The organism is Pseudomonas sp. NFPP12, from assembly GCF_900103205.1.
Taxonomy (GTDB): Bacteria; Pseudomonadota; Gammaproteobacteria; order Pseudomonadales; family Pseudomonadaceae; genus Aquipseudomonas; species Aquipseudomonas protegens.
This window is the reverse complement of the sequence record NZ_FMWW01000001.1, coordinates 1,080,675-1,137,343: the sequence shown is the minus strand read 5'-3', so window position 1 is coordinate 1,137,343 and position 56,669 is coordinate 1,080,675. Positions and strand designations below refer to the sequence as shown.

Annotated in this window: 48 protein-coding genes (2 of these 48 cut by a window edge); 13 read left to right on the top strand and 35 right to left on the bottom strand. The window is 66.2% G+C overall.

Going from position 1 to position 56,669, the window contains the following annotated elements; all coding sequences use genetic code 11:
- The 3 genes from BLS75_RS04825 to glgB form a co-directional block, all read left to right on the top strand.
- Positions 1-1,741, top strand: partial view of an alpha-1,4-glucan--maltose-1-phosphate maltosyltransferase gene (locus BLS75_RS04825; RefSeq protein WP_072450472.1) — the 3' portion only. 248 nt of this gene lie to the left of the window's left edge; the window shows 1,741 of its 1,989 coding nt (coding positions 249-1,989); the start codon falls outside the window, past its left edge; the stop codon is at positions 1,739-1,741.
- A gap of 120 nt (positions 1,742-1,861) precedes the next feature.
- Complete coding sequence (gene treS / locus BLS75_RS04820; RefSeq protein WP_072450471.1) at positions 1,862-5,209, top strand: maltose alpha-D-glucosyltransferase; 3,348 nt, start codon at positions 1,862-1,864, stop codon at positions 5,207-5,209.
- A complete protein-coding gene (gene glgB / locus BLS75_RS04815) occupies positions 5,206-7,437 on the top strand; it encodes a 1,4-alpha-glucan branching protein GlgB (protein ID WP_072450469.1) in 2,232 nt (743 codons plus the stop codon). Before treS ends, glgB begins: the two co-directional genes overlap by 4 nt.
- 118 nt (positions 7,438-7,555) lie before the next feature.
- Here glgB and BLS75_RS04810 read toward each other — a convergent pair whose 3' ends face one another.
- The 23 genes from BLS75_RS04810 to BLS75_RS04700 all read right to left on the bottom strand — a co-directional run bounded on the left by BLS75_RS04810 (position 7,556) and on the right by BLS75_RS04700 (position 34,701).
- Positions 7,556-8,245 (bottom strand): alpha/beta hydrolase, encoded by a 690-nt coding sequence (locus BLS75_RS04810; RefSeq protein WP_015635519.1) that lies wholly within the window; start codon positions 8,243-8,245, stop codon positions 7,556-7,558.
- Positions 8,246-8,350: 105 nt separating this feature from the next.
- Complete coding sequence (locus BLS75_RS04805) at positions 8,351-9,157, bottom strand: endonuclease/exonuclease/phosphatase family protein (RefSeq protein ID WP_011061165.1); 807 nt, start codon at positions 9,155-9,157, stop codon at positions 8,351-8,353.
- 83 nt (positions 9,158-9,240) lie between these two features.
- Positions 9,241-9,999: a PIG-L deacetylase family protein gene (locus BLS75_RS04800; RefSeq protein ID WP_072450467.1), complete on the bottom strand. Its 759-nt coding sequence runs from the start codon at positions 9,997-9,999 to the stop codon at positions 9,241-9,243.
- A gap of 282 nt (positions 10,000-10,281) precedes the next feature.
- Positions 10,282-10,947: a glycosyltransferase family 2 protein gene (locus BLS75_RS04795; RefSeq protein ID WP_072450465.1), complete on the bottom strand. Its 666-nt coding sequence runs from the start codon at positions 10,945-10,947 to the stop codon at positions 10,282-10,284.
- Positions 10,944-11,543 (bottom strand): class I SAM-dependent methyltransferase, encoded by a 600-nt coding sequence (locus tag BLS75_RS04790; RefSeq protein ID WP_072450463.1) that lies wholly within the window; start codon positions 11,541-11,543, stop codon positions 10,944-10,946. The genes BLS75_RS04795 and BLS75_RS04790 overlap by 4 nt, the downstream gene beginning before the upstream one ends.
- Positions 11,540-12,298 carry a PIG-L deacetylase family protein gene (locus tag BLS75_RS04785; RefSeq protein WP_072450462.1) on the bottom strand — a complete coding sequence of 253 codons (759 nt, stop codon included), beginning with the start codon at positions 12,296-12,298 and terminating at the stop codon, positions 11,540-11,542. Before BLS75_RS04785 ends, BLS75_RS04790 begins: the two co-directional genes overlap by 4 nt.
- Positions 12,295-13,311, bottom strand: a complete 1,017-nt coding sequence (locus BLS75_RS04780) for an acyl-CoA dehydrogenase family protein (RefSeq protein ID WP_072450460.1) — start codon at positions 13,309-13,311, stop codon at positions 12,295-12,297. Before BLS75_RS04780 ends, BLS75_RS04785 begins: the two co-directional genes overlap by 4 nt.
- 2 nt (positions 13,312-13,313) lie before the next feature.
- Positions 13,314-15,473 carry a glycogen debranching protein GlgX gene (gene glgX / locus BLS75_RS04775; protein WP_072450458.1) on the bottom strand — a complete coding sequence of 720 codons (2,160 nt, stop codon included), beginning with the start codon at positions 15,471-15,473 and terminating at the stop codon, positions 13,314-13,316.
- Positions 15,474-15,586: 113 nt separating this feature from the next.
- Positions 15,587-15,886, bottom strand: a complete 300-nt coding sequence (locus BLS75_RS04770) for a DUF2934 domain-containing protein (protein WP_015635523.1) — start codon at positions 15,884-15,886, stop codon at positions 15,587-15,589.
- A gap of 21 nt (positions 15,887-15,907) precedes the next feature.
- A complete protein-coding gene (locus tag BLS75_RS04765; protein WP_072450456.1) occupies positions 15,908-18,688 on the bottom strand; it encodes a malto-oligosyltrehalose synthase in 2,781 nt (926 codons plus the stop codon).
- Positions 18,685-20,766, bottom strand: coding sequence for a 4-alpha-glucanotransferase (gene malQ, locus BLS75_RS04760; RefSeq protein ID WP_072450454.1), 2,082 nt, complete (start codon positions 20,764-20,766; stop codon positions 18,685-18,687). Before malQ ends, BLS75_RS04765 begins: the two co-directional genes overlap by 4 nt.
- Positions 20,763-22,559: a malto-oligosyltrehalose trehalohydrolase gene (treZ, locus tag BLS75_RS04755; protein WP_072450453.1), complete on the bottom strand. Its 1,797-nt coding sequence runs from the start codon at positions 22,557-22,559 to the stop codon at positions 20,763-20,765. Before treZ ends, malQ begins: the two co-directional genes overlap by 4 nt.
- 13 nt (positions 22,560-22,572) lie before the next feature.
- A complete protein-coding gene (gene glgA, locus BLS75_RS04750) occupies positions 22,573-24,141 on the bottom strand; it encodes a glycogen synthase GlgA (RefSeq protein WP_011061176.1) in 1,569 nt (522 codons plus the stop codon).
- Positions 24,142-24,699: 558 nt separating this feature from the next.
- Entirely contained in the window at positions 24,700-25,653 is a 954-nt protein-coding gene (locus BLS75_RS04745; RefSeq protein WP_072450452.1) for a D-2-hydroxyacid dehydrogenase family protein, read from the bottom strand.
- Between the two features lie 15 nt (positions 25,654-25,668).
- Complete coding sequence (locus BLS75_RS04740; RefSeq protein WP_072450451.1) at positions 25,669-26,679, bottom strand: alpha/beta fold hydrolase; 1,011 nt, start codon at positions 26,677-26,679, stop codon at positions 25,669-25,671.
- A 178-nt stretch (positions 26,680-26,857) separates the two neighbouring features.
- Positions 26,858-27,295 carry a YqaA family protein gene (locus BLS75_RS04735; RefSeq protein WP_011061179.1) on the bottom strand — a complete coding sequence of 146 codons (438 nt, stop codon included), beginning with the start codon at positions 27,293-27,295 and terminating at the stop codon, positions 26,858-26,860.
- Positions 27,292-27,741 carry a DUF411 domain-containing protein gene (locus tag BLS75_RS04730; protein WP_072450449.1) on the bottom strand — a complete coding sequence of 150 codons (450 nt, stop codon included), beginning with the start codon at positions 27,739-27,741 and terminating at the stop codon, positions 27,292-27,294. The genes BLS75_RS04735 and BLS75_RS04730 overlap by 4 nt, the downstream gene beginning before the upstream one ends.
- A gap of 113 nt (positions 27,742-27,854) precedes the next feature.
- Positions 27,855-28,760, bottom strand: coding sequence for a copper homeostasis membrane protein CopD (copD, locus tag BLS75_RS04725; RefSeq protein WP_072450448.1), 906 nt, complete (start codon positions 28,758-28,760; stop codon positions 27,855-27,857).
- A 3-nt stretch (positions 28,761-28,763) separates the two neighbouring features.
- Positions 28,764-29,141 (bottom strand): copper homeostasis periplasmic binding protein CopC, encoded by a 378-nt coding sequence (gene copC, locus BLS75_RS04720; protein WP_072450446.1) that lies wholly within the window; start codon positions 29,139-29,141, stop codon positions 28,764-28,766.
- Positions 29,142-29,202: 61 nt separating this feature from the next.
- On the bottom strand, positions 29,203-30,084 hold the full coding sequence (locus BLS75_RS04715) for a copper resistance protein B (protein ID WP_083533685.1): 882 nt from the start codon (positions 30,082-30,084) through the stop codon (positions 29,203-29,205).
- Positions 30,081-31,922: a copper resistance system multicopper oxidase gene (locus BLS75_RS04710; protein WP_072450444.1), complete on the bottom strand. Its 1,842-nt coding sequence runs from the start codon at positions 31,920-31,922 to the stop codon at positions 30,081-30,083. The genes BLS75_RS04715 and BLS75_RS04710 overlap by 4 nt, the downstream gene beginning before the upstream one ends.
- Positions 31,923-32,171: 249 nt before the next feature.
- Entirely contained in the window at positions 32,172-32,627 is a 456-nt protein-coding gene (locus BLS75_RS04705) for an SRPBCC family protein (RefSeq protein ID WP_072450442.1), read from the bottom strand.
- Positions 32,628-32,706: 79 nt separating this feature from the next.
- A complete protein-coding gene (locus tag BLS75_RS04700; RefSeq protein ID WP_019095246.1) occupies positions 32,707-34,701 on the bottom strand; it encodes a methyl-accepting chemotaxis protein in 1,995 nt (664 codons plus the stop codon).
- A 441-nt stretch (positions 34,702-35,142) separates the two neighbouring features.
- Here BLS75_RS04700 and BLS75_RS04695 point away from each other — a divergent pair, with 441 nt between their 5' ends.
- The gene (locus BLS75_RS04695; protein ID WP_072450441.1) at positions 35,143-35,676 is read left to right on the top strand and encodes a hypothetical protein; all 534 of its coding nucleotides are present in this window, start codon (positions 35,143-35,145) and stop codon (positions 35,674-35,676) included.
- A 46-nt stretch (positions 35,677-35,722) separates the two neighbouring features.
- Here the strand turns inward: BLS75_RS04695 and BLS75_RS04690 are convergent, their stop codons facing one another.
- Positions 35,723-36,718, bottom strand: a complete 996-nt coding sequence (locus BLS75_RS04690) for an aldo/keto reductase (RefSeq protein WP_015635536.1) — start codon at positions 36,716-36,718, stop codon at positions 35,723-35,725.
- A gap of 118 nt (positions 36,719-36,836) precedes the next feature.
- On the opposite strand from BLS75_RS04690, the gene BLS75_RS04685 reads away from it, so the two are divergent.
- A complete protein-coding gene (locus BLS75_RS04685; RefSeq protein ID WP_015635537.1) occupies positions 36,837-37,751 on the top strand; it encodes a LysR family transcriptional regulator in 915 nt (304 codons plus the stop codon).
- Positions 37,752-37,845: 94 nt separating this feature from the next.
- On the opposite strand, the gene BLS75_RS32715 is transcribed toward BLS75_RS04685, so the two are convergent.
- Positions 37,846-37,974 carry a hypothetical protein gene (locus BLS75_RS32715; RefSeq protein WP_011061188.1) on the bottom strand — a complete coding sequence of 43 codons (129 nt, stop codon included), beginning with the start codon at positions 37,972-37,974 and terminating at the stop codon, positions 37,846-37,848.
- A gap of 171 nt (positions 37,975-38,145) precedes the next feature.
- On the opposite strand from BLS75_RS32715, the gene BLS75_RS04680 reads away from it, so the two are divergent.
- The gene (locus BLS75_RS04680) at positions 38,146-38,334 is read left to right on the top strand and encodes a hypothetical protein (RefSeq protein ID WP_041118102.1); all 189 of its coding nucleotides are present in this window, start codon (positions 38,146-38,148) and stop codon (positions 38,332-38,334) included.
- Positions 38,335-38,351: 17 nt separating this feature from the next.
- Here the strand turns inward: BLS75_RS04680 and BLS75_RS04675 are convergent, their stop codons facing one another.
- Positions 38,352-38,732, bottom strand: a complete 381-nt coding sequence (locus tag BLS75_RS04675) for a hypothetical protein (RefSeq protein WP_011061190.1) — start codon at positions 38,730-38,732, stop codon at positions 38,352-38,354.
- A 296-nt stretch (positions 38,733-39,028) separates the two neighbouring features.
- On the opposite strand from BLS75_RS04675, the gene BLS75_RS04670 reads away from it, so the two are divergent.
- The gene (locus BLS75_RS04670) at positions 39,029-41,362 is read left to right on the top strand and encodes a bifunctional acylase PvdQ (protein WP_072450439.1); all 2,334 of its coding nucleotides are present in this window, start codon (positions 39,029-39,031) and stop codon (positions 41,360-41,362) included.
- Between the two features lie 50 nt (positions 41,363-41,412).
- Here the strand turns inward: BLS75_RS04670 and BLS75_RS04665 are convergent, their stop codons facing one another.
- Positions 41,413-42,426 (bottom strand): FecR family protein, encoded by a 1,014-nt coding sequence (locus BLS75_RS04665; protein WP_011061192.1) that lies wholly within the window; start codon positions 42,424-42,426, stop codon positions 41,413-41,415.
- Positions 42,427-42,577: 151 nt separating this feature from the next.
- Here BLS75_RS04665 and BLS75_RS04660 point away from each other — a divergent pair, with 151 nt between their 5' ends.
- Both BLS75_RS04660 and BLS75_RS04655 read left to right on the top strand, forming a co-directional pair.
- On the top strand, positions 42,578-42,847 hold the full coding sequence (locus BLS75_RS04660; RefSeq protein WP_072450438.1) for a PepSY domain-containing protein: 270 nt from the start codon (positions 42,578-42,580) through the stop codon (positions 42,845-42,847).
- A gap of 201 nt (positions 42,848-43,048) precedes the next feature.
- Positions 43,049-44,086 (top strand): Ldh family oxidoreductase, encoded by a 1,038-nt coding sequence (locus tag BLS75_RS04655; protein WP_072450437.1) that lies wholly within the window; start codon positions 43,049-43,051, stop codon positions 44,084-44,086.
- Positions 44,087-44,144: 58 nt separating this feature from the next.
- On the opposite strand, the gene BLS75_RS04650 is transcribed toward BLS75_RS04655, so the two are convergent.
- On the bottom strand, positions 44,145-44,465 hold the full coding sequence (locus tag BLS75_RS04650) for an ElaB/YgaM/YqjD family protein (protein ID WP_011061195.1): 321 nt from the start codon (positions 44,463-44,465) through the stop codon (positions 44,145-44,147).
- A 197-nt stretch (positions 44,466-44,662) separates the two neighbouring features.
- Here BLS75_RS04650 and BLS75_RS04645 point away from each other — a divergent pair, with 197 nt between their 5' ends.
- Positions 44,663-44,917: a hypothetical protein gene (locus BLS75_RS04645; protein ID WP_011061196.1), complete on the top strand. Its 255-nt coding sequence runs from the start codon at positions 44,663-44,665 to the stop codon at positions 44,915-44,917.
- On the opposite strand, the gene BLS75_RS04640 is transcribed toward BLS75_RS04645, so the two are convergent.
- Complete coding sequence (locus tag BLS75_RS04640; protein ID WP_072450436.1) at positions 44,889-45,824, bottom strand: LysR family transcriptional regulator; 936 nt, start codon at positions 45,822-45,824, stop codon at positions 44,889-44,891. The two genes, BLS75_RS04645 and BLS75_RS04640, sit on opposite strands and share 29 nt — an antisense overlap.
- Before the next feature lie 84 nt (positions 45,825-45,908).
- Between BLS75_RS04640 and BLS75_RS04635 the strand changes: the two genes are divergently transcribed.
- Positions 45,909-46,829, top strand: coding sequence for a carbon-nitrogen hydrolase family protein (locus tag BLS75_RS04635; RefSeq protein ID WP_011061198.1), 921 nt, complete (start codon positions 45,909-45,911; stop codon positions 46,827-46,829).
- Here the strand turns inward: BLS75_RS04635 and BLS75_RS04630 are convergent.
- The gene (locus BLS75_RS04630) at positions 46,822-47,373 is read right to left on the bottom strand and encodes a GNAT family N-acetyltransferase (RefSeq protein ID WP_072450435.1); all 552 of its coding nucleotides are present in this window, start codon (positions 47,371-47,373) and stop codon (positions 46,822-46,824) included. The genes BLS75_RS04635 and BLS75_RS04630 overlap by 8 nt on opposite strands.
- Before the next feature lie 144 nt (positions 47,374-47,517).
- Between BLS75_RS04630 and BLS75_RS04625 the strand changes: the two genes are divergently transcribed.
- Entirely contained in the window at positions 47,518-48,414 is an 897-nt protein-coding gene (locus tag BLS75_RS04625) for a LysR family transcriptional regulator (protein ID WP_011061200.1), read from the top strand.
- Between the two features lie 9 nt (positions 48,415-48,423).
- On the opposite strand, the gene BLS75_RS04620 is transcribed toward BLS75_RS04625, so the two are convergent.
- From BLS75_RS04620 to BLS75_RS04605, 4 genes are all read right to left on the bottom strand, one after another.
- A complete protein-coding gene (locus tag BLS75_RS04620) occupies positions 48,424-49,854 on the bottom strand; it encodes an aldehyde dehydrogenase family protein (RefSeq protein WP_072450433.1) in 1,431 nt (476 codons plus the stop codon).
- Positions 49,851-51,047, bottom strand: coding sequence for an iron-containing alcohol dehydrogenase (locus BLS75_RS04615; RefSeq protein ID WP_072450431.1), 1,197 nt, complete (start codon positions 51,045-51,047; stop codon positions 49,851-49,853). Before BLS75_RS04615 ends, BLS75_RS04620 begins: the two co-directional genes overlap by 4 nt.
- A 99-nt stretch (positions 51,048-51,146) precedes the next feature.
- On the bottom strand, positions 51,147-52,628 hold the full coding sequence (locus BLS75_RS04610; RefSeq protein WP_072450429.1) for an APC family permease: 1,482 nt from the start codon (positions 52,626-52,628) through the stop codon (positions 51,147-51,149).
- A gap of 292 nt (positions 52,629-52,920) precedes the next feature.
- Positions 52,921-53,829: a LysR family transcriptional regulator gene (locus BLS75_RS04605; RefSeq protein WP_072441906.1), complete on the bottom strand. Its 909-nt coding sequence runs from the start codon at positions 53,827-53,829 to the stop codon at positions 52,921-52,923.
- A gap of 128 nt (positions 53,830-53,957) precedes the next feature.
- Here BLS75_RS04605 and BLS75_RS04600 point away from each other — a divergent pair, with 128 nt between their 5' ends.
- Positions 53,958-55,496: an MFS transporter gene (locus BLS75_RS04600; RefSeq protein WP_011061205.1), complete on the top strand. Its 1,539-nt coding sequence runs from the start codon at positions 53,958-53,960 to the stop codon at positions 55,494-55,496.
- Here BLS75_RS04600 and BLS75_RS04595 read toward each other — a convergent pair whose 3' ends face one another.
- Positions 55,497-56,669 carry the 3' portion of a ferredoxin reductase family protein gene (locus tag BLS75_RS04595; RefSeq protein WP_011061206.1) on the bottom strand. Its footprint extends 81 nt past the window's final position, so only the last 1,173 of its 1,254 coding nucleotides appear in the window; the start codon falls outside the window, past its right edge; its stop codon occupies positions 55,497-55,499.

The window sequence follows — 56,669 nt, the reverse complement described above, 5'->3', positions numbered from 1 at the left end:
GGAAGACCAGGGCAACGACGGTTGGCTGGGGCGTTTCACGGTGCCTGAAGTGGGGCGCTACCGCTTCTGCATCGAAGCCTGGATCGATCAGTTCGCCAGCTTCTGCTACGAGCTGGAGAAAAAGCACCTGGCCGGGGTTGCGGTCAGCCTGGAGCTGCAGGAGGGCCGCAGCCATGTGCAACAGGCCGCCGAGCGCAGCGAAGGGCCGCTGCGCGAGCAGTTGCTGGCGTTGCAGCGCGAGCTGTCCGGGTTGCTGGAGGCCGAGCAGGTGGCGCTGTTTCTCAGCGAGTCCAGCGCGCGCCTGATGGCCGAGGCCGATCACCGGCCCTACCTGAGCCTGAGCCCCGAGTACCCGCTGGATGTGGAGCGGCTACAGGCGCAGTTCGCCAGTTGGTACGAGCTGTTTCCCCGCTCGATCACCGACGATCCGGCCCGCCACGGCACGTTCAACGACGTTCATTCGCGGCTGCCGATGATTCACGACATGGGCTTTGACGTGCTGTATTTCCCGCCGATCCACCCCATCGGCCGCAGCCACCGCAAGGGGCCCAACAACTCGCTGAGCGCAGGCCCGGACGATCCCGGCAGCCCCTATGCAATCGGCAGCGAAGAGGGCGGCCACGAGGCCATCCACCCGCAACTGGGCAGCCGGGAGGACTTCCGCCGGCTGCTGGCGGCGGCCGCCGACCACGGCCTGGAGATCGCCCTGGACTTCGCCATCCAGTGCTCCCAGGACCACCCCTGGCTCAAGCAGCACCCGGGCTGGTTCAACTGGCGCCCGGACGGCACCATCAAATACGCCGAGAACCCGCCGAAGAAGTACCAGGACATCGTCAATGTCGACTTCTATGCCGCCGAGGCCATTCCCAGCCTGTGGCTGGAGCTGCGGGACATCGTCATCGGCTGGGTCGAGGAGGGGGTCAAGACCTTTCGCGTGGACAACCCCCACACCAAGCCGCTGCCGTTCTGGCAGTGGCTGATCGGCGAAGTGCGCCGCCAGTACCCGGAGGTGATCTTCCTCGCCGAAGCCTTCACCACCCCGGCGATGATGGCGCGCCTGGGCAAGGTCGGTTACACCCAGAGCTACACCTACTTCACCTGGCGCAACACCAAGAGCGAGTTGTCCAGCTACCTGGCCGAACTCAACCAGCCGCCGTGGCGCGACTGCTTCCGCCCCAACTTCTTCGTCAACACCCCGGACATCAACCCGCAGTTCCTGCATGACTCGGGGCGCCCGGGGTTTCTGATCCGCGCGGTGCTGGCCACCATGGGATCCGGGCTGTGGGGCATGTATTGCGGGTTCGAGCTGTGCGAATCGGCGCCGGTGCCGGGCAAGGAGGAGTACCTGGATTCGGAGAAATACCAGATCCGCCCCCGGGACTTCTCGGCGCCGGGCAACATCATTGCCGAGATCGCCCAGCTCAACCGCATCCGCCGGCAGAACCCGGCGCTGCACAGTCACCTGGGGCTCAAGCTGTACAACGCCTGGAATGACCACATCCTGTATTTCGGCAAGCGCAGCGGCGACAACTTCGTGCTGGTGGCGGTCAGCCTCGACCCGTTCAACCCCCAGGAGGCGCATTTCGAATTGCCGCTGTGGGAAATGGGCCTGGCCGATGACGCCCAGACCCAGGGCGAGGACCTGATGAACGGCCACCGCTGGACCTGGTACGGCAAGACCCAGTTCATGCGCATCGAACCGGCGCAGCCCTTCGGCATCTGGCGCATCACCGCCACGTAGGAGCCGGCTTGGGCCCATGGGCCTTGTGCAGGCCTGGCCGACGCCTTCGCTGGCAAGCCAGCTCCCACGGTGGGGCGTGGTTTGTGGCAGCTGCGAATTCAATTTTTTCAGGAGCCCGACATGGCCAAGAAACCTCGCCCCACGACCTTTATCAAGGACCCGCTCTGGTACAAGGACGCGGTGATCTACCAGGTGCATGTGAAGTCCTACTTCGATTCCAACAACGACGGAATCGGCGATTTTCCCGGGCTGATCGCCAAACTCGACTACATCAAGGACCTGGGGGTCAACACCATCTGGCTGTTGCCGTTCTACCCCTCGCCGCGGCGCGACGACGGCTACGACATCGCCGAGTACCGCGGGGTCAGCCCCGACTACGGCACCCTGGCTGACGCCCGGCGCTTTATCGCCGAGGCCCACAAGCGCGAGCTGCGGGTGATCACCGAGCTGGTGATCAACCACACCTCCGACCAGCACCCCTGGTTCCAGCGGGCACGCAAGGCCAAGCCGGGTTCGGCGGCGCGCAATTTCTACGTGTGGTCCGACGACGACCAGAAATACGACGGCACGCGGATCATCTTTCTCGACACCGAGAAGTCCAACTGGACCTGGGACCCGGTGGCCGGCCAGTACTTCTGGCACCGCTTCTACTCCCACCAGCCGGACCTCAACTTCGACAACCCCCAGGTGATGAAGGCCGTGCTCTCGGTGATGCGCTACTGGCTCGACATGGGCATCGACGGCCTGCGCCTGGACGCCATTCCCTATCTGATCGAGCGCGATGGCACCAACAACGAGAACCTGCCGGAGACCCACCAGGTGCTCAAGCAGATCCGCGCCGAAATCGACGCCAACTATCCGGACCGCATGCTCCTGGCCGAGGCCAACCAATGGCCGGAAGACACTCAGCTGTACTTTGGCGATGTCACAGGCAGCGACGGCGACGAGTGCCACATGGCCTTCCACTTTCCGCTGATGCCGCGCATGTACATGGCCCTGGCCCAGGAGGATCGCTTCCCCATCACCGACATACTGCGCCAGACCCCGGAGATCCCGGCCAACTGCCAGTGGGCGATCTTCCTGCGCAACCACGATGAACTGACCCTGGAAATGGTCACCGACCGCGAGCGCGACTACCTGTGGAACTACTACGCCGCCGACCGCCGGGCGCGGATCAACCTGGGGATCCGCCGGCGCCTGGCGCCGCTGATGGAGCGTGACCGGCGGCGCATCGAGCTGCTCAACAGCCTGCTGCTGTCGATGCCCGGTACCCCGACCCTGTACTACGGCGACGAGATCGGCATGGGCGACAACATCTACCTGGGGGACCGGGATGGCGTGCGTACGCCGATGCAATGGTCCATCGACCGCAACGGCGGTTTCTCCCGGGCCGACCCGGCCAGCCTGGTGCTGCCGCCGATCATGGATTCGCTGTACGGCTACCCGTCAGTCAACGTCGAGACCCAGTCTGGCGACCCCCATTCGCTGCTCAACTGGACCCGGCGCATGCTGGCGGTGCGCAAGCAGTCCAAGGCCTTTGGCCGTGGCACGCTGAAGATGCTGTCGCCGAGCAACCGACGGATCCTGGCCTATACCCGGGAATACACCGGGCCTGACGGCAAGCAGGAGATCATCCTGTGCGTGGCCAACGTCTCGCGCAGCGCCCAGGCCGCGGAGCTGGACCTCTCGGCGTTCGCGGGCATGGTGCCGGTGGAGATGCTCGGCGGGAACGCCTTTCCGCCCATCGGACAGCTGAATTTCCTCTTGACCCTGGCGCCCTACGGTTTCTACTGGTTCGTCCTGGCGGCGGAAAACCAGATGCCCAGCTGGCACGTGGAACCGGCCCAGAGCCTGCCGGATTTCACCACCCTGGTGCTGAAGAAACGCCTCGAAGAATTGCTCGAAGCGCCATCGCGCACCACCCTGGAGCAGGAAGTACTGCCCAACTGGCTGCCCAAGCGGCGCTGGTTCGCCGGCAAGGACAGCGCCATCGACCAGGCGCGGATCGCCTACGGCGTGCGCTTTGGCGACCCGCAGCACCCGGTGCTGCTCAGCGAGATCGAAGTCACCAGCGCCGGGCGCAGCGAGCGCTACCAGTTGCCGTTCGGCCTGTTGGCCGAAGAGCAGATCAACAGCGCCTTGCCCCAGCAACTGGCCATGGCCCGGGTGCGTCGCGGGCGCCAGGTGGGGCTGATCACCGACGCCTTCGCCCTCGACAGTTTCGTGCGCAACGTGCTGCTGGCGCTGCAGGGCGCCACCTGCCTGGACAGCGAGCAGGGCCAGATCCGTTTCGAGGCCACCGCGCAGCTGGCGGCGCTGGGCCTGGGGGTCGACGCCGAGGTGCGCTACCTGTCGGCGGAGCAATCCAACAGCTCGGTGGTGGTGGGCGGCAGCCTGGTGCTCAAGCTGATCCGCAAGGTGGCGGGGGGCATTCACCCGGAACTGGAAATGGGCGCCTTCCTCACCGCTGCCGGCTTTGCCTACATCTCGCCGCTGCTGGGCTCGGTGCTGCGCCGCGATGCCCAGGGCGAAGACCATCTGCTGATGATCGCCCAGGGCTACCTGAACAATCAGGGCGATGCCTGGGAGTGGACCCAGAACAACCTCGAGCGGGCGATCCGCGACGAGCTGGCCGAGGCCATGTCCGAGCAGGAGCAGCACTACAACGCCTTGGGCGAGCTCCAGGATTTCGCCGGCCTGCTGGGCCAGCGCCTGGGGGAAATGCACCTGCTGCTGGCGGCCCCCAGCGACAATCCGGATTTCGCTCCCGAGCAGGCCACCGCCAAGGATGCCCAGGCCTGGAACCAGCAGGTTGCCGAGCAACTGGAGCGCGGGTTGCAACTGCTTCAACAGCACCAGGCCGAACTCGCGGCAGGGGAGCAGAAATTGCTCGGCAAATTGTTGCAGCATAAGGCGCTGATCCTGGGTCACATCCAGCAACTGGCCAAACAGTTGGTGGGGGGCGTGCGGATTCGTGTCCACGGCGACCTGCACCTGGGGCAGGTACTGGTGATCAAGGGCGATGCCTACCTGATCGACTTCGAGGGCGAGCCGGCCCGGCCCCTGGCCGAGCGCCGCGGCAAGCACAGCCCGTACAAGGATGTCAGTGGGGTCCTGCGTTCCTTCGACTACGCGGCGGCCATGGCCCTGGAGGCACCGGCGGTGGACGGCGCGCAAGGCGCGGCGGCGGGGCGGCGCAAAGTGGTCACGCGCTACCTGGCCGAGGCGCGCCACGCCTTTGTCCAGGCGTATCGGCTGGCGACGGCTAATCTTGCCCATGGCTGGCAGGACCCGGCGGCCGCGGATGCCGCCCTGGCACTGTTCAGCCTGGAGAAGGCCGCCTACGAGCTGGCCTATGAAGCGGAGAACCGTCCCGCCTGGTTGCCCGTGCCGTTGCACGGCCTGGTGGGGCTGTTGCGTGAACTGAAACCCTTTTCCGATATTGAGAGTGGTGGAGAGCAGTCATGAGTTTCTCGAACAAGGAACAGGGAAAGCAGCAACCGGCATTGCTTCCTTCGGCCAAGGCCATCGACGCCCTGGTACGGGCCGAACACCGCGATCCATTCGCCATTCTCGGGCCCCACGGCGATGGCGCCGGCGGGCAATTCATCCGCGCTTTCCTGCCCGGGGCGCTGAGTGTGCAGGTGCTCGACCGCGACCAGCAGCAGGTGCTCGGCAGCCTGCAAGCCGGTGAGGTGCCGGGGCTGTTTGTCGGGCACTTTCCCGAGACCCGGCCCTATCTCTTGCGCATTCAATGGGCCGGGGGCGAACAGGTCAGTGAAGACCCCTACAGCTTCGGCCCCCTGTTGGGGGAGATGGACCTGTACCTGTTTGCCGAAGGCAATCACCGCGACCTCAGTTCCTGCCTGGGGGCGCAACTGACCACCGTGGACGGCATCGACGGCGTGCGTTTTGCGGTCTGGGCACCGAATGCCCGGCGGGTCTCGGTGGTGGGCGACTTCAATATCTGGGACGGGCGCCGGCACCCGATGCGCCTGCGCCATCCCTCCGGGGTCTGGGAGCTGTTCATCCCGCGCCTGCAGGCGGGCGAGGCCTACAAATACGAGATCCTCGGGCCCCAGGGCATCCTGCCGCTCAAGGCCGACCCCATGGCCCTGGCCACGCAGTTGCCGCCGGACACCGCCTCCAGAGTCGCGCCGCCCCTGACCATCGACTGGCAGGACCAGGAGTGGATGCTGGCCCGTGGCGAGCGCCAGCGGGTGGACGCGCCGCTGTCGATCTATGAGCTGCATGCCGGTTCCTGGCAATGCGAAGTGGACGACCTTGGAGAAGTGGCCCGCCAGTACAGCTGGGCCGAACTGGCCGAACGGCTGATTCCCTACGTCAAGGACCTGGGGTTTACCCATATCGAGCTGATGCCGATCATGGAGCACCCGTTTGGCGGCTCCTGGGGCTACCAGCCGCTGTCGCAGTTCGCCCCCAGCGCCCGCTATGGCAGCCCGCAGGATTTCGCAGCCTTCGTCGACGCCTGCCACCAGGCGGGCATCGGGGTGATTCTCGATTGGGTGCCGGCGCACTTTCCCACCGATACCCACGGCCTGGCGCAGTTCGACGGCACTGCACTGTATGAGTACGGCAACCCCCTGGAAGGCTTCCACCAGGACTGGGACACCCTGATCTACAACCTGGGGCGTACCGAAGTGCACGGTTTCATGCTGGCTTCGGCGCTGCACTGGCTCAAGCATTTCCACGTCGACGGCCTGCGGGTGGATGCCGTGGCCTCGATGCTCTACCGCGACTATTCGCGCAAGGCCGGGGAATGGGTGCCGAACCGCCACGGCGGCCGGGAAAACCTCGAAGCCATTGATTTTCTGCGCCACCTCAACGACGTCGTGGCCCTGGAGGCCCCGGGTGCCCTGGTGATCGCCGAGGAGTCCACCGCCTGGCCCGGGGTCAGCCAGCGCACCGACCAGGGCGGCCTGGGCTTTGCCTATAAATGGAACATGGGCTGGATGCATGATTCCCTGCATTACATCCAGCAGGACCCGGTGTACCGCGCCCACCATCACAACGAACTGAGCTTTGGCCTGGTGTACGCCTGGTCCGAGCGTTTCATCCTGCCGATCTCCCACGACGAAGTGGTGCACGGCAAGCACTCGCTGATCGACAAGATGCCCGGCGATCGCTGGCAGAAGTTCGCCAACCTGCGGGCCTACCTGAGCTTCATGTGGGCCCATCCGGGCAAGAAGCTGCTGTTCATGGGCTGCGAGTTCGGCCAATGGCGCGAGTGGAACCACGACCAGCAGTTGGACTGGTACCTGCTGCAGTACCCCGAGCACCGAGGGGTGCAGCAACTGGTGGGGGACCTCAACCGCCTGTATCGCCAGTACCCGGCGCTGCACGACCAGGACGACGTGCCCCAGGGTTTCCAATGGCTGATCGGCGACGATGCGATCAATAGCGTCTATGCCTGGTTGCGCTGGAGCAAGAGCGGCGAACCGCTGCTGGTGGTGGCCAACTTCACCCCGGTGCCACGCCAGGGCTATCGCGTCGGCGTGCCGGTGGCGGGGCGCTGGAGCGAGTTGCTCAACAGCGATTCGCAACTGTATGCCGGCTCCAACTACGGCAACGGTGGCGAGGCCTTCAGCGAAGAGCAGAGCAGCCATGGCCAGGCCCTGTCCCTGGTACTCAACCTGCCGCCGCTGGCCGTACTGATCCTGCGCCCTGACAGTTGACCCAGGCGTCCTGTAGCCGCTGCCGAAGGTTGTGAACGGTCTGGGCGGCGCTCCGTCGCTGGGGCGTGGGGTTTGCGAGGACGCCAACGGCTCGTCTGAAGATCGCCCAGTCAACCGGTTACAGGGAGTCGGCGGCCTCGGCGATCAGCGCGGCTACGGGCCCGGGCTGGGAAGCGAGGGAGGCGTGGCTGGCGTCCAGGTGAATGACCTTGCGGGCGTTGAGCCGGGCGGCCATGCGCTCCTGGTTCGCAGGGGCGATCATGCGGTCGGCACGGGACACCTGGTACCAGGAAGGTTTATCGCGCCATGCCGGGGCCCCGAGGGCGTCGCCGAAGGTACTGGCCAGCGGCGCCTTCTGGGTCAGGCCCATGACCAACCCTTCCTGGGGGCTGAGATCCTGGCAGAAGCTCTGCTGGAAACGCTCCGGACGCACCCAGAGGTAGCCGTCGCTGTCGGGCGCCAGATTGGCGGCGGCTTCAGGCGGGAACTCCTGGGTCAGGCCACCGGGGCTTTCACCCTGGTCCGGGGCGAAGGCGGCGATATACACCAGGCCCGCGACGTTTGGCGCATGCCCGGCCTGGGTGATCACCGCGCCGCCGTAGGAGTGCCCCACCAGCAGCACCGGCCCCGCTTGCTGGGCCACCAGTTTGCGGGTCCGTTCGACGTCCTCGGCGAGGGAGGTCAGGGGCAGTTCCACGGCGCGGATCTTCTCGTAACCGCGGTTCAGCAGTTCGACGATGACCCGGTTCCAGTGGGCGGCACCGCCCCAGAAACCGTGGACCAGGACAATCGTGGGTTGCTCGCTCATCGCTTGACTCCTTCTCTGGGCTCAAGGTTGGCCCGGAGGCGGGCGCCCCCAGGCTCGGGTTCGGGGAAAAGCATGGTCGACTCTGGCGGGAATACGGCTATTTATTCATGAATTCTGATGTGCGGCCCCAGGCGGCAGGTGCACTTCCACCGCCAGCGGCAGGTGATCGGAGAGATGGGTCCAGGGCTTGTTGCCGAGGATCTGCGGGCGGTGACTGTGGGCGTTGCGCAGGTAGACCCGATCCAGGCGCAGCAGCGGCCAGCGGGCCGGGTAGGTCTTGGCCGGGCGGCCATGATGGCGTTCGAAGGCTTCGTGCAGGTCGTTGCGCCGGCCCAGGGTGGCGTTGCCGTGCATCTGCCAGTCATTGAAGTCGCCGGCGATGATCACCGGTGCCTCCTCGGGCAGGGATTCGAGCAACTGGCCCAGCAGCGCCAGCTGCAACTGGCGATGGCTTTCCAGCAGGCTCAGGTGCACGCAGATGGCGTGGACCTCGGCGTGGCCGGGCACATCCAGCACGCAGTGCAGCAGGCCCCGGCGCTCCGGGCCGGTGATCGAAACATCGAGGTTGCGGTACTGGCGGATCGGAAACTTCGACAACAGGGCGTTGCCGTGATGGCCGTCGGGGTATACCGCGTTTCGCCCGTAGGCGTAGTCGCTCCACATGCTGTCGGCGAGAAACTCGTACTGCGACTGCTGAGGCCAGTTGTCCAGGCGCGAGGCATGGCGCTCGTGCTCGCCCAGCACTTCCTGGAGAAACACCAGGTCGGCCTGGGTACTACGCACGGCCTCGCGCAGTTCCGGAAGAATGAAGCGGCGGTTCAGGGCGGTGAAGCCCTTGTGGGTGTTGACGGTCAGAACGCGTAACCGCTGGACCGCCTCGGGGTTGGGCTGGCGGGTGGAATCGCTGCTCACGCGGGCTCCTTGGAATCAGTGGCGGTTACAGATGGGACTGGCGACCGGTGCGTGCGTTCAGCTTATTTTCCACCCGCGCAGGCCTACATCAGGATGACCTCGTAGGGCAGGCGCAGGCGCTCCAGCAGCACCGGCGACAGCGACGGCTCCAGGCCGATCTCCGGCTCGCCCTGCAACTGGCTGGCATAGGCGTGGGCGGCGTGGCGCTTGCGGGCCACGGTCCAGGTGTCCAGGCGCAGCTTGCGCGCACGTTGCCAGGGGATCTGGTGCTCCTCGCGGGCCGCCCAGTGCCAGGCCCAGATCGGAATCTCATGAAAACGCGCACCCACCAGGCTCGCGGCCTTGGCCGTGGCCCGGCCCACGGCTTCGTGGTCGAGGTTGCCATCGGCGCGCCAGGTGCTGAACACCACGTCGGTGTCGCGCAGGTAGCGGCAGATGAAGGGCACCAGCTGCTGTTCCCGTTCGCTCAAGGCGCTGTCGGCAAAGCCGCCGCGGATCCACTTCAGGCTATGCAGGGGCAGGCCCAGGCGACGCAGGGCTTCGGCGCTTTCCTGGGGCCGGAACACGCTCAGGCGGCGCTTGGGCCACAGCTCCGACCCGGGATGGCTGGCGCTGCCGTCGCTGATGGAAATCAGTTGCAGAGGGTAGCCGTGGTGGGCCAGCACTTGCAGCAGGCCGCCGCTGGCGACCACTTCGTCACCGGGGTGAGGGGCGACTATCACTGCCCGGGAGCCGGCCGGAACCAGGCTGGCCAGATTGATGGCCGGCACCTCGGCCAGGCTGCGGGCACTGTTCCAGACTTGGCTGGGCCAGTTGCTGTCGATTGCGGGTATGGCTTTCATTGGGTGTCACATCCCTGTTTTCCGGGCCACGGCAATAGCGGTTGAACCTCCGTTCAGTCGCGGCCCTGGGTTTGCACGCACGCTGATTCCTTGGTACCTGCCTCAGCGTGAAGTGCCGGTGCCCCATACCTTTGGGGCACCGCGATTCGGGGGTAATCATACACAGCCTGGAGCTTTTCACGCAGTGCCAGCCCAGGCTTATTTGCTGATTACCAAGCCCGTCACAGGGTAGACGGCAATTCTCCGCCCGGGGAGGCGCACTGACCAATGCCATGCTGTACTTCACAGCCCTGCGCAAGGTTCGTTCAGGCGCTTGAGGTAATCGCCGAACCCACCTTTGGCCCGCGAATCCAGGCGCCCGCTGGTGATCACTTGCGGATGCCGGCTCCAGGCGATGCTGGCGCCGCAGCGCTGCAACTGCCGCACCAGCTGCACATCCTCGTGGCAGGCCAGGGCCTCGAAGCCGCCGGCGCGGACATAGGCTGCAGCGCTGATGCCGAGGTTGGCGCCATGGATGTGCCGGTGGCCATCGTCGTCCTGGTAGGCGTCGTGATAGCGGATCCGGGCCTGGGGTTCGAAGCCTTCGCTCCAGCGGTCGACGGTGACGGTGCCGCAGACGGCGTCGGCGCCCAGGGCCAGCTGGGCTACCAGCCAGTCTTCGGGTACGCGGCTGTCGGCATCGGTACAGGACAGCCAGCGGGCGCCGGCCTGCAGCAGCAGTTGCGCGCCCGCGGCCCGTGCCCGTCCGACATTGCGCACCTGCAATTGCAGGTGTTGCACGGCGAACTGGCGGGCAATGTCCAGAGAACCGTCGGAGCAGCTGTCGAGCACCACCAGGATCGCCACGTCTTCATTGAGCTCGGGGTGGCTGGCGGCTTTCAGGGCGCAGCGCAGGCAGTCGGCCAGCAGTTGCTCCTCGTTATGGGCGGGTATCACCACTCCGATCATCGCAGGCCCTCCAGGGTCGCGACCGAATCCGCTTCGCGGCCCCAGAGGTCGAGGAGAAAGTCCGCTTCCTGGTGCTCCAGCAAGCGTGGCAGTTGCAAATGGCGATGGAGCAGTTCGTGCACTTGTCCGGCATCCAGGGGGCACTCGGCAATGGGCGGGCGCCAGTGGCAGGCCAGTAGCTGGCCATCAGCGGCCAGGGAGCCCAGGGCCCGTGCCACCAGTTGCGCCAGGTCGGCGGCGTCCAGGTAATAGCCGATCTCGCTGATGACGATCAGATCGAAGGGCCCCTTGGGCCAGTCCTGGGGCAGGCGGCCGTGTTCCACCCGGGCGTTGGGGAAGGAGTGCAAGCGCTGCCGGGCCAGGTCCACCGCATTGCGCGCGGTGTCGTAGGCCAGCAGGCTGTCGCAGCGGCTGGCCAGTTCGGCGCTGAGTTCGCCGTTGGCACAGCCGGGTTCGAAAATGCTCCGGTAGTGGCGGCGCGGCAGGCTGGCCAGGGTGATTGCACGTTTGCGCTGTTCATACCAGCGCTGGCGAAAGGCCCAGGGGTCCTGGTCCCGGGCGAACAGCCCTTCGAAATAGCGACTGTCGACACTCATAGGAACACCACCTCAAAAGGTTGCAGCAGACGCTCGATGATGTGCGGTGCCAGCACGGGCGCCAGGCCGATCTGCGGGTCGCCCTCCAGTTGGCTGGCAAAGGCGTGGATGGCATGGCGCTTGCGGGCCACCTGGGCGGGGCTGAGCAGCACCTTGCGGGCACGCTCCCAGGGCAGCTGCCGGCCCTCGGGATCGGCCCAGTGCCAGGTCCAGATCGGCAGTTCCTTGAGGCTCGCGCCCGCGGCCCGGGCGGCCAGGGCGCAGGCCCGGCCCACGGCTTCGTGGTCGCAGTGGCCGTCCTCGCACCAGGTGCTGAACAGCACGTCACCGGCGCGCAGGCAACCCTGGATGAACTGCGTCAGGGCGGCTTCGTCCCGGGCGACGCGGCTGTCCTCGAAGCCCGCGCGCAGCCAGGTGATGCGCTGCAGCGGCAGGCCCAGGCGGCGCAAGCCTTCAGCGGACTCCTGGGGTCGCACCTGGCTCAGGCGCTGCACCGGCCAGCGCCGGGAGCCGGGATGGCTGGCGCAACCATCGGTGACCGAAATCAGCAGCAGCTCGCGCCCCTGCGCCGCCAGCAGTTGCAGGAGGCCGCCACAGCCGAGGATTTCATCGTCCGGGTGCGGGGCCACAATCACCGCCCGCGCTCCTTGCGGGACCAGGGTTCGAATATCCACCGCGGCCATGGCCTGCAGTTGCGAGGAAGCCTGCCAGGCCCGCAGCGAGGTGCCGCGACCGACAATCGGATTGGCTTTCACAGTTGCCATCCTCCCGGGTCCGCTGCAGCGTGGGCGGCGTTGGCCAGCTGTTGACCGAGAATGGCCAGGTCACGCTCGGCATGGCTCTGGCGGATGAACACCGGCAGGTCCGCCAGCAGCCGGGCGAAGTGCCGGTCCAGGCAATAGGGGCCGGCGCCCAGCGCCCGGCCGACGTGGTGCAGCACGCTGTCGACGCTGGCCTCGGTCACCGCCCGGGCGCGCCGGGCCAGCAACTGGCAGTTGGCCTGGGGCGCCTGATCCAACTGCCGGGCACTGTGGCGCAGCACACAGGCGGCCTGATGCAGGGCGCTGTCCACTGCCCCCAGGTGGGCCAGGGCATGGGGCTCGTCGCGTTTGGCGCAGTGTTCGCGCAGGGGGCGTGCGATGGCCTGGGCGGCCCCCAGCCAGCAGGCGGCGATGCCGATGGCGCCTTGCCAGAAGCCCGGGCGCTGCAGGTAGTCATCCGGCCCGCCGACCCATTGGCCACGAGCCTCGTGGAAGTCAACCCGCTGGCTGCCGGTACTGGCCATGCCCACCGCTTGCCAGCTGCCGCTCTCGACCTGCACCCCGGGCTGGTCCAGGGCCACCGCCACCAGGCGTTGGTGGCCGTCGGCGTCCCAGGCGGTGAGCAGGGCATGGCTGAGCACCTCGGCCCCCGAGCACCAGGCCTTGGTGCCGCTGAGCCGGCAGTGCGGGCCATCGGCAACGGCGTGCACCCGGGCCTGGGGCGGCTCCGCGGCCCAGGTGCCCCAGGTGGTGCCGGGGGGCACGGGGCAGCCCAGTTCCGCCATGATCGCCAGGGCGTCGGTGTGCCCCTCGTAGAGCTTGCACAGGCCCAGGTCATGGCCGGCGACCCTGGCCAGGGCCTGCCAGCGTTGCAGGGTGGCGCCCCCGGCGGGCAGTGGCAGGCGGTCGAGCCCGGCGCCCACCAGGGCTCCTAGGCACAGGCCCAGGGCGCGGGTGTCGGCGTGCCCCAGGTCGGGGGAGTGATGCAGGAAGCCTTGCAGGTCCATGTTCAGTCTTCTTCCTCATGTTGCAGTTCGAACAGCAGCAGGGAGCGCCCGGTCACCGAATACTCGTGGCCGAAGGCAAAGCGTTCCTGGCCGCGCACCGCCGGCTGGTTGGTGTCGAGCATGCAGGTCCAGAACTCCCCGGCGGGCACCTCAGGCAGGCGGAAGTTGACGATGTCGTGGTGGGCGTTGACCACCAGCAGCAGGGTGGCGTCGGCACCGGGGCGGCGGATCCCGGTTTCCTGGGCGCGGCCGTCCAGCAGCATGCCCAGGCAGCGACCATGGGGGTCCTGCCAGTGCTCGGTGGTCATCTCGCTGCCGTCGGGGGCCAGCCAGGTGACGTCCTTGACCCCGATGTCCTCGTTGTAGCTGCCCACCAGGAAGCGCCCACGCCGCAGGATCGGGTAGCTCAGGCGCAGCTTGATCAGGCGCTTGACGAACTTGAGCAGGGACTTGCCGTCGTTATCCAGCTCCCAGTTGACCCAGCCGATCTCGCTGTCCTGGCAGTAGGCGTTGTTGTTGCCGTGCTGGGTGCGGGCGAATTCGTCGCCGGCCACCACCATCGGCGTGCCTTGGGCCAGTAGCAGGGTGGCGAAGAAGTTGCGCATCTGGCGCAGGCGCAGGGTGTTGATCTCGGGGTCGTCGCTGGGGCCTTCGACACCGTGGTTCCAGGACAGGTTGTTGTTGCTGCCGTCCTGGTTGTTCTCGTCGTTGGCTTCGTTGTGCTTGTCGTTGTAGGACACCAGGTCGTGCAGGGTGAAACCGTCGTGGGCAGTGACGAAGTTGACCGAGGCGTAGGGCCGGCGGCCGCGCTGGTTGAACATCTCGCCGGAGGCGGTCATGCGCCCGGCAAAATCCGCCAGCTGGCCGTCATCGCCCTTCCAGAAGGCGCGCACGGTGTCGCGAAAGCGATCGTTCCATTCCACCCAGCCCGGCGGGAAGTTGCCCACCTGATAGCCGCCGGGGCCGCAGTCCCAGGGTTCGGCGATCATCTTCACCTGGCGCAGCACCGGGTCCTGGCGGCAGGCCACGAGGAAGCTGTGGCGCTCGTCGAAACCGTCGTGGTAACGCCCGAGAATGGTCGCCAGGTCGAAGCGGAAGCCGTCCACGTGCATTTCCGTGGCCCAGTAGCGCAGCGAGTCGGTGACCATCTGCAACACGCAGGGGTGGCTCAGGTCCAGGGTGTTGCCGGTGCCCGAATCGTTGATGTAGAAGCGCTTGTCGTCGGGCATCAGGCGGTAGTAGGAGGCGTTGTCGATACCGCGCATGGACAGGGTCGGGCCTTGCTCGTTGCCTTCGGCGGTGTGGTTGTAGACCACGTCCAGGATCACCTCCAGCCCGGCTTCGTGCAGGTGGGCGACCATTTCCTTGAATTCGGCGATCTTGCCGCTGGCCAGGTAGCGCGGGTCGGGGGCGAAGAAGGCGATGCTGTTGTAGCCCCAGTAGTTGGTCATGCCCTTGTGCAGCAGGTGCTGGTCGTTGACGAAGGCGTGGATCGGCAGCAGCTCCACCGACGACACCCCGAGCTTGCGGATGTGCTCCAGCACGTCGTCCACCATCAGCCCGGCGAAGCTGCCCCGCAGGTTCTCGGGCACCGAAGGGTGGCGCATGGTGAAGCCGCGCACATGGGTCTCATAGATGATGGTCTTGTCCCAGGGCACGCTGACCCGCTGGTCGTTGCCCCAGGTGTGGGCCGGGTCGATGACCTTGCACTTGGGCACGAAGGGCGCGCTGTCGCGCTCGTCGAAACTGAGGTCGGCATCCGGGTGGCCGATGGTGTAGCCGAACAGCGCCTCGGACCATTTCAGCTCGCCCACCAGTTGCTTGGCATAGGGGTCGATCAGCAGTTTGTTGGGGTTGAAACGGTGACCGTTGGCCGGGTCGTAGGGGCCGTGCACGCGGTAGCCGTAGATCAGCCCCGGGTGAGCGTCGGGCAGGTAGCCGTGGAAGATTTCGTCGGTGTATTCCGGAAGTTCGATGCGTTCGAGTTCCACTTCGCCGGCATCATCGAACACACAGAGCTCGACCTTGGTGGCATTGGCCGAGAACAGCGCGAAGTTGACCCCCAGGCCGTCCCAGGTGGCGCCGAGGGGGAAGGGCAGGCCTTCACGAATGCGCGAGGGTTCGCTCTCGGGAGTGGCGGCGGGCTGCTTGGATCTGCTCATGGTTGCTCCTGCAGTGAGACGGTGACGGGCCGGGCCCTTTCTTCAGGGCGAACGCGACCCTTATGGCGCGCGGGCGCGCCACGGGTTGACGAGGACGAGATGGCCGGCGGGTGTCAGTTGGCCGGCGGTTTGCGCGGCGCCCGGGGCTTCTTCGCCGCAGCGGGTTTTTCTCCCGGGGGCACTACCACGGCGGCGGCCGACTTGGCCTTGGGCTTGGCCGCGCTCTTGGCGGCGGGCTTTCCGGTGGCAGGCTTGGCCTTGCCGGCCTTGGGTGGCGTGCTTGGAGCCAGGGCTTCGGCCTCGGCGAGCTTGCGGGCCATGTCCCAGTGCCGGGCTTCCTGGCCCTCTGGCTTACCTTCCGACTCCCAGATCTGATAAGCGAATTCACGAATGCGTTTGTCGTCGGTACTCATCGCAATGCTCCTGGACTGAATTCAAGGTTGAATCAAAAGGTTGAGCGCAAAGTCTTGCAGTGCGGCGCTAAGCATCAGCTCCCTGTGGGGTGTGACTGCCACCGTGGAAAAAAGTCCATTCAGCTTTTGCCCCGAGGCGTCGAACGGTAGCTGCACCCGGGTATCGCCCCACAGCGGCGCCTCGATCAAGGGCATTGCGCGATCCCCCAGCAGGCCGGCGACCTGCACCGGCACTATCACCACTGCCCGTTGTGCACCGTGCTCGCGCATGAACGCCAGGACCCGCCCGGCATGCTGGCCAAGCACCGGCAGCGGCTGGTAGCGGCCCCGACGAAACAGCTCCGGGTACTGGCCACGCAGGTTCAGGGTGCGGGCGATCACGGCCTGCTTGATGCGTCCGTCGTGCCACTGGGCCAGCCATTGGCGTGGTTCGCCGCCGCTGTCCAGGGCCGCCTGCCGGGCCGGGTAATCCACCGGTCGGCGGTTATCCGGGTCCACCAGGCTGAAATCCCAGAACTCGTTGCCCTGGTACAGGTCGGGGACCCCAGGCACGGTCATGCGCAGCAAGGTTTGCGCCAGGCTGTTGAGGGCGCCCGCCGGGGCAATGGCCCGGGCCGCCGCGGCAATCGACTGGCGCAATGCCAGGCCCTGGGGCGCCAGCAGCAGGGCCTGGACAAAGGCCTGCACGGCCTCTTCGTATTCTGCGTTGGGCGCCGCCCAGCTGCTTTGCAGCTTGGCCTCGCGCAGGGCCTTGAGCTGCCATTGCCAGATCCTTTGTCCATAGCCTTGCAGGGCCGCCTGATCCTCGGCAGCCAGTTCCAGGGGCCAACTGCCCAGCAGGGTCTGGTAAAGGATCAGTTCGTCCCCCGCCGAAGGCGCATCCTCATGCTGGCGCAGGGGCGCGGCCAGGGTGCGCCAGTGTTCCACCTGGGCGGCATACCAGGGGGCCCGTTCGCTGAGCACTGCCAGGCGCGCGCGGCTGTCCTCGCCCCGTTTGTGGTCGTGGGTGGCGCTGGTCAGCAGGTTGTCGGGGAAGCTGGCCAGGCGTTGCTGGCAGGCCGTGTGGAAGGCGGCGATCGGTGCACTGAACTGTTCGCTGTCGAAGCCCACGTCGTTGCGCGCCAGCAGTACCGCCGAGCGGTAGAAGGCGGTGTCTTCCACGGCCTTGGCCGCGGCGGGCGAAGTCAGTTGCTGGAAACGCACGCAGGCGTGGCGCAGCAGCTTGCGCCCACGGCCCGGGGGCTGCTGGCGCCAGCCCTGGCCGCCGAGCCAGCGCTCCAGGTAGTCGAGCACCGGCCTGTCGGCCTCGCCCAGGCTCTGTCGTGCGCCTTCCAGGGCCTGCTGGAACAACTGCTGGTCCTGCTGCCCGCGGCCACAGGCGCTGATATAGGTGCGGTACACCGGGAAGTGCACGATCAGTTCCTGCAAGGCGCGGCGGATGGCCCCCAGGGTCAGGTCGCGGCTCATCAGGTCCAGGCGCGCCACCTGCAACAGGGCCTGGGCCACGCTTTCAAAATCGCTGGCCAGGGAGCCGTTGAGAATCTGCTGACGGGCCAGCAGTGCCTCTTCGGCGAACGCCGCGGGGCGCTGGCTGTGCCGGCTCCACAGTTCGGCCAGCACCGGCTGGCCTGCAGGGGCCTGCTGCAGCAGCGACAGTTGGTTCATGAACTCATAGCCGGTGCTGCCATCCACGCCCCAGTCGCGGTGCAGGGTTTCCCCGGCGCCGAGGATCTTCTCGACGTAGATCGGCAGGTGCTGGCCCGGGCGCAGGCGGTCGATCCGGCGCCGCAGTTTGCGGCAATAGCTGCGCGGGTCGGCCAGGCCGTCGATATGGTCGATGCGCAGGCCGTCCACCAGGCCACGCTGGATCAGCTCGAAGATCTTGCCGTGGGTGGCTTCGAACACCGCCGGGCGCTCGACCCGCAGCCCGCCCAGCTCGTTGACGTCGAAGAAGCGTCGCCAGTTGATGTCGTCGGCGGCGGTGCGCCAGCTGGCCAGGCGATAGCTCTGTTGCTCCAGCAGATGGTGCAGGCGCTGGAAACCTTCGTCGTGGCGTGAGTCGTAGCCTTGCAGGTGGGCGGTGACGGCCTGGTGCAGCGCCGGTTGCTGCAACAGTTGGCCCAGGGCCTGCTGCAGCGGTTGTGCCTGGGCGTGGGCGTCGCCGCTGAAACGCAGGGCGGCAAAGCTGTCGGCCAGGGGCTTGAGGGCCTGGGCGGCATCCGGCGGGCCGGCGAGGCGTAGCAGTTCCCCGAAGTCGGCGGGGCAGATGGGGAAGCAGTGTTCATAGTGGCGAACATGGAAACCGCAGCGATCGTCGTCCAGTTGCAGTTGCAGGCTGCCTTCCTGCAAGGCCTGCCCATAGTCGCTGCCGAGGAAGGGCAGCAACAACTGGCCTTCCATCAGCGGGTCCGGGGAGTGCCACTGGATATCGAAGAACTCACCGTACGGGCTCAGGCGCCCCCATTGCAGCAGGTCCAGCCACCAGGGGTTGTCATTGCCGCCCACCGCCATGTGGTTGGAGACGATATCCAGGATCAGGCCCATGCCGTGCTGGCGCAGGGCATCCACCAGCCGTACCAGGGCCGCCTCGCCCCCCAGCTCGGGGTTGACCCGGGTGGGGTCCACCACGTCGTAGCCGTGCATGGAACCGGCCCGCGCGCAGAGCAGTGGCGAGGCGTAGAGGTGGCTGAGGCCCAGGCCGGCGAAGTAGGGCACCAGGGGCAGCGCATGATCCAGGGTGAAGCCCTGGTGAAATTGCAGGCGCAGGGTGGCCCGTGGCATTGGCGTGGCTGGCGGGCTCATCGGTCACGCTCCAGGGCCTGCTGTCGGGCACAGGCCAGCAGCTCCAGGCGCCGCGCAGCGTCGCTGTCGTCCAGCAGGCGCCGGCTGGCAGTGGCCAGGCGTCGGCGCCAGTTGGGGTGGCTGTCGAGGGTGCCGGGCAGGTTGGCCTGTTCGTCGATGCCCAGGGCGTCCTCCAGGGGCAGCAGCACCAGGGGCGCCCGGGTGTGGCCGAGGAAACGCACGCTGGCGTCTACCACCTGGTCGGCCTCGTGGCTTTCCTCGCGAAAGTTCTGCGGGTCCTGGGCCAGAGCGTGGCGCAGGCCGTTGCGTTCGTGCTGGCGGTGTTCGCGCCAGTGCCGCGCCGCCGCTTCGTCCACCAGGCCCAGGCGCTGGTTCCAGTCGATGTCGCGGCCATGCCACCAGCCGTTGAGGGTCGGCAGGTCATGGGTGCTGGTGGTGGCCAGGGCGTTGTCCGGCCAGTCGAGGATGGGCTTGAAGTGGCAGCCGTGGTCCTGTTCGAACAAAAGCACACGCATGCCGAGCATGGCCCGGGCGGCGAGTTTTTCCCGCAGCCCGTCAGGCACTGTGCCCAGGTCTTCGCCCAGCACTATGGCCTGGTGGCGATGGGATTCCAGGGTCAGCAGGCGCAGCAGGTCGTCCACCGGGTAATAGAGGTAGGCGCCATCGCTGGGGGGCGCGCCCAGGGGAATCACCCACAGCCGTTGCAGGCCCATCACATGGTCGATGCGCAGGCCCCCGGCATGGGCGAAGTTGGCCCTGAGCATTTCGATGAAGGCGCGGAAACCGTGGCGTTGCAGGCCTTCCGGGGAAAAGGCCGATATGCCCCAGCTCTGGCCCTGGCGGTTGAGGATGTCCGGTGGCGCGCCCACCGTCAGGTTGGCCAGTAACTGCTCCTGGCGGCTCCAGGCCTGGCTGCCGCCGCCGTCGGCGCCCACCGCCAGGTCGGCGATCAGGCCGATGCCCATGCCGCCGCTGCGGGCCGCGCTTTGCGCTCGCTCCAGGCTGCGGGCGATCAGCCACTGGCAAAAGGCATGGAAGCTGATTTCGTGGGCCTGTTCCTCGGCGAAATGAGCCAGGGCCGGGCTGGCTGGATCACGCCACTGCGGCGGCCAGTGACGCCAGTCCAGGTCCTCGCCACGGGCGGCGCGCTGGGCCTGGATGGCTTCGAAGCGGCAGTGGTTTTCCAGGGCTTCGCCGGCTGCCCGGCGGTAGCTGGCGAAGTCCTCGTGCAGCGGGTGCTCGCCCTGGCAGAAGCCTTCATACAGCGCCCGCAGTGCCCGCAACTTGGCCTGGGCCGCCAGGGGCCAGTCGATCAGCGGCAACTGTTCCAGGTCCTGCAGTTGTTCGCCCAGGCCACAGGCTTCGATCGCGGTGCGCCAGGCGCGGTCGCCGAGGATCGCGCCAGGGGCGGCATACAGGCTGTTGAGGAACAGCCGGCTGGAAGGCGAATAGGGGCTGTAGCGCAGCGGGTCGCTGCTGAACATGGCGTGCAGCGGGCTGATGGCCAGGGCATCGGCACCGCGTTCGGCGGCCTGGCGCGCCAGTTCTTCCAGGGCCTGGGTATCGCCGAAGCCGCCATCGCCGGGGCGGCGCAGGGCGTACAGCTGCACGCTCAGGCCCCAGGCCCGCGGGGTGGGCTGGTGCACGGCGTCGGCCACGCTGAAGCAGCGTTCGGGGGCCACTGCCAGGACAAAGTGTTCGTCGTCGATACTCACGGCGTGGTAACCCACCGGAATCGAGCCCGGCAGCCGGCTCTCGGCATCCAGGTCCAGGTGCAGCGGGCTGCCATCCTCCAGCCGCAGGACACAGGCCGTGTGCGGGGGGAAGTAGCGCGCCAGGTCCAGGCTCTGGCCGTGGTCGGCGGTCAGCAGCGGTGGCAGGTGCCGGCTCTGTTGCACCCCTTGCAATTGCAGCAGGCTCTGTTCGACCTGCTGCGGGTCTTCGGCCGGATGCCCCAGGCCGGCCAGGACAGCCCGCAGGACCCGGTCCTCGACCTTCTGGGCACGGCCGTTGGCATCGATCCAGTCCACTGCCAGGCCGGCGCGGCTGGCAAGCAGTTCCAGTTGCGCATCGCTCATAGGCATTCTCCATCTGGGTCGGTCGGGGAAGAGGTGGGGGCCAGCAGCACCAGCACGCTGTAGGCGGGCAGTTGGCCCTGGCACCAGTGCTTGAGGGTGTGCGGCGGGTATTCGAAGCACAACTGCGGTGCGGCCTCGGCGGCCAGTTCGACCTGATGCGGGCCGAGGTTGAGGTCGATGCGCAACAGGCTGCCGTCCCCCAGGCGCCAGCGCGCACTCAGGGCGCCCTCGGCCAGTACCTGGCAGCCCAGGGCCCGGGCGCCGGGCAGGCGCGGAACCAGCTCGCGGTGGCGGATCTGCAACAGGCTGCGATACAGCTCGCGGGTGGCCTCGGCCTGTCGGGACTGGGCCTGTGGGCGCGAGGCCTGGAAGGTCGAGGCCGCGTTGGGGTCGGGAATGCGCTGGCGCTGCCCGGCGTCGGCAAAGGCACTGAAGGCGGCGAATTCGTTGCGCCGGCCCTCGCGCACCGCTTCGGCCAACTGGCCCTGGTGGCTGGTGAAGAACAGGAATGGTTCCTGGGCGGCCACTTCGTCGCCCATGAACAGCAGCGGAATCATCGGTGACAGCAGTAACAGCACCGTGGCCGCGTGCAGGGCCTGGGTCGGCGCCAGCTGGTTGAGGCGTTCGCCAAAGGCCCGGTTGCCGATCTGGTCATGGTTCTGCAGAAACAGCACAAAGGCGCTGGGCGGCAGGTGCCCGCTGGGTTCGCCGCGGGCCTCGCCATGGCGGTTGGCATGGCCCTGGAAGGCGAAACCCTGGCTCAGGCAGCGGGCCAGTTGCTCAGTGGGCTGCTCGGCGAAGTCGGCGTAGTAGGCGTCGGTTTCGCCGGTCAGCAGCACATGCAGGGCGTTGTGGCCGTCGTCGTTCCACTGTGCGTCGAAGCCTTGTTGCAGCAGGCTGGCCTGATTGAACTCGTTCTCCAGGTTGAGCCACACATGGCGATCGGGTGGCACTGCCTGGCGGACCCGCTGCGCCAGTTGCCGCAGGAAATCCGGATCGTCGATGGCGTGTACCGCGTCCAGGCGCAGGCCGTCGAAACGGTACTCCAGCAGCCACATCAGGGCGTTGTCGATAAAGAACTCGCTGACCTGCGGGCGGCGAAAGTCGATGGCAGCGCCCCAGGGGGTGTGCAGGTCCTGGCGAAAGAAGCCCTGGGCGTACTCCTGCAGGTAGTTGCCGTCGGGGCCGAAGTGGTTGTAGACCACATCGAGGATCACTGCCAGGCCCAGGCCATGGGCGGTATCGATCAGCGCGCGCAGCTCGTCGGGCGAACCATAGGAGGCTTCCGGGGCGTAGGGCAGCACCCCGTCGTAGCCCCAGTTGCGTTCGCCGGGAAACTCCGCCAGGGGCATCAGCTCGATGGCGGTCACCCCCAGTTCCACCAGGGCCGGCAGGGCTTGCTGCACCGCCTGATAGCCGCCCATGACCCCCACGTGGAGTTCGTAGATCACCGCCTCGTGCCAGGGCCGGCCGCGCCACTGCGGGTGCTGCCATTGATAGCGCTCGGGGTCCACCACCAGGCTTGGCCCGTGGACATCACCGAGCTGGGCCCGGGACGCCGGGTCGGGGACCTGGATCCGCTCGTCGATATTGAAACGGTAGGCGCTGCCCGCGGGGCAGCGCGCCTGGGTCATGAACCAGCCTTCTGGCTGGGGCTGCATGGGCAGCGACTGGCCGTCCGCCAGTTCGACGCTGACGCAGCGCGCATCCGGCGCCCACAGGGCGAACCGGGTGTGCTCGGCATCCAGCAGCCGCGCGCCATGAGTCCAGGTGTGCAGCGTGCTTGAGGGCATCGGTCCTTGCCTCTTACTGTCGGGCGGCCTGTCCCAGGGCCTTGGCCACCAGTTGCTCGTAGAGTTCGGCGTAGGGTTCCACCGCCTTGCACCAGTTGAAGGGCGCGGCCATGGCCCGGCAGCGCATGGCATTGAGCAGCGCCGGGTAGGCGAACACCTTGAAGGCCCGGGTCAGGGCTTCCTGGTAGCTGGCCACGGTGGATTCGTCGAAGAGGAAACCGGTGACGCCGTTCTCGATGGTGTCCGCCAGGCCGCCGGTGTTGCGCGCCACCGGCAGCGAGCCGAAGCGCTGGGCATACATCTGGCTCAGGCCGCAGGGCTCGTAGCGCGAGGGCATGAGCAGGAAATCGCTGCCGGCGAACATGCGCCGGGCGTCGGTCTCGTTGAAGCCGATGTGCACCCCGATGCGGCCGGGGAAGCGCCGGGCCAGGGCGCGCATGGACTGTTCTTCCTCCGGCTCGCCGCGGCCGATGATGGCGATCTGGCCGCCGGACTGCACGATGAACTCGGCCACCGCTTCGGTCAGGTCCAGGCCTTTCTGGTAGACCAGCCGCGAGACCACGGCAAACAGCGGGCCGCTGGAGGCGTCGAGGCCGAACATCTGCCGCACATGGGCGGCGTTGGCTGCCTTGCCGTCCCAGTCGCCAATGCTGAAAGGCGTGAGCAGGTGGGCGTCGGTGGCGGCGTCCCAGCTTTCATCGATGCCGTTGGGGATGCCGCTGAGCAGGCCCTGTTGGGTCTTGCTGGCGAGGAACCCGTCAAGCCCGCAACCGAAGGCCGGGGTGGTGATTTCCTGGGCATAGGTGGCGCTCACCGTGGTGATGTGGCTGGCGTAGGCCATGCCGGCCTTGAGGAACGACAGCTTGCCGTAGAACTCCATGCCTTCCTGTTGCAGGGCGTGCTCGGGGATGCCCAGTTCCGGGCACGAGGCCAGGCTGACCACGCCCTGATAGGCCAGGTTATGAATGGTGAACAGGGTCGGCGTGCGTTGCCCGCGCCAGTGCATGTAGGCCGGCGCCAGCCCGGCGGGCCAGTCATGGGCGTGCACCAGGTCGGGGCACCAGTGGATCTGCGCCAGGTTGGCCGCGATGTCGGCGGCGGCCAGCCCCAGGCGGGCGAAGCGGATGTGGTTGTCCGGCCAGTCGCGGCCGTTGTTGGCGCCGTAGGGCGTGCCTTCGCGCTCGTAGAGTTCCGGGCAGATCAGCACGTAGATCACCAGGCCGTCGGGCATGTCCATGCGCCCGATCTTGCAGGCCGGCAGTGCCGCGTGGCCACCCAGCTCCCCGATGATGTGGATCGGGTTCTCGCTATGCAGCACCTGGGGGTAGCCGGGGATCAGTACCCGCACATCGTGCAGGTGGGCCATGGCCCTGGGCAGGGCGGCAGAGACGTCGCCCAGGCCGCCGGTTTTCACCAGGTCGGCGATTTCCGAGGTGACGAACAGCACTCGCTTGCGGTTGGGATTGGGCCGCGCCAGCGGCAGCACCGTCTTGTTCCCAGGGACCGGAACCGAGGGGGCGGCGCGGTCGCCGGCCTGCTGTTGAGGGTGATCTCCCTGAGTGTCCAATACGGCGCTGATCATGTGTCTCTCCCGTTTTATTGATCTGTTCTGGTGTCTCGAGCGCCGCGCGTGGCCAATTCCTGTGGCCGGGCGCAAACGCGCCACACGTCGATCAGCCTGCGCTGCTCGAGCGTGGAAGCAGAAAGGGTGGAGGAGCCGTTGCAAGGAATGCACCAGTGGCAGCGACCCTACCTTTAACCTGACCTTGGGCCGAAGCGAAAAGTTTCGACTTTTTCTCGGTGAATGTGACTGCCCGGTCACAGTGCGAAATTCAGTCTAGGACAGAACCTAGAGCGGTGCCGGGGGAGGTGGGCGTTTCCCGGGGTTGGCAGGGCGGGCGGCGAACGCGTCCCGACGAAAGGTCGGCCATGCACTGCCCGGGAGCGGGGCCGTTGCGGCCCGGGGGCGAAAATGGGGAGGGGCTGCCAGCGGCCGGTGCCGTTGTGGTGCGACGCCGCCCAAAGAACGGGCACAGGCGGGCTCCTGCGCCCAGCGTCCCTGCGAGCCTGGTCGCCGCCGAACCTGCGAGGCTGCGAAAAGCTGCGCAGGACCTTGCCTGGCGATCGCCACGGGGGGCTTTCAGTTGAGCAGGCGGATCGGCTGGCCGGCGTGCCAGGCTTGCAGGTCTTCGATCATCTGGCCGAAGAACTGCTGGTAGTTCTGCCGGCTGACATAGCCGACATGGGGCGTGGCCAGAACATTGGGCAAGCGCCGCAAGGGGTGGTCGGCAGGCAAGGGTTCCTGGTCGAACACATCCAGTGCGGCCCCCGCCAGCCGGCCCTGTTCCAGGGCGGCAATCAGCGCGGCTTCATCGACAATCGGCCCGCGGGCGGTATTGACCAGCAGCGCCCCGGGCTTCATCCACGCCAGGGCCTGGGCGTCCACCAGGCCACGGCTGCGCTCGCTGAGCACCAGGTGCACCGAGAGCACATCGGCCTGTTCGAACAGTTGCTGCTTGTCGACATGGGTCACGCCGGCCGCGGTCGCGCGTTCAGCGGTGAGGTTCTCGCTCCAGGCAATCACCCGCATGCCGAACACCTGGCCGAATTGCGCCACCCGTTGGCCGATGCTGCCCAGGCCGAGAATGCCCAGGGTCTTGCCGTGCAGATCGCCCCCCAGGCCCTGTTGCCAATCGCCTGCGCGCAGGGCGCAGGCTTCGCCCAGCAGGTTGCGACTCAGGGCCATGAGCAGGGCCCAGGTCAGCTCCGGCGCGGCATGCTTGTAGCTGTCGGTGCCGCACACCTGGATCCCCAGGGCGCTGGCCGCCTTGAGGTCGATGGCGGCGTTGCGCATGCCGCCGGTGAGCAGCAGCTTGAGCTGCGGCAGGCTGCGTAGCAGGGTTTCATCGAACCGGGTGCGCTCGCGCATCACGCAGATCACCTGGAACGGTTGCAGGCGCCGGGCCAGGGTGGCGGGGTCTGCCGGGTAGTCGTGAAGGAAGCTGACCCGGCCGATGCTATCGAGCACCGACCAGTCCACTACCTCGCGCGCTACGTCCTGCCAATCATCGATTACCGCAATCTCTAGTGCCATGTTCGGGCTCCTGGCTCAGGGTTGCTTCAACCAGCCCAGCAGGGCCTGGTGGAAAGGCTCGGGTTGTTCCATTTGCGGTGCGTGGCCCAGCCCCGGGAACTGCACCAGGGTCGAATGGGGGATGCGCTGCGCCACCTTTCTGCCCAGGTCCTGGTAGTGGCCGATGCGCGCCTTGACCTCGGGCGGTGCGATATCGCTGCCGATGGCGGTGGTGTCGGCGGTGCCGATCAGCAGCAGGGTCGGCATCTTCAGGTCCTGGAATTCGTAGTACACCGGCTGGCTGAAGATCATGTCGTAGATCAGCGCCGAGTTCCACGCCACCAGGCGCTTGCCGGGGCCCTGGTTGAGGCCGGCTAGCATGTCCACCCAGCGCTGGTACTCGGCCTTCCAGCGGCCGGCGTAATAGGTCTGCTGCTCGTAGCGGCGGATACCCTCGGTGGTCTGCTTCAGCTCGCGCTGGTACCACTGGTCGACGCTGCGCCAGGGCACGCCCAGGGCTTTCCAGTCTTCCAGGCCGATGGGGTTGACCAGGGCCAGTTGCCGGACCTGATCGGGGTATTGCAGGGCGTAGCGGGTGGCCAGCATGCCACCGGTGGAATGGCCCAGCAGGCTGGCCTGGCTGACGCCAAGCTTGGCCAGCAGTTGATGGGTGTTCTGCGCCAGTTGCTGGAAGCTGTACTGGTAGTGTTCGGGCTTGCTGGAGCTACAGAAGCCGATCTGGTCCGGGACTATCACCCGGTAGCCGGCGGCGCTCAGAGCCTTGATCGAGCCCTCCCAGGTGGCGCCGCAGAAGTTCTTGCCATGCATCAGTACCAGGCTGCGCCCGTTGGCCGGGCTCTGGGGCGGTACATCCATATAGCCCATCTGCAGTGCCTGGCCCTGGGACACAAAGCTGAAGTGCTGCAAGGGATAGGGGTAGTCGAAGCCCTGCAGTTCGGGACCGTAGACCGGCGCCTGGGCGGCGAGGGCAGGCAGGGCCAGGGGCAGCAGCAAGGCACTGAGCCAGCGAGGGGTAGCAAGGGGCATAAGGACACTCCGCAAGGTTGCGGGCGATGCTGTAGCCGCCGGATTAGGGCGAGGTTAAGCCACAGGCAAACCCTGGGCACCGGCTTGTCGACTAGGAAGACCTTGAGGCAGGTGGTGCCGGGGCGGGCGCTTTCGCTGGCAAGCCAGCTCCTGCGCGGTGATGGGGAGCTGCGGGCGCTCAGCCGATCCAGCCCAGGGTCAGCCACGCCAGCACGGCGTAGCGCGCGCCCTTGGCCAGGGTGACCAGCAGCAGGAAGCGCTTGAGGGGTTCGCCCATGACGCCGGCCACCAGGGTCAGCGGATCGCCGATCAGCGGCATCCAGCTCAGCAGGAGCGTCCAGTGGCCATAGCGTTGGTAAGGCCCCCGGGCCCGCTCCAGGTGACGCGGGCTGACCGGAAACCAGCGGCGCTCCTTGTAGTGTTCCAGGCGCTGGCCCAGCCACCAGTTGACCAGCGAGCCCAGGACATTGCCCAGGGTCGCCACCAGCCATAGCCCGAGCACTGCCAGTTGGCTGTTGTGCAGCAACCCCACCAGCAGCGCTTCCGATTGCAGGGGCAGCAGGGTGGCGGCGCCGAACGCCGCCAGGAACAGGCCGAAGTAGGCGCCGAAGATCAACGGGCCGGGTAGTCCGCGACGACCACGTCCTTGCCCTCGCGGGTCAGGCCAATGACCTGGAAGGCATCGGCGCCCATGCCGTCCATTTCCATCCCGGGGGAGCCCATGGGCATGCCCGGGGCGGCGATGCCCAGCAGGTCATCGCGCTTGCGCAGGGCCAGCACCTGTTCGGCCGGCACGTGGCCCTCGACGAACTTGCCGTCGATCACCGCGGTATGGCAGGAGCCCAGGCGCGGGGCGACGCCGAGCCGCTGTTTGACCGCGCTCATGTTGCTTTCCACGTGGTCGGTCACGGCAAAGCCGTTGTCCTGCAGGTGCTCGATCCACTTTTTGCAGCAGCCGCAGTTGGCGTCGCGGTGCACGTCGATGGGAATCAGTTCTCCAGCCTGGGCCAGGGAGCCGATCAGCAGGGCGGACAGGGCCGCCAGACGCAGGGAGTGTTTCATGAAGTGTCTCGTGTTGATCAAAAGAGGAGGCCCGGGAGGCCTGCGTGGATCGTCATGTATTTTGCGGTTTTTAACGCTCCAGGAGCGAGGCTTGTGTATCAAAGTTATACCAATTAACTGCGGGTGCTTTCCGGGCTCAGGATTCCCAGCCAGGCCACCAGGCAGAGCACCAGTACTGCCATCGATGCCTCCAGTGTCAGGCTGCGGCGCAGGGCGGCGATTGCTGGCCGGTGGTCGCCGGTCTGGAGCGAGCGCTGCAGTTGTGGCGTCAGGTGCCAGCGGTTGAGCGCGGCCAGCGCGAGCATGACGGCGAACAGCAGTAGCTTGAGCAGCAAAAGCGAGCCATAGAGGCTGTCCTGCAGGGTGAAGAACTCAGGACCACTGACCAGCAAGTGATTGAGTATGCCGCTCAGCAGCAGCGTGAACACGATCAGCCCACCGGCCTGTTCGAACCCCCTGAGGCGACTGGCCAGCAGGCGTACCTGTGCTTCGCCGGGTAGGTTCCTGCTGTGCAGCGAGAGGAGGAACGCGGCCAGCGCGCCGATCCAGGCTCCGGCCGCCCACAGGTGGAGGATGTCGTTGAACAGGTGCAGAACATGTCGCGCCCCTTCACTCATGGCGCCATGCCCGGCCCAGGCCAGGGTTGCCAGGGCGATACCTGCGCAGCCGAGCGCTATCCAGCGCCGGTGGGATGCCCGGGTATCGCCGGCCAGGGCCAGGACCGCCAGCAGCATCAGCAGGCGTACGCCCCAGCTCTGGCCGACGGCGGTTTGCGTCCACAGCATCCACAGCGTCCGGGCCTGCAGCTCGCTGACGTGGCTCAAGCCGCTGAGGTCCAGGGCCAGCTGCAGCATGGCGGCCAGCGATAGCAACAGGCCAAGCAGCGCCAGGCCCGGCACCAGGCGTTGCAGGTGCCGCGACCGGCAGGCTGCGGGGGTGTGAAAGAGCAGCAGGCCGAACAGCAGCATCAGGTCCAGGTACAGGGCCAGGCGCAGGCCGATGGTGATGGCAGGGTCCATAGCTCAATCCACGGTAAAGGTAACGGCACCGGTGATCGGGTGGGTGTCGGCGGAAACTGCCCGCCATTCGACCTTGTAGCCACCGGCTGCCAGGCGGCTGGCGGGGGTGATGATCATGGTCCTGGGGTCGCTGCCCGGAGCGATGCCGGCCTTGATCGGCATCGGTGGGTGAGCCATGCCGGGCATGGCGGTCATCATCAGCCGGGCGCCAGAGAAGGCCGGGGTGAGGCTTTCCGAAAACTTCAGCTCGATGCGTTCCGGCGCGGGGCCGCGAGCGCCTTCGGTGGGCAGCGAGGACAGCAGTTTCGGGTGGGCCTGGGCGATTCCGACCATCAGCAGTGAGCAGCCGAGAACAAGGCTGAGTTTTTTCAGGTAGGGCATGCAAGGCTCCTGGCGACAAGGGGGAGAGGTGGGGATTGCTGTTGAGGTGTGGGGTACAGGCTCAGAACCATAGGCGCAGGCCCAGGACCCAGCGAGCCTCGCTACGCTTTTCGCCTTCATCGTGGCGATAGTCGGCGGTACTGCCATAGCTGCGGTTCCAGGTCACCCCCACATAGGGCGCAAACTGGCGGTGCAGTTCATAACGCAGGCGCAGGCCGGCTTCGATTTGCGCCAGCCCGGAGCCGCTGCCGCGCTGCGGGTCGTTGCGGCTGTAGAGGTTGACCTCGGCTGTTGGTTGCAGGATCAGCCGGTTGCTCAGCAGGATGTCGTAGTCGCCCTTGAGGCGCAGGGCGGTCTGGCCAGCTTCGCCTATATAGAAGGTGGCCTGGCTCTCGAAGTTGTACAGGGCCATGCCTTGCAGGCCGAACGCGGCCCAGGTCTGCGGTGAACCGGGCTTGAAGTCCTGGCGCACGCCACCAACCAGATCCCACCAGGGGCCGATGGCGTGTCCCCAGAGGGCCTCGAGTTCGGCTTTTTCGGTGACACCCGCGCTGCGTTCGCCTTCGCTGCGTACCCACAGGCGATCGATGTCGCCACCGACCCATCCGTTCAATTCCCAGGCCAGGGCGCTGCCCTGGTCGGCGTCCTGGTACTCCAGCTGATTGAGCAGCCAGAACGAGTTGATGGCCTTGTCATGCACGCCATGCCCGGACACTTCGGGAAAGGCGGCCCGGCGATCGGCATCGGTCGGTGTCGGTATTGGCGTGCGCGAGGTGCTGCGCGCCGGGGCGCTGTCCATGGCCTGCCAGCCATCGTCGACCATTGCGTTCATCTGCAACTGTTCGCCGACACCGGGGGCTGGCCGATGGTCGGCGGCCTGGGCGCTGCACAAGCCGATGCCGAACAGGGCCCCGGGCAAGAGGCGGGAGAGTGTGAGCTTCATACCGGGACCCTCGCTTCCTCGATTCGTACTTCGCGGAACATACCCATCTCCATGTGGAACAGCAGGTGGCAGTGATAGGCCCAGCGGCCCAGGGCGTCGGCGGTGACCCGATAGCTGCGCCGGGTGCCTGGTGGCATGTCGATGGTGTGCTTGCGCACCAGGAAACGCCCTTGTTCATCCTCCAGATCGCTCCAGACCCCGTGCAGGTGGATGGGGTGGGTCATCATGGTGTCGTTGACCAGGGTGATGCGCACCCGCTCGCCGTAGGTCAGGCGCAAGGGCTGGGCATCGCTGAACTTGATGCCGTCAAAGGACCAGGCGAACTTCTCCATGTGCCCGGTCAGGTGCAGTTCGATGGTGCGGCTTGGCTCACGGCCATCGGGATCGTCGAAGGTACTGCGCAGGTCGGCATAGGTCAGGACCCGTCGACCGTTGTTGCGCAAGCCGATGCCCGGGTCGGTGAGTTTGGGCGCAGGGCTCATGGTTTGCATGTCCACCAGCGGGTTGCCGCTTTCCGATGCTGGATGGGACTGCATCGAGGCCATGCCGCTCATTGCTCCATGGCCCATGCCGGCCATCTGGCTGTGGTCCATGTTCGGCATGCTGTCCATCCTGGACGGGGCGCTGTGGTCCATGCCGGCCATCTGCTGCTGACCCATGTCCTCCAGATCGCCGATACCGGATGAGGCACCGTGGTCCATGCCCGCCATGTTGGCGTGGTCCATGCCCATGTCGGCCATGCTGATCAATGGGCGCGGGTCCAGGGCCGGAACCGGCGCGCTGAGGCCCTGGCGCACGGCGAGCGTGCCGCGGGCATAGCCGCTACGGTCCATGGACTGGGCAAAGAGGGTATAGGCCGGCTCTCGGCCCGGCTCGACCAGCACATCGTAGGTTTCGGCCACGGCAATGCGCAGTTCGTCGACGCTGACCGGGTGCACGTATTGGCCATCGGCGGCGACCACGGTCATTTTCAGTCCGGGAATCCGGACATCGAAGTAGGTCATGGCCGAGCCATTGATCAGGCGCAGCCGCAGGGTTTCCCCCGGCCGGAATAGCCCGGTCCAGTTACTGCCGGGAGTCTGGCCGTTGAGTAGGTAGCTGTAGGTGGCGCCGCTGACATCGGCCAGATCGGTGGGGCTCATCTTCATTTCGGCCCACATCTTGCGATCGGCGACGGTGGCGGCCCAGCCGTCGCGGCTGACATCCTCGATAAAGTCGCCAACAGTACGTTTGTGCTGGTTGAAGTAGCCGGACTGCTTTTTCAGGATGTGCATCAGGCGTTCCGGTGACTGGTCGCTCCAGTCGCTGAGCATCACCACCTGTTCGCGGTCGTACCTGAAGGGTTCCGGTTCACGGGCATCGATCACCAGGGGGCCATAGACCCCGGCCTGCTCCTGCAGCCCGGAATGGCTGTGGTACCAGTAAGTGCCGTTCTGCCGTACCTGGAATCGGTATTCGTAGAGGCCATCCGGGGCAATGCCTTGGAAGCTCAGCCCCGGGACCCCGTCCATATTGGCCGGCAGGAGAATGCCGTGCCAGTGGATGGAGGTGTCCTGGTCGAGGCGGTTGTGCACACGGATGGTCACGGTGTCGCCTTCGCGCCAGCGCAGCAATGGGCCGGGTAGGCCACCGTTGATGGTCATGGCGGTGCGCGGGCTGCCGGTGAAGTTGACCGGCGTTTGCGCGATGAACAGGTCGAACTGGCGGCCGCTCAGTTGCTGGGGGTAGCTGCCGCTGTCCAGGGCCCACACTGGGGACCGCCAGAGTCCGCTGCCGGTCAGTAACGCACCGGCGGCCAGGCCTTTGATCACACTGCGTCTTGTTGGATTGCCATGCATGCCGATAGAGCCCCGTCAGTCCTGGAATTGCAGATTGGTTGCCAGGCTAATCAACGGTGGCTGTCAGCAAACTGAGGTTCAGGTTACATAATTGTCAGCACTAAGGGCTTCAGGCCCATGGCTACACGGGACCGATTCAATGGCCGCGGCATGGCCCCGTTGGCCTGGGCCGGAGATGGATTACCAAGCGCCAGGGCGATGCCCGGTTGCGGCTGTACACGGTCGCCAGGTAACCATGCCTGTTTGCCCTCAGTTGTCTGGGTCTTCCAGACGCTGCTTGAGGTTGGCCAGGGCCTGGCTCGAAAGCTGCTCCATGCGTGCTCGCAGGCCACTGAGCTGCAGGTCGGTGGCGTATTCCAGGGTGCGCCGGAACAGTGTGCCGTCGCCCTGCTTGCTCAACTGGTAGTGGATCGAACCGTCCAGCGCGGCGGAACTGAACAGGGTCTTGAACTCCTTGGGAAACACCGCCACCAGCACCCGGTAGCTGATGGGCAGTTGCACCCCCAGCAAGTCCATGGTTTCACTGAAGCGGTGGCCGGCGGGCAAGGAGCCGCACAGTCCGGTGTCGGCACGCAGGCTGGCAGGGTGCCACTCCGGCCAGCGGTCCGGCTGCGTCACGTAGTAGTAGACGGTGTCGATGCTGGCCTGGATAAACAGTTCGTGGCTGATCTGTTCATGCAACAGATGTGTCTGGCGCTGACCCATGGGGCACCTCACGTCCTTGTGACCGGAGCCTGAAATATAGTCCCGCCCCGGCGGGCTGCCAGGGGCGGGGGCAGACCGTTCAGCGGACTTTGAAGCGGCTCATCAGGTGGCTGACCTGGGCATTGGCCTGCAACAGGCTCTGGGTGTTGCTTTCCCCGGCCCGGGCGCTGTCCACCAGCTCCTCGACCATGTGTCGGATGCTCACCATGCTGCGGTTGATTTCCTCGGTCACGGCGCTCTGCTGTTCGGCGGCGGTGGCGATCTGGGTGCTCAGGCTGTTGATCTGGCTCACCGAGTCGGCCATTTCGTCGAGCCCGCTGTTGACCCGCGCCGTGGCATCCGCTGCTGACTGGCAACTGGCCTGGGTGTTTTCCATGGCGCTGACCGAGGAACTCACGCCCTGGGTCAGGCGCGCGAGCATTTCGTTGATCTGCGAGGTGCTGTCCTGGGTCCTCGCGGCCAGGGCCCGCACTTCATCGGCGACCACGGCGAAGCCGCGGCCCTGTTCTCCGGCCCGGGCGGCCTCGATCGCGGCGTTCAGGGCCAGCAGGTTGGTCTGCCCGGCGATGGCGCCGATCACCCCGAGGACCTCGGTGATGCGCTGGGCATCGGCTTGCATGGCCTCGACCTTGTGGGTGGCATCGGCGACTTCGTCGATCAACGCGATGACGCTGCCGGAGGCTTCGCCCACCACCACCCGGGAACGTTCTGCGTGTTCGTTGGCGCGGCGGGTGAAGTCTGCGGTCTGGGCGGCGTTGGCGGCAACGCTGTCGGCGGTGCTGCTCATTTCGGTAATGGCGGTCACCGTCTGATCGGTTTCCGAGGCATGGCGCAACAGGATCTGCTGGCTGTGGGCCGAGCTCTGCTGCAACTGCCCCAGGCTCCCGGCCATGGCCTCGGTGGCCTGGGTGACCTCGCCGATCATCTGCTGCAGGTACTGGATAAAGCGGTTCACCGAGTGGCCGATGGCCCCCAGTTCGTCCTCGGCGCGGATCACGATGCGCCGGGTCAGGTCGGCGTCGCCGGTGGCCAGGGCGTCGATATTGCCCTTGAGGATCTTCATACGCTGCACCAGCTGGCGGATCGCATAGACCTGCAGCAACACCAGCAGGATCACCATGGGGATCTGCAACAGGCTCAGGGTGCTCAGCACGTCGTCGCGCTGGGCGGTGATCAGCTGGGTCGGCAGGGCGCTGGCGAGAAACCAGGGCGTGCCTTCGATGGCGCGCATGAAGAAGGTGCTGGGCACCCCGGCATTGTCGAACTCGACGCGCCGTGCCCCCTGGTCACGCTGCTGCAGGGCGGCCTGGACCTGGGCGGCGAAGGGGGAGCCGGGGCTCAGGTCGCGGATGTTCTTGAGCACGATCGGGCCGTTGATCCGCGAGCTGTTGCTGATGATCTTGCCGTCGGCTTCGACGATCAGCATCTCGGCCTTGAGTGCCTGTTCCTGGCGCGCCACCAGGTCGTTGAAGAAACCCAGGGTCACGTCGATGGTGGCCACGCCCCAGGGCTGGCCGTCGCGGCGGATGGCCATGGCGCAGTTGGTGCGCGGCTCGGCGCTGGCATCGTCCTTGTAGGCCGCAGCCCAGGCGCACTGGCCGGGGGCGGTCTGCATGCCGCCCAGGTACCAGGGCTGCTCGTAGTAGTTGGGCGCCGGGTCGCTGTTCCAGAAGGTGTTGACCACCAGCTTGCCGGAGGCGTCACGGTGCCAGAAGGTGCTGTGTTTGTTGCGCCCCGGGGTGCGCTGGCCGGGGAGGGGCCAGATGCCGCCGCCGAAGACTTTCTGTTCACCGTACTGGTCCACCAGGCCCGGCAGGACCTTGTCGATGCTGTCGCTGTCGAGCAGGGGAATGGTCTGGGTGATGCTGCGTTGCTGGGCCTGGACCTTGTTCAGTTCGCCCTGGATGCGCTGCGCCACTTCGGCGATGCGGTTGAGGGCTACCTGTTCTTCGGTATGACGCAGCTTGGGCGCTACCAGTTGGCTGATGCCCACTACCGTGAGTATCAGCATCAAGACAATGAACAGGACCAGAAACAGCGTGTAGCGGGCTTGAATCGTGCGCAAAGCGGGCATGGGACCTGTCCTTACCGAGCGATTTTTATTATTCGGGAATGCGATGCGTTGTCAGGGCATCCACAGGATGTCGGCGCGGTTTTTCCGCTCTTTAGTACGATCGTCCAAAAAAAGACATGCCCTGGAAAAAAACTGCGCCCAGGGATGGTGGGGTAGGGCAAAGGCGCCCGGTCAAGGGCAAGGCCAGGCATGAAAAGATGACGCCTTGATGTACGGGAAAACTTGCCGGGCCTTTTAAACAGGGCCTTTGCGGCAATTGTGTCGAGTTTGTACAAAAATTGTAAATTCAGGAAATAAAGCGTTGTTGGTGCTTGCCACGGCGTTGATACTTGCGCCCATTCAGATGTTTCAACACGGCTTACATCCTTATTCAGGCACCTTGTCAGAAGTTTCATGGTGCTGAAAAAGGTGATTGGAAGGCCGGACTACAGGAGTTACAGCATGGCAATCGGATACGTCGGCGGCTGGACCAGCAAGGCTGGTCTGCTGGTGCAGGAAAACGGTGGCAGCTCGGCCAAACCGGTTTCGCAGAGTGCCAAGGTACGGCAGATGCTCAGCCTGGTAGGCCAGAACCCTACCGTGCTCGACATCCGCAAGATGGATCAGTTGAAGCTGCACAAGCAGATCAAGGGTTTCGATCCGACCAACGTCACCGCCAAGTCCCTGGGCGGCATGAGTACCTTTCTCAAGAACAATGGCCTGATTTCCGATGTCACGGCGCTGAACCTGATCAACGCGGGCGATCAGTTCGACCGTTTCGGGATTCCGAAGAACCCCGATCAGCCGTTCAATGCCCTCGAGTATTTCGCCATGAAGCTCGATGACATCCAGAACAACAACCTCAAGGGCAACAAGTACGCCAACTACCTGATCCCCGAGTACAAGAAAGCCATCTATGTACTTCAGGGGCTGCAGAACTATGGCAAGGGCAACGGCACCACGGTGACTGACAAGAACGTCTCCACCAAGGCCTGATCCCCATGGCGCGCACTGCCTTCCGGTGCGCGCCACAGCTCTGCCTTCAACGCCCCAGCAAGCCCATTACCTCTTCGGCATACCGGGTTCCGGCGGTGGTCTGCGGGCTGAAGATCTGCTCCAGTGACGCCAGTTCCTCGGCGCTCAGCCTCACCTCCAGCGCCGCCACGTTCTCCTCCAGATACCGCCGTTGCTTGGTTCCGGGAATCGGAATCAGGTAATCGCCCTGGGCCAGCACCCAGGCCAGGGCCAACTGCCCGCTGCTCACCCCCTTGTCCGCCGCCAACTGCTGTACCTGTTGCACCAGGCGCAGGTTGTGCTGGAAGTTTTCGCCCTGGAAACGTGGGTTGAAACGCCGGTAGTCGTCGGCGGCGAAGTCTTCCGGGCTTTTCAGGGCCCCGGTGAGAAAACCCCGGCCCAGCGGGCTGTAGGGCACGAAGGCGATGCCCAGGCGCTGGCAGGCGGCGAGGCAGCCGTTGTCTTCCTGATCCCGGCTCCATAGCGAATATTCACTTTGCAGGGCGCTGATCGGATGCACCTTGTGCGCCCGCTCCAGGGTCGCCGCCGAGGCTTCGCTCAGGCCCAGGTAGCGCACCTTGCCGGCCTGGACCAGCTCGGCCATGGCGCCGACGGTTTCCTCGATGGCCACGTCCGGGTCGACCCGGTGCTGGTAGTACAGGTCCAGGGTGTCCACCCCCAGGCGCCGCAGGCTGCCGTCGATGGCGGCGCGGATGTATTCCGGCCGGCCGTCGACCCCGCGGGCCGCCGGGTTGGCCGGGTCGCGGACAATGCCGAACTTGCTGGCCAGGAACACCTGTTCGCGCTTGCCGCGAATGGCCCGGCCGATCAGCTCTTCGTTGCTGTGGGGGCCGTAGATGTCGGCGGTATCGAGCAGGTTGATGCCCAGTTCCAGGGCCCGATGCAAGGTGGCGACGGCTTCCCGGGGATCGTTGCCGGTGGTGTAGAAATCGCTCATGCCCATGCAGCCCAGGCCAATGGCGGAAACCTGCGGGCCGTCCTGGCCCAGTTGTCGAGTGCGCATCGATGAATGCTCCGGTAAGGGGAAAGAGCCTGCAGTGTGCTACTCGACAAAAAACCGATAAACAGGCTAAAAGTGCTATCACTATTATTAAATTCTAAATAAACCGCAGGTTTGCTCCATGGATCGTTTCAACGCCATGCGCGTCTTTACCCGTATCGTCGAGCTGGGCGGCTTTGCCAAGGCTGCCGACAGTCTGCAGATGCCGCCGGCGTCGGTGACCATTCTGATCAAGCAACTGGAGGCCCATCTGGGGGTGCAGTTGTTGCACCGCACCACCCGCCAGGTCAGCCCGACCCTGGACGGAGCCGCCTATTACCAGCGTTGCGTACGCTTGCTGGCGGACCTGGAGGAGAGTGAGGCGGCGTTCTCCCTGGCCCGGCACAACCCCCGTGGACTGTTGCGTATCGATATGCCGGTGGGCATCGGCCGGTTGCTGGTGATACCGGCGTTGCCGGAGTTTTCCGCGCGCTATCCGCAGATCGAACTGGAGATCGGCCTCAATGACCGCCCGGTGGACCTGATCCGCGAGGGCGTGGACTGTGCGCTGCGCGGCGGTCCGGCCCTGGACGAGAGCCTGGTGGCGCGGCCGCTGGCGCAGTTGCAGCAAGTCACCTGTGCCAGCCCCGGGTACTTGCGCCAGCGGGGGGTTCCCCGTACTCCGCAAGAGCTGCAAGGGCATCAGATGGTGGAGTATTTCTCCAATGTCAGCGGCAAGCGTTATGGCCTGGAATTCTTCTTCGCCGGCCAGTTGCAGCCGGTGCAGTTGCCCAAGCGGGTGGCAGTGAACAGCGCCGATGGCTACCTGGCGGCCTGCGAAGCCGGCTACGGGCTGATCCAGACCCCGTACTACCACGTTGCCCGGCAGTTGCAGGACGCGACCCTGCAGCGGGTGCTGGAGGACTACCCGCTGCCTGCATTGCCGCTGACCGCGCTGTACCCGCCCCAGCGGCACCTGTCGACCCGCCTGCGGGTATTCATCGATTGGCTGGTGGAGCTGTTCGCCCGCCCGGGCAATCACATTTCCTGCCCCTGAAGGGGCGGGCGCCAGACAGCAAAACGCCCGCGACAAGGCGGGCGTTGGTGGCGAGATCGGGCGACTCATGGGGCCGATGGGCTAGCCGGATGACTCAGCGATGATAGTAGCCCGGGCCGCCGTCGTAGTAGCGGTGGTGCCCGCCATCGTGGGGCATGATGATGCAGCCCGACAGGGTCAGCATGGCCAGCAGGGGAATCAGCAGCGTGATTCGACGAAACATGGATCAATCCTCAAAGGGCTCGGGGAACACGGCAGGACGACAAGGAAGAAAAAACTCCTTCGCGCCTGTACCATGTGACCCCGATTTGCCCGGCACATCCCCGAATCCGGGTATGTGCTTGGCATCGATCTTGATACACGGCAGATACAATTTCAGCTTCAGGACCCGGCAATGACTCAGAAACAACGCTTGATCTACTCGATTCTGATTTCCCTGGTGGTACTGGGAATCATGCTTGGCCTTTCCTACCTGCAGAACAACGGCGTCATCAGCGAAAAGCTGTTCCAGTACATCGCCATTGGCGTGGCGGTGGTCGTGGTGGTGATCAACGGCGTGATGCGCCGCAAGGTCAAGCCCTGAGCCCGGGCTCGACGGCCTCAGGAGAGGCCGTCGAGCACCGCTGCGGCCTGCTGGTGCAGGCTGTAGCTCTTGTCTGCATTGAGGGTCAGTACACCCTCGCTGCACAGTCGCTTGAGCACCTCCCGCACACTGAGAAAGGACAGGGGAATGTCCAGTTCCAGCAGTTGGCTGTGGATGCCGCGCACCCCCAGGGAGCGGTCGCTCTGGGCCGCGGTGAGCAGGGCGTCGATGACTTTCAGGCGAATCAGGCTGGTACGCAGGCCGAAGCTTTTGAGCAGGTGCTTGATTCGTTCATTACTGTTGCGCTCGGCGTTCTTGCCGAAGACACCGGCGCCGGCATTCAGGGAAGGCGTGCTGTTCACGGTGTTGCCGTCCATTGGCAGTTGCGGGTTGTACATGCAAAAACTCCTTATCAGAGCCTGATCAGGAAAAGAATGATGGATGCTCTAGTAACTAGACGAACGAGCACGGCAAATCATGAAGTCCTGAATGTAGAAAATTTGTCGGTATCAGGTCGCTGACATGTGATGGCGGGGCTTTTGGCCTTTGCGGATTAAATTTTTTTCAAGCATTTCGTCTTTATGGGCAGGCAGGCGTCGGGTGATCCGTGCGCGGCTGGATTCCCAGACTGGCGGCGTTGCCAACCGCTCCTGCACACCAGTCCTGGTTCTGTATTTTTGCATCAGGAGTCGGCGTGATCATTTCCAGGCAGTTACCGAGTTTTTGCCTTGCAGCCCTGTTTCTAAGCTTCAGCGGTGGCGCCCATGCCTTGGCGCAGCCCGAGCAGACCCGCGCCGAGATTCGCCGCACCAGTTTTGGTGTGCCGCACATCCGTGCCGACGACGAGCGCGGCCTGGGCTACGGCATCGGCTACGCCTACGCCCAGGACAACCTGTGCCTGATGGCCAATGAGGTGCTGACGGTCAACGCCCAGCGCTCGCAATACTTCGGCGCCGAGGGCCAGACCCTGGAACAGCGCGACAACCTCAGCAGCGACCTGTTCTTCAGCTGGCTCAACACTCCCCAGGCCGTGGCGGCCTTCTGGCAGGCCCAGACCCCGGCGATGCGCGAGCGCATGCAGGGTTACGTCGAGGGCTACAACCGCCAGTTGGCGGAGCGCCAGGCCCAGGGCCTGCCCGAGCAATGCCGGGGTGACTGGGTGCGGCCGCTGGCCACCTCGGACCTGGTGAAACTGACCCGACGCCTGTTGGTGGAAGGCGGTGCCGGGCAGTTCGCCGAGGCCCTGGCCGGGGCCACGCCACCTGGAGCCACGGCCCAGGCCGGGCTGCCGGCCGAGCACTGGCAACTGGCGGCGGCACGCCAGCAGCGTTTCGCCCTGGACCGTGGCAGCAACGCGGTGGCCATCGGTAGCGAGCGTTCGTTCAACGGCCGTGGGCTGCTGCTGGCCAACCCGCATTTCCCCTGGGTCGGCGGCATGCGCTTCTACCAGATGCACCTGACCATTCCCGGGCAACTGGATGTGATGGGCGCGGCCTTGCCCGGCCTGCCGCTGATCAATATCGGCTTCAACCAGCACTTGGCCTGGAGCCACACCGTGGACGCCTCCAAGCACTTCACCCTGTACCGCTTGCAACTGGACCCCAAGGACCCGACCCGCTACCTGCTGGACGGCCGTTCGCTGCCCCTGGAGCGCCAGACCCTGACCGTGCAGAGCAAGGGCCCGGACGGCCAGTTGCAGCCGCGTACGCGCACGCTCTACAGCTCGGTCTTCGGCCCGATCGTGCAGTGGCCGGGGGAACTGGACTGGGATCATCAATATGCCTACAGCCTGCGCGACGCCAACCTGGACAACAGCCGGGTGCTGGCCCAGTGGTACGCGATGAACCAGGCCAGCAGCGTGGCCGGCCTGCAAGACAGCGTGCACCAGTTGCAGGGCATTCCCTGGGTCAACACCCTGGCGGTGGACGACCAGGGCCGGGCGCTGTACATGAACCAGTCGGTGGTGCCCAACGTTACCCAGGCCAAGCTGGCGCAGTGCAGTGATCCGCGGGCCGGCACCCGGGTCATCGTTCTGGATGGCTCGCGCAGTGCCTGCGCCTGGGATATCGACCCGGCAGCGGCGCAACCGGGGATCTTCGCCGCCAGCCAGTTGCCGCAACTGGCGCGCAACGACTACCTGCAGCATTCCAACGATTCGGCCTGGATGGTCAACCCGGCGGCGCCGCTGCAAGGCTTTTCGCCGGTGATCAGCGAGCAGGACGTGCCGCTGAAGATGCGCGCGCGCTTTGCTCTGGATCGCCTGAGCCGGATGCACAAGGCCCAGGTCAGCGACCTGCAGCACCTGGTCACGGACGATCAGGTGTACCTGGCCGGCCAGGTGATGCCCGATCTGCTGCAGTTCTGTGAGCAGGACCTGGGGGCGGATGCCCAGCGCCTGGGGCCGGTGTGCGCCAGCCTGAAAGCCTGGGACCGCAGCGCGGGGTTGCAGGCCGGCCTGGGCTTCGTGCACTTCCAGGGCATCATGCAGCCGCTGTTGCAGGACCCCAGCGTGTGGCGCGTGGCCTTTGACCCGAAAGATCCACAGCACACCCCACGGGGCCTGGCCATTGGCCGGCCAGCGGTGGCCCGGGCACTGCGCGAGTCGATGCTGGCTTCGGCGCAGCAGGTCGCCGAGGCCGGGCTGGGGAGTGACGTTCGTTGGGGCGATATCCAGCAGGTCAGCCAGGGCGGCCAGCCGACCCCGGTGCCCGGCGGCCCTGAAAGCCTGGGGGTGTACAACGCCATCCAGAGCGTGCCGGCGGCCGATGGCAAGCGTGAAGTGGTCAGCGGCACCAGCTACCTGAACGTGGTCAGCTTCGACGAGCAGGGGCCGCGCGCCCTGGGACTGCTGGCGTTCTCCCTGTCCAGCGACCCGGCCTCAGCGCATTTTCGCGACCAGACCGCTGCTTTCGCCCGCAACCAGTGGAGCGTGCTGCCCTTTACCGAAGCGCAGATCCGTGCCGATGGCCAGTATCAGTTGCAGGTGATCGAAGAGCCGCGCAAGGGGGCGGTACTGGCGCGCCAGTAACGATTGAGCGTGAGCATCAAGAGGAGGCCGCCCCGGCAACGGGGCGGCCTTCAGCTTTTTGGCGGGGACTGGGGCAGTGAGTTGATTACCGGGTTTCCATCGCGATTGCGCGTCAGGTAGACCGGCAGCACCTTGGGCAGCGAGGTCAGCAGGCTCTTGATTTCCCGGGTGTTGTAGATGCCGCCGACGCGGATCTTGCCGGTGTTGGCGTCGGCGACCTGCACCGGAGTGTCCAGGTAGCGGTTGATCAGCGGCAGGGCGTCGGTGAGGGCCAGGTTGTCCAGCACCAGCTTGCCTTCGCGCCAGGCCAGGGAGCTGTCGTTGCTGTAGGTCTGGCTGATCTGCGGCTGGTAGTCGCCGGCCTTGTAGCTGGCCTGCATGCCCGGCTCCAGGCGGAAACCTTCGCCGGGCAGGGCGGTGTTGCTGCTCACCAGGACCGAGCCCTGGAGCAGGGTGACCCGCACCTGGTCCTCGTACATCCACACATTGAACTGGGTGCCGGTGACCTTGACCTGGCCATTGGCGGCCTTGACCACGAACGGGTGGCTGGCGTCGTGGCTGACCTTGAAGAAGGCTTCGCCTTTTTTCAGGGTGACCCGGCGCTGGTCCTTGTAGTTGCTGTAGGTCAGGGTGCTGCCCAGGTTCAGTTGCACCTGGCTGCCATCGGCCAGGGTCACGCTGCGCAGGCTGTCGCCGGCTTCGAATCGCTGGTAGGAGGACGGCACCCAACCCAGTTCCCAGCCGCTGTAGGCGGCCAGGGGCAGGGCGCACAGGGCGATGGCCGCGGCCACGCCATACTGCTGCCAGGTGCGCCGGGGAACGAGCTTGACCGGTGCGGGGGCTGGTGCGGCAGTGAGGGTGGAGGGGGGCAGTTGATCGGCCACTTCCCATATTTCCCGCATCGCCTCGTATTCGAAGGCGTGCAGGGGGTCGGCATCATGCCATTGCTGAAAGGCCAGACGCTCCGCGTCGCTGCAGTCGGGTTCATGCAGGCGCATGCACCATTGGGCTGCCGCTTGGGTGATGGCGTCGTATTCGGCTTCTGAGAGGATCTGTTCGCTCATTGACTCTTCCTGATTTCCCGCATTCTACCCTCCGCGGCAAGTCTTGGAGAACAACCGTCATGGCTAATGAGCATCAAAGTGAACTTATTTTCATCTGGCACGCCCTAAAACCAGGCTCTGTATCGAAAGTGAATACACAAGGAGATGGACCATGTTGAAGAAGACGCTTGTCGCATTGCTTGCCACCGCCAGCCTGCTGGGCGCCGGAGCGGCCCTGGCCGACCGCCCGGGGGCCGGTTGGATCACCATTGAAAAAGCCATTGAAACCGCAAAGACCAAAGCCGGCTACGTGGAGATCTACAAGATCGAAGCGGACAACGATGGCTATTGGGAAGGCGAAGGGCGCAAGTCCGATGGCAGTGTCTATGAATTTCGCATCGACGGCGCCTCGGGCAATGTGCTGCGCGACCAGAAGGACTGAACCAGGCTGATACAGCCCCCTGTGCCTTGCCACGGCAGTGCACAGGGGGCTTTTTCTTGCTCCGGGGGGATGGTTGTTCCGGCCATCCTGGCACCTTCCCTGCAAGGCGCCGGCAGTGGTTGACAGGGTTGGAGTGCGGCGTTGTTTAATCGCCAGGTTCACACGCTGTCGCCCCCTCCAATAATTACTCTGGAGCTTCAGATGTCTGCATCGTCCGTGGTTGTTGAAACACCGCCCCAATACCTTTCTTTACCGGCCCTGGTGCAGTTGCTGGAAACGATTTTCCAACGCCACGGCTGCCGTGCCGAAGTGGCCCGCTGCCTGGCCGAGAACTGTGCCGGCGCCGAGCGCGACGGAGCCCACAGCCATGGCGTGTTCCGCATTCCCGGTTATGTCTCGACCCTGGCCAGTGGCTGGGTCGACGGCCAGGCCGTGCCGGTGGTGGAGGATGTGGCGGCGGCCTTTGTCCGGGTCGACGCCGGCAACGGCTTTGCCCAGCCGGCCCTGGCTGCCGCCCGCGAGCTGCTGGTGAGCAAGGCCCGCAGCGCCGGTATCGCCGTGCTGGCTATCCGCAATTCGCACCACTTCGCCGCACTCTGGCCGGATGTCGAACCCTTCGCCGAGGAAGGATTGGTGGCCCTGAGCGTGGTCAACAGCATGACCTGCGTCGTGCCCCACGGCGCCGACAGGCCATTGTTCGGCACCAACCCGATCGCTTTCGCCGCACCCCAGGCCCAGGGGCAGCCGATCGTCTTCGATCTGGCCACCAGCGCCATTGCCCATGGCGACGTGCAGATCGCCGCGCGCAAGGGCGAGCGCCTGCCGCCGGGCATCGGTGTCGACAGCCTGGGCCAGCCGACCCAGGACCCCAAGGCGATTCTTGAGGGTGGCGCCTTGCTGCCGTTTGGCGGGCACAAGGGCTCGGCTCTGTCGATGATGGTGGAGCTGCTGGCGGCAGCCCTGACCGGGGGCAACTTCTCCTTCGAATTCGACTGGTCCGGCCACCCGGGGGCCAAGACGCCCTGGACTGGCCAGTTGTTGATCGTCATCGACCCGAGCAAGGCTGCCGGGCAGAGTTTTGCCGAGCGCAGCCAGGAATTGGTGCGGCAGATGCACGCGGTGGGGCTCAAGCGCCTGCCGGGGGATCGCCGGCATCAGCAGCGCGAGCGTTCGCAGCACGCGGGCATCGCCATTCCCGTCGAGCAGCTGCAGCAATTGCGGGCGCTGGCCCAGGACTGAAGGCATGAAAAAGGCCAGGCCGCCATTGGCGTACCTGGCCTCAACGTTGCGCGGGCGCTTAGGAACGACGGCCCAGCAACAGGCCTACCACCAGGCCGAAACCGGCGGAGATGGCCACGGTCTGCCACGGGTGGCCACCGATGTACTGCTCGGTGGCATCCACCACCGGCTTGCTGCGCTCGCGCACATTGCTGACCGAATCCAGCGCCTGCTTGAGCTTGAGGCTGACTTGCTGGCGCAGGCTCTCACCTTCTTCGCCCACCAGGCTGGCGCTGCCCTTGAGCAGCTTTTCCGATTCTTCGATCAGCGCCTGCAGTTCGCTGAAGGCCTGGTCCTTGATTTGATCGTTTTCCGCTTGCGCGGCAGATTTACGAGCCATGAAGTTTTATCCTTGGAAATATCGCCGCTGGTGCACAACGCATCCGCCAGCGGCTACAGGTGAATGGGTAGCAAGCAATGGAGTCCGGCGCGGGGGCAAAAGTTGCAGTTGTTTTACGCCCCCTTGGCGACCCCGGGGTAAAACCCGTAGCCCCTACAGTGTAAGATGGCGCCTATTTTACGCAGCAGGAATTTCCCATGAGTTTCAATCTGGCTAACAAGACCCTGGCCGAGCGCGCCGCCATCGAGGACGAGAAGTCCCGTCTGTTCGACCTGTGGCAGAGCAACCTGGGCAAGGCCAAGGGCGAGGCCGCGCGGCTGTTCGGCGAGCGCGGCAAGCGCAAGGGCAAGTGGGCCGAGTGGGTCCGCGCCGAGCTCGACGGCATGTCGCCGCCGGAGTACTCGAACATGGTGCGCAGTGAAGTCAATCGCCTGATGGCGGCGAACAAGTAAGGGCAAAACTCTCGACAATCGCTTCGCGCACCTTCACCAGCAGCGGGTCGGTCTGCGGGCTGGTGCGCCAGCCCAGCTCGATCGGGTAGCGCGGCAGGGCCAGGGGGCAGGGCAGCAACTGCAGCCCGGTGAATTCGGCGATGCGCCGGGCGGCATGGGCCGGAATGGTCGCCACCGCCTGGCTGCCCTTGAGCAGAAAGGGCAAGGCGGCAAAGTGCGTGGTCGAGGCGCACACCTGGCGGCTCAGCCCAAGGTTGGCCAGGCCTTCATCGGTAATCCCGATAAACCCCTGGGACGACACCAGCAGGTGTTCCCGTGCGACAAACTCCTCAAGACTGATCTGCTGTTGCCCGGGGGCCAGGCTGGCCGGATCTGCCAGGCACAGGTAATGGCCTTCCCCCAGCACCTGGCGGCTGAGCAGGCGTTCGGCAAAGCCGCCGGCACTGATGGCCAGGTCGACGCTGCGCTGCAACAGCGCCTCGGCGACGATCTGGCTGTGGCTCTGGCGAAAGATCAGCCGCAGCTTCGGCGCCCGCCGGGCCACGGCCTCGATCATCTGCCGGCCATAGGCAATCTCGAAATCATCCGACAGCCCCAGCGTTACCGAGCGGCCCTGATAGTCGGCGGTGTCGGGGGCGACCATGGCCAGGCTCTGGCGGCATTTGTTCAAGGCTTCGCTGACCACGGGCTTCAACTGATTGGCCTTGAGGGTCGGCGCCAGCCCGCGCCCGGTACGCACGAACAGCGGGTCGTCATACAGCTCGCGCAGCCGGCGCAGGGCAGCGCTCATGGCCGACTGGGTCACCCCCAGGCGCAAGGCGGCGCGGCTGGCGCTGGACTCGTCATGCAGCGCCTCGAAAGCCTTGAGCAGGTTGAGGTCGACACTGGCGATATTCATCTGGTTCATATCATTAAGCACTGGAGTAGGGTTTATCGATGATCAGGGGCCGCAGCAGAATGGGCAACACCTGATTGCTCAAGGAGTCATCCCATGCCCAAGTCCGTTGTCGCTGCCCTGCAGATCGGGGCCTTGCCTGAAGGCAAGGCCGCCACCCTGGAACAGATCCTCTCGTACGAGGCCGCCATCATCGAAGCCGGAGCGCAGTTGGTGGTGATGCCCGAAGCGCTGCTGGGGGGCTACCCCAAGGGCGAAGGCTTCGGCACCCAGCTGGGCTATCGCCTGCCGGAGGGCCGCGAGGCCTTTGCCCGCTACTTCGCCAATGCCATCGAGGTCCCCGGGGTGGAAACCGATGCCCTGGCCGCGCTGTCCGCCCGTACCGGAGCCAACCTGGTGCTGGGTGTCATCGAGCGCAGTGGCAGCACCCTGTACTGCACGGCGCTGTATTTCGACCCGCAGCAGGGGCTTTCGGGCAAGCATCGCAAACTGATGCCCACCGGGACCGAACGCTTGATCTGGGGCAAGGGCGACGGCTCGACCCTGCCGGTGCTGGACACCCAGGTCGGCCGGGTGGGCGCGGTGATCTGCTGGGAAAACATGATGCCGCTGCTGCGTACCGCGATGTACGCCCAGGGCATCGAAGTCTGGTGTGCGCCTACGGTGGACGAGCGGGAAATGTGGCAGGTGAGCATGCGCCATATCGCTCACGAGGGGCGCTGCTTCGTGGTCAGCGCCTGTCAGGTGCAGGCCTCGCCCGAAGAGCTGGGGCTGGAGATTGCCAACTGGCCGGCCCAACGGCCGTTGATTGCCGGCGGCAGCGTGATCGTCGGGCCCATGGGGGACGTACTGGCCGGCCCCCTGGTGGGCCGGGCCGGGCTGATCAGCGCGCAGATCGATACCGCCGACCTGGTGCGGGCGCGCTATGACTACGACGTGGTCGGCCACTACGCTCGCCCGGATGTGTTCGAACTGACGGTGGACCAGCGCCCCCGTCCCGGGGTGCGCTTTACCTGAGCCGGCGCCATTGCTCGCGGGTGATTTCCCAGATGTCCACGGGGAATTGGCCACTGACGAACTCACCGTCCTCGGAGCGGATCAGGCGCATGCCCGCGCGTTCGGAAATCCGCCGCGAGCCCTGGTTCGGCGCGGCCTTGGGCACCCGCATCAAGGGCCGTTGCAGTACTTCGAACCAATAGTGGTCCACCACCTTGCAGGCCTCGCTCATGTAGCCCTGGCCCTGCCACGGCGGGGCCAGCCAGAAGCCGCGGTTGTTGTCGGTTTCGTCCATCAGGCTGATGCTGCCGATCATCTGCCCGGGGTTGCTGCGCAGGCGCAGCGTCCAGTGCCATTCCGTGCCCCGGGCCATCGCCGGCAGCGCCATGTCCCGCAGGAAGCTCAGGGCGCCGTCGGCCGGGTAGGGCCAGGGCACCAGGGCGTTGAGGTAGCGCACCACCTCCCACTGGGGGAATAGCTGCTGGATGGCATCGGCGTCCGCCAGTTCCAGGGGGCGCAGCAGCAAGCGTTCGGTGCACAGCGTGGGCGTGGGGTGTGAGTCCATTGGCAAGCGATCCAAGGTGGCAAGAAGGCGTTGCATAGTCCCTGCAATGTCATCGATCACGCAAGCCGCGATGGATTTGACGCGGCCCGGGCGCTGCCGTTGAATAGCCCCCTGGTTCAGCCCCGCGACTCCTGGAAACCCCCTGTGCTTAGAAACGTCACCGACATGGACCTGCGCCTGCTGCGGATTTTCTCCGTAGTGGTCAAGTGCGGCGGTTTCACCGCGGCCCAGGCCGAACTGAACATGAGCCAGTCCAATATCAGCATGCACATCTCCAGCCTGGAAAAACGCCTCGGCTATCGGCTATGCGAGCGCGGCAAGGGCGGTTTTCGCCTGACCGAGAAGGGCCAGCGGATCCTGGCGGCGGCCCAGGCGCTGTTCGGCGCGGTGGAGGCGTTCAAGAGCGAGGCCCAGGAATTGTCCGGGCGTTTGGTGGGGGATCTGTACCTGGGGCTGGCGGACAACATCGCCACCTTGCCCGCGGCACGCATCGACGCGGCCATCGCGCGCTTCTATCGCCGCGAGCACGACCTGCACCTGCATGTGTTCATCAATTCGCCCACCGAGCTTGAGCGGGCGGTGATCGACGGCCAGTTGGACCTGGCCATTTCCTATTTCAGCCGCAGCCTGCCGACCCTCGACTATCAGCCGCTGTACGCCGAGGAAATCGCCCTGTTCTGCGGCGCCTCGCACCCGCTGTTTCCTGTCCTGGAGCCAGAGCTTGCGCACATCAAGGCCTGTGACTGGATCAAGCACGGTTTCCTGCCCGCCAGCCAGGTGCTGCCGGTAACGCCCCAGCGCGCCTCGGCCACCGCCTACCACATGGAGGCGGTGGTCCACGGGGTACTGGCGGGCACCCACCTGGGCTACCTGCCCAGCCACTATGCCCAGCCCTGGGTCGCGGCCGGGCAGATGCGCGTGCTGCACCCCGAGACGCTGCGCTACGAGGTGCAGCACAGCATGATCACCCACGCCGGGCATGCCCGTGGCGAAGCGCTGAAGGCCTTTATCGCCGACCTGCTGGCAGAGCATGGCGGCTGACCCCGCGCTTCAGCCCAGGCAGCGGGTCAGGTGCTTGATCGACTGATAGGCAGCCAGCCCCCAGGGGCCCAGTTCCCGCCCGATGCCGCTGCCCTTGGTGCCGCCCCAGGAGGTTTCGACGAACACCGCCTGCAGTGAATTGATCCACACGTGGCCCACGTCCAGGGCGGCGGCGACCCGTTCGGCGCGCGGCAGATCGGCACTGATCACAGTGGCCACCAGGCCGAATGCGCTGTCGTTGGCCAGGGCCAGGGCCTGTGCTTCGTCACTGAAACGGCGCATGCACAGCACCGGGCCGAAGATCTCCTCTTGCCACAACCTGCTGCTGGTGGGCACATCGGTGTACACCGTGGGCGCCACGAACCAGCCCGGCCCGGGCAGGGCATGGCCGCCCACCAGGCATTCCAGGCCCTCGCTCCTGGCCTGTTCCAGGTAGGTGCACACCGTGCGCCACTGGGCCTGGCAACTCAGGGGGCCCATGTCCACTTCCTGCTCCAGGGGGTTGCCGACCCGCAGGGCCAGCAGGGCACTGCGCAACCGCTGCAGCAAAGCATCGGCAATCGACTCGTGGACCAGCAGGCGCGAGGTGGCCGAGCACATCTGCCCGGCGTTCCAGCAAAAGCCGCCGATGATCCAGTGCACCGCCTGGTCCAGGTCGGCGTCGGCGAACACCAGGATCGGCGACTTGCCCCCCAGCTCCAGGGTCAGTGGCCGGCAGAAGGCAGCGGAGCTGGCCATCACTCGCTGGCCGGTGGCAGTGCTGCCGGTGAACGACAGCTTGTCCAGCCCCGGATGCTGGCTGAGGGCTGCGCCGGTTTCTCCGGCGCCGGCCACCAGGTTCAACACGCCCGCCGGCAAGCCCAGGGCGTCGGCGATTTCGCCGTAGACCTGTTCGATCAGAGGCGTCACTTCCGAGGGCTTGAGCACCAACGTGCAGCCCGCGGCCAGGGCCGGGGCCAGCTTCCAGGCACTGGTGACCAGGGGGAAGTTCCAGGGCACGATCAGCCCCACAACGCCCAGGGCCTCGAACCTGCAGTGGGCACTGAAGCCCGGAGCCTGCAAGGGCACCGGTTGATCCTGGCGGGCGTCCAGCTGGGCAGCGAGGCCGGCGTAGTAGTCGAAGGTGGCGATGGCGTCGTCCAGGTCCAGTTCGGCTTCGTGCCGCGGCTTGCCGTTATTGCGCATCTGCAGGGCGATCAGCCCTTCGCGGCGCTGCTGCAGGTGCCGGGCGAAGCCTTGCAGGTACTCGGCACGCCGGGCGCCGCTGAGGCTGCGCCACCCGGGCAGGGCCCGGCGCGCGGCCTGCACCGCCAGGTTCACCTGATGGGCGCTGGCCGCCGGCACCTGGGCCATGATTTGGCCCAGGGACGGGTCATGCACCGGCATCGGCGCGCCGTCGCCATCGACCCAGTGGCCATCGATAAACAAGGCCGGTTTCATGGGCGGGCTCCTGGCAGGACGCCGTGCACGGCGTTGCGGAAGATCTGGCTGTAGTCGGCGGCGCTCAGCGGTCGGGCATTGGTGTCGGAGGACGAGATATCCGCCAGGGCCTGGGTCCCGACCCACTCGGCTTCATGGCTGTCCAGGCCGATATCCGCCAGGCAGTGGGGGATGCCCAGCTCGGAGCGCAGGGCCAGGATCCAGTCCAGGAACCCCTGGAAATCCCCCCGGGGCAAGTCCAGGTAACGGGCCAGGCGCCCGATCTCCTCGGCAATCACCGGCTGGTTGGCCACCAGCACATAGGGCAGGAGGACGGCATTGAGCAGGCCATGGTGACGGTGATAGCGGGCGCCCAGCGGGTGGGCCAGGGCGTGGACGCCCCCCAGGCCCTTCTGGAAGGCCACCGCAGCCATCGCCGAGGCCACCAGCATGCCTTCCCGGGCGTCCAGGTCCTGGCCGTGGCTCACTGCCCGGCGCAGGTGCTGCTGCACCAGGCGCATGCCTTCCACGGCAATCGCGCTGGACATCGGGTGGTACAGGGGCGAGCAGAACGCCTCGATATGGTGGGTCAGGGCATCCATGCCGGTGGCGGCGGTCAGCGCGGGCGGCAGGCCGCGGGTCAGCAGCGGGTCGAGGATCACGCAGGCGGGCAGCAGTTCGGGGTGGCTGATGACCCGCTTGACCTGCTGCTGGCTGTCGGTCAGTACCGCTTCGCGGCCCAGTTCGGAGCCGGTGCCGGCAGTGGTGGGCAGGGCGATCAGGGGCGGCAGGCCCAGGCGTGGAAAGTCACTGAGGCTCGGGTAATGCTCGATCACCTGGGACCACTCGAAACGCTGCAACCCTTGCGGGTCCACGGCGGCCAGGGCGATGCCCTTGGCGGCGTCCATGGCGCTGCCGCCGCCCAGGGCGATCAGCGAGTCGTGGCCGCCGGCCCTGAAGGCTTGGACGCCGCGCTGCACATCGTCCAGGCTCGGGTTGCTGGCCAACTCGGCAAATACCGCAAAGCCCTGGCGGCTTTGCTCCAGGTGCGCGGTCAACAGGCCAAAGGGTTCCAGTTCGAGCATGCCCGGGTCGGTGACCAGCAAGGGCCTGGCCATGCCCAGCAGGGCGCAGCGCTGGGCCAGGCCGTGCAGGGCCTCGGCGCCGCAGAAGATCTCGGTGGGGTAATTCCAGTAATGGATGGACGGGGGCATCGATGGTCTCCAGAAACATCAGGCGTGAAGCGGCCGGCGCAGCAGGCGCCGGGCCAGTAGCGGGGAGGGAATGCGCTGTCGCTGACAGCGCATGAGGATTCAGCCGCGGTCGGATGCGCTGCTGTCGCGGCGCAGGTAGGGCTTGGCCAGGACCATGTAGATCAGGCCCAGCACGGCCAGGGTCGAGAACACCAGCACCACTGCCCAGACCTGGAACCAGGGCGCTCCGGGCGGCGCCAGGGATTCCCGGGGCCAGGCCACGTTGACGCTCTCGAACAGCAGCCAGACAAAGGCCGCGAGGTTCACCGGCAGGCCCCAGCGGCCGAGGTTGAAGACCCCGGCGTCGGGCCGCCAGCGGCCACGCAGGCGATGGACCAGGGCGCAACCGATCACGATCAGGAACACCATGAAGAAGCCCCCGCTGCCGAAGGCGATCAGGGTGCCCACGGCCGTGGCGTTCAGGCCCAGGGCCAGGCCAAAACTGGCGAACAGGGTGCAAAGGAGCATGGCGGCGAAGGGCACCTTGCGCCCATCCACCCGGCGCAGGAACGCCGAGGCGGGCAGGATCGAGTCCCGGGCCATGCCGAATACCGCGCGGCCGATATAGGTCTGCACCGAGACCACGCAGGCAATGAACGCCACCAGCACCACGCCGACGAAGGGCCGCTCGGCCCAGGCGCCAAAGGCATCCACCACCGCCGGGGTGACCGGGTCCACCACCTGGCCGGCCACCAGGCCCGCGGTGTCGGTGAACGACAGGGTCACGGCAAAGGCGGTGAGCATCACCGTCAGCCCCACCAGCAGCATCGAGCGCAGGATGGCCCGCGGCGTGGAGGTACGGGCATCGGCGGTTTCCTCGGACACCTGGGAGCAGGCATCGAAGCCGAGAAAGGCCCAGCCGCCCACTGCCATGGCGGTGACGAAGCCGCTCAGGTAAGTGCCATCGCCGCTGACGCTGTTGCCCAGGCCTTCCAGCAGCAGCGACCAGGAGTGGTTGCGAAAGAACAGCAGCAACAGCACGCCGATGCCGATGGAGGCGATGGCTTCGGCGATGATCCCGGCATTGACGAAGTACTTCAGCGGGTTGATCCCCAACAGGTTGACCCCCAGCCCCAACGCCAGCAGCACGGCGCCGCTGGCCACCTGGGCATTGGCCGAAGGCGGCGTGCCGGTGACGAACAGCCACAGCCAGAACCCGCCCAGGTAGGCCACGGTAGTCAGGGAAGCCAGGGCCGAGGCCAGGTACATGAAGCCGGTGAACCAGGCCCAGCGGTCTCCAGCCAGGCGCTTGACCCATTGATAGCAACCGCCGGCCAGGGGGTACTGCGAGGCGAGTTCGGCATAGACCAGCGCCACCAGCATCTGCAGGGCCAGGCACAGGGGCACGATCCAGACCCAGGACGGGCCGGTGCTCATGGCGCCCAGGGCCATCACCGAATAGATCCCCACCACTGGCGAGACCGTGGCAAAGCCCACGGAGAACGACGACCACAGGGACAGGCCGCGGTGCAGCTCCTGGCGATAGCCCTGGTGGTGCAGCAAGTGTTCATCGGTGCCCGGAGCGGGCTGGAAGTCAGTCATGGCGCACCTCGTTCAAGGGGCGGGCGCCACGATGCAGGCCGACGCAAGGGCGGCGTGATGGGGTAGTTGACATAGCGGTTCCTGGAGTCGGCAGATCAGATTGTTATTGGGATGGCCTTTAGCTGTTGTTTTTGGCGTACCGACATTGCCTGGCCTGCAGCAGCAGGCCAGGACGAGCTTACGGCGGGCAAACATCAAGATGAATACATGGATTGGTAAGCTGGCATCTGAGTTTGCTGATGTATTGCAGGGGCCGGCGACTGCCCGGCCAGCCCCCGGCATCGAGGGGATATCAGCGGGAAGCGTGGTGCTTGCCCAGCTCCAGCCGTTCACCGAGAAAGTCGACGAACACCCGCAGCTTGGGCAGCAGGTGACGGCTGCTGGGCCAGAGGATGGAGAACTTGCCGCGCTCTTGCTGGTAGTCGTCCAGCACCGCGATCAGGCTGCCATCGGCCAGGGCCCCGCAGACCACGAACTCGGGCACGTAGGCGATGCCCAGGCCCTGGGTGGCGGCGTGGATCAGCGATTCCAGGTTGTTGCTGGTCAGGGCACTGCCCAGCACCAGCGGCGGGGCTCCGTCGGGCAGGCGCAGGCTCCATTGCTGCAGCAAGCTGCCGCCGGGGAACTTGTAGCGCAGGCAGGCATGCTGCTCCAGATCCCGGGGCGTGCACGGGGTGCCGCGCCGGGCGAAGTAGCCGGGGGCGCCGACCAGCACGAAGCCGAAGGGCCCCAGGTTCCTGGACTTGAGTTGCGAGTCCGGCAGCTCGCCACTGCGGATCACCGCGTCCACGCCTTCGGCGATCACGTCGATCAGCCGGTCGTTGAAGTCCAGGTCCAGCTCGATGTCCGGGTAGCGCGCGGAAAACTCCGGGAGGATCGGCAGCAGCATCCGATAGCCGATGGCCGGCAGGCTGACCCGCAGCCGGCCCCGGGGCTTGTCGCTGATCCGCGCCAGTTCGGCCTCGGCCTCCTGGACTTCGGCAACGATGCGCTGGCCGCGCTCATAGAACAGCGCGCCTTCATCGGTCAGGCTGATGCGCCGGGTGCTGCGGTTCAGCAGGCGCACGCCAAGGCGCTGCTCCAGGCGCGCCAGGGCCTTGCCCACCGCCGAGGCAGACAGCCCCAGGCGCTCGCCGGCGCCCACCAGGCTGCCGCTCTGGACCACGCTGACAAACACCTGCAAGCCGTTTAGGTTGTCCATCGTTCACCTCGATTGCAGCGTTTTTGTCCGTAAAGAGCGGAAGAATGCCCTGTTTTTCAGTGATTGCGGCATACCTACCATGGATTTTTCGTAGCCCACCCCTGGTTGCCAGGGCTTGAGAGGTCCGTGTGAATCCCGAACTCGAATTACCCCTGGGGCAGGCCGCCCAAAGTCGCCGGCAGTCCGCCCATGGCGTGCTGGCCGCGGTGTGCCTGGCGGCCCTGATGCTGCCCCTGACTTTTGTCGGGGTAGCGGTGGCGACCCCGGCCATCGGCCATGAACTGGGGGGCAGCCCGCTGGCCCTGAGCTGGACCACCAATGCCTTCATGCTGACTTTTGGCAGCGTGCTGATGGCCGCCGGCACCCTGGCCGACGAATTTGGCCGCAAGCGCCTGTTCAGCCTCGGCGTGGCGCTGTTCGGCCTGAGCTCCCTGGCCCTGGTGTTCGTACCGTCGCTGCTGTGGCTGAACCTCTTGCGCGGGGTCCAGGGGCTGGCCGGTGCCGCCGCCCTGGCCGGTGGTTCGGCGGCCCTGGCCCAGGCCTTCGACGGCCCGGCGCGAACCCGTGCCTTCAGCCTGCTGGGCACCACCTTTGGTGTCGGCCTGGCGTTTGGCCCGATCCTCGCCGGGGTCCTGGTGGAACAGGCCGGCTGGCGCGGGATCTTTGTCTCCGGGGCGCTGATCGGCGGCCTGTCCCTGGCCTTTGGCGTGCCGCGCATGCAAGAGTCCCGCGACCCCGACGCCCAGGGCGTGGACTGGCCCGGCACCCTGAGTTTCACCCTGGCCCTGGTGCTGCTGACCTGGGGCATCCTGCAGGCCCCGCAAAACGGCTGGAGCAGCCCTTGGGTTCTGCTGTTGCTGGCGGGGGCGCTGCTGGCACTGTGGCTGTTCATCGTCGTCGAGCGGCGTGCAGCGCGGCCGATGCTGGATCTGTCGCTGTTTCGCTATCCGCGTTTTGTCGGGGTGCAGGTGCTGCCCATCGCCACCTGCTATTGCTACGTGGTGCTGCTGATCCTGTTGCCGATCCGCTTTATCGGCGTCGAAGGCTACAGCGCCATCGATGCCGGGCTGCTGATGCTTGCCCTGTCGGCGCCGATGCTGGTGGTGCCGTTCGCCGCGGGCTGGCTCAGCCGGTGGTGCAGCGCCGGCAACCTGTCGAGCCTGGGCCTGTTGCTGGCTGCCGCCGGGCTGTGGTGGCTGAGCCGGATCGCTGCGGGCCAGGCGCCGGCCGATCGGATCTGGCCGCTGCTGCTGATCGGCCTCGGCAGCGGGCTGCCCTGGGGGCTGATGGACGGCTTGTCGGTGAGCGTGGTGCCCAAGGAGCGCGCGGGCATGGCCAGCGGCATCTTCAGCACCACCCGGGTGGCCGGCGAGGGCATTGCCCTGGCCCTGGTGGTGGCGCTGCTGGCGGGGCTGCTGCAGCACGCCCTGGCGGATCAGGCGCTGCCCGCCGAGACGTTGATGGGGGCTGCCCGGCAACTGGCCGGGGGTGACCTGCCCGGTACTCTGGCGGCCTTGCCGGCGCTGGGCCGGGAGGGGTTGCTGGCCCTGTACGGGCAGGCTTTCAGCCAGTTGTTGCAGGTGCTGACCCTGATGACCCTGCTGGCGGCGCTGGTGGTCTGGGTGACGCTGCGCGAGCCGCGCCAGCCAGGGCCGCCAGCGGCTTGATCAGCGGAACTCGAAGAATTCGTAGTGCAGGTTGCCTTGGGGAATCCGGCACTCGCTCATCAGTTCCCGGACCTGGCCCAGCAAGCCCTTGGGCCCGCAGAAGCTGACCTGGATCTGCTGCGGATCGGTTTCGGCCGCGGTGCGCTTGAGGGTCTGGGCCAGGGGCTCGGTGCCGCCGCAGTTGGCCACGAAGTTCACTCCCCGGGCCTGGGCCATGCCCTGCAGGGTGTCGACACTGGGGAAGGCCCGGGACGGGTTGTAGCAGTACACCAGGGTGGCCTTGTCGAATTGCCCGGCAGCTTCATCCTGCAGCCAGGAAATAAATGGCGAGATGCCCACGCCACCGCCGATCCAGATCTCCCGGGCAGCCGCCTGCGGCCGCTTGAAACGCCCATAGGGCGCGTAGATGTCCGCTCGCATGCCGACCTTGACCTGGCGGCGCAGGCGTTGGGTGTAGTCCCCCAGGGCGCGGATCACGAATTCGATGCGCCCGTCATGGGCCTGGGCGCTGGCGATGGTGAACGGATGGGGTTCGCGCAGGCCTTTTTCCTGCATCGAGAGGAAGGCGAACTGCCCGGCCTTGAAAGGAAAGCCCCGGCCCTGGGGAATCAGCTCCAGGTGCAGGGAGTTCTTCTCCACCCGGACCGCCGTCACCTGGTATTCGCCGGCCTTGGCCACCAGGGGGTAGAGCAGCAGCTTGTACAGGGCGCCGAGCACGCCGAGGACGCAGAGCAGAGCCAGCCAGATACCCGAGGGCGAATCCAGGGTGATGGGCGATTTGAAGCTCAGCCAGTGCAGGATGACGATCAGGAACAGCGGGCCGGAGAGCTTGTGCCACCAGCGCCACTGGCTGTAGGGAATGTTGCGGTTCAGTGCCAGCAGCACGATCAGGCCCAGGGCCACGTAGCTCAGCTGGCGGACCAGGCGCGTCCAGTATTTGGACAGTTCGAGGATCGGCACGCTGTTCCATTCATCCAGGTTGGCCTTGAACACCAGGTGGTAGCTGGCGAATGCCAGGGCCCAGATGCCCAGCCACTTGTGCGCCTCGTAGACCCGGTCAAGGCCGCCGAACAGCCGTTCGACCCAGCCCCAGCGGCTGGCCAGCAGGCAGGACATCGCCATGTAGGCCAGGGCTGCGGTGCCCAGGATCATGCTCAGAGTGGCCGAGGTCAG

Bases quoted from the DNA above. Each gene is read 5' to 3' on its own strand.
- BLS75_RS04660 (WP_072450438.1), top strand. From the start codon at position 42,578: ATGTTGAAGAAGACGCTTGTCGCATTGCTTGCCACCGCCAGCCTGCTG.
- copC (WP_072450446.1), bottom strand. From the start codon at position 29,141: ATGCCCTACCTGAAAAAACTCAGCCTTGTTCTCGGCTGCTCACTGCTG.
- BLS75_RS04680 (WP_041118102.1), top strand. From the start codon at position 38,146: ATGACTCAGAAACAACGCTTGATCTACTCGATTCTGATTTCCCTGGTG.
- BLS75_RS04695 (WP_072450441.1), top strand. From the start codon at position 35,143: ATGGCAATCGGATACGTCGGCGGCTGGACCAGCAAGGCTGGTCTGCTG.
- BLS75_RS04620 (WP_072450433.1), bottom strand. From the start codon at position 49,854: ATGAAACCGGCCTTGTTTATCGATGGCCACTGGGTCGATGGCGACGGC.
- malQ (WP_072450454.1), bottom strand. From the start codon at position 20,766: ATGAGCGATGCGCAACTGGAACTGCTTGCCAGCCGCGCCGGCCTGGCA.
- BLS75_RS04700 (WP_019095246.1), bottom strand. From the start codon at position 34,701: ATGCCCGCTTTGCGCACGATTCAAGCCCGCTACACGCTGTTTCTGGTC.
- BLS75_RS04780 (WP_072450460.1), bottom strand. From the start codon at position 13,311: ATGGACCTGCAAGGCTTCCTGCATCACTCCCCCGACCTGGGGCACGCC.
- BLS75_RS04730 (WP_072450449.1), bottom strand. From the start codon at position 27,741: ATGAAACACTCCCTGCGTCTGGCGGCCCTGTCCGCCCTGCTGATCGGC.
- BLS75_RS04765 (WP_072450456.1), bottom strand. From the start codon at position 18,688: ATGAGCCCGCCAGCCACGCCAATGCCACGGGCCACCCTGCGCCTGCAA.
- BLS75_RS04795 (WP_072450465.1), bottom strand. From the start codon at position 10,947: ATGATCGGAGTGGTGATACCCGCCCATAACGAGGAGCAACTGCTGGCC.
- BLS75_RS04605 (WP_072441906.1), bottom strand. From the start codon at position 53,829: ATGGACAACCTAAACGGCTTGCAGGTGTTTGTCAGCGTGGTCCAGAGC.
- BLS75_RS04705 (WP_072450442.1), bottom strand. From the start codon at position 32,627: ATGGGTCAGCGCCAGACACATCTGTTGCATGAACAGATCAGCCACGAA.
- BLS75_RS04690 (WP_015635536.1), bottom strand. From the start codon at position 36,718: ATGCGCACTCGACAACTGGGCCAGGACGGCCCGCAGGTTTCCGCCATT.
- glgX (WP_072450458.1), bottom strand. From the start codon at position 15,473: ATGAGCAGATCCAAGCAGCCCGCCGCCACTCCCGAGAGCGAACCCTCG.
- treS (WP_072450471.1), top strand. From the start codon at position 1,862: ATGGCCAAGAAACCTCGCCCCACGACCTTTATCAAGGACCCGCTCTGG.
- BLS75_RS04685 (WP_015635537.1), top strand. From the start codon at position 36,837: ATGGATCGTTTCAACGCCATGCGCGTCTTTACCCGTATCGTCGAGCTG.
- BLS75_RS04635 (WP_011061198.1), top strand. From the start codon at position 45,909: ATGCCCAAGTCCGTTGTCGCTGCCCTGCAGATCGGGGCCTTGCCTGAA.
- BLS75_RS04745 (WP_072450452.1), bottom strand. From the start codon at position 25,653: ATGGCACTAGAGATTGCGGTAATCGATGATTGGCAGGACGTAGCGCGC.
- BLS75_RS04610 (WP_072450429.1), bottom strand. From the start codon at position 52,628: ATGACTGACTTCCAGCCCGCTCCGGGCACCGATGAACACTTGCTGCAC.
- BLS75_RS04770 (WP_015635523.1), bottom strand. From the start codon at position 15,886: ATGAGTACCGACGACAAACGCATTCGTGAATTCGCTTATCAGATCTGG.
- BLS75_RS32715 (WP_011061188.1), bottom strand. From the start codon at position 37,974: ATGTTTCGTCGAATCACGCTGCTGATTCCCCTGCTGGCCATGCTGACC.
- BLS75_RS04615 (WP_072450431.1), bottom strand. From the start codon at position 51,047: ATGCCCCCGTCCATCCATTACTGGAATTACCCCACCGAGATCTTCTGC.
- BLS75_RS04640 (WP_072450436.1), bottom strand. From the start codon at position 45,824: ATGAACCAGATGAATATCGCCAGTGTCGACCTCAACCTGCTCAAGGCT.
- BLS75_RS04650 (WP_011061195.1), bottom strand. From the start codon at position 44,465: ATGGCTCGTAAATCTGCCGCGCAAGCGGAAAACGATCAAATCAAGGAC.
- glgB (WP_072450469.1), top strand. From the start codon at position 5,206: ATGAGTTTCTCGAACAAGGAACAGGGAAAGCAGCAACCGGCATTGCTT.
- glgA (WP_011061176.1), bottom strand. From the start codon at position 24,141: ATGATCAGCGCCGTATTGGACACTCAGGGAGATCACCCTCAACAGCAG.
- BLS75_RS04675 (WP_011061190.1), bottom strand. From the start codon at position 38,732: ATGTACAACCCGCAACTGCCAATGGACGGCAACACCGTGAACAGCACG.
- treZ (WP_072450453.1), bottom strand. From the start codon at position 22,559: ATGCCCTCAAGCACGCTGCACACCTGGACTCATGGCGCGCGGCTGCTG.
- BLS75_RS04710 (WP_072450444.1), bottom strand. From the start codon at position 31,922: ATGCATGGCAATCCAACAAGACGCAGTGTGATCAAAGGCCTGGCCGCC.
- BLS75_RS04800 (WP_072450467.1), bottom strand. From the start codon at position 9,999: ATGAAAGCCATACCCGCAATCGACAGCAACTGGCCCAGCCAAGTCTGG.
- BLS75_RS04665 (WP_011061192.1), bottom strand. From the start codon at position 42,426: ATGAGCGAACAGATCCTCTCAGAAGCCGAATACGACGCCATCACCCAA.
- BLS75_RS04790 (WP_072450463.1), bottom strand. From the start codon at position 11,543: ATGAGTGTCGACAGTCGCTATTTCGAAGGGCTGTTCGCCCGGGACCAG.
- BLS75_RS04655 (WP_072450437.1), top strand. From the start codon at position 43,049: ATGTCTGCATCGTCCGTGGTTGTTGAAACACCGCCCCAATACCTTTCT.
- BLS75_RS04645 (WP_011061196.1), top strand. From the start codon at position 44,663: ATGAGTTTCAATCTGGCTAACAAGACCCTGGCCGAGCGCGCCGCCATC.
- BLS75_RS04630 (WP_072450435.1), bottom strand. From the start codon at position 47,373: ATGGACTCACACCCCACGCCCACGCTGTGCACCGAACGCTTGCTGCTG.
- copD (WP_072450448.1), bottom strand. From the start codon at position 28,760: ATGGACCCTGCCATCACCATCGGCCTGCGCCTGGCCCTGTACCTGGAC.
- BLS75_RS04715 (WP_083533685.1), bottom strand. From the start codon at position 30,084: ATGAAGCTCACACTCTCCCGCCTCTTGCCCGGGGCCCTGTTCGGCATC.
- BLS75_RS04810 (WP_015635519.1), bottom strand. From the start codon at position 8,245: ATGAGCGAGCAACCCACGATTGTCCTGGTCCACGGTTTCTGGGGCGGT.
- BLS75_RS04740 (WP_072450451.1), bottom strand. From the start codon at position 26,679: ATGCCCCTTGCTACCCCTCGCTGGCTCAGTGCCTTGCTGCTGCCCCTG.